This window comes from Pseudomonas batumici, assembly GCF_036585405.1.
Classification (GTDB): Bacteria; Pseudomonadota; Gammaproteobacteria; order Pseudomonadales; family Pseudomonadaceae; genus Aquipseudomonas; species Aquipseudomonas batumici.
This window is the reverse complement of sequence record NZ_CP144470.1, coordinates 2,563,985-2,620,430: the sequence shown is the minus strand read 5'-3', so window position 1 is coordinate 2,620,430 and position 56,446 is coordinate 2,563,985. Positions and strand designations below refer to the sequence as shown.

Below are 56,446 nucleotides of genomic sequence, written 5' to 3'. Positions count from 1 at the left end.
CTCTTCTTTAAATTATGGTCGGGGCAGTTGAACGTGATGCAGCGTGCCGTTGCGGGCTGGTTATTAGAGTCAAGCGTCTTACAGATGCTGGCCGTGGCGCGCCATGATGTGTCGCACCACGCTGTAGTCCTGAAGCGAATCGCTGGACAGGTCCTTGCCGTAGCCGGAGCGCTTCAGGCCACCGTGGGGCATTTCGCTGACCAGCATGAAATGGCTGTTGATCCAGGTGCAGCCGTATTGCAGGCGCGAGGCCACCTGCATGGCCTTGTCCAGGTTCTGGGTCCAGACCGATGAGGCCAGGCCGTATTCCGAGTCGTTGGCCCAGTCCACCGCCTGGCTCAGTTCGTCGAAGCGGGTCACGGTGACCACCGGGCCGAACACTTCGCGCTGGACGATTTCGTCGCTCTGCCGGCAGCCGGCGAGCAAGGTTGGTTGGTAATAGAAGCCGGCCCCGGAATGCACGGCGGCACCGGTGATCCGTTCGATGTGCGGTTGGCCCAGGGCGCGCTCGACGAAACTGGCGACGCGGTCGCGCTGGCGGGTGCTGATCAGCGGGCCGATCTCGTTGTCGGCGTCGCGCTTGCCGGCAAACCTCAGGCTGCCGACCGCCGCCCCAAGTTCGGCCACCAGCTTGTCGTGAATGCCGGCCTGGGCGTAGATCCGGCAGGCGGCGGTGCAATCCTGCCCGGCGTTGTAGTAGCCGTAGCTGCGCACGCCCTCGACCACGGCCTGCAGGTCGGCGTCGTTGCAGACGATCACCGGGGCCTTGCCGCCCAGTTCCAGGTGGGTGCGCTTCACGCTCTTGGCGGCGGCCTGGAGGATTTTCTGGCCGGTGACGATATCGCCGGTCAGCGACACCATGCGCACTTTCGGATGGCTGACCAGATGGCTGCCGACCCCTTCGCCACCGCCGCAGACGATGTTGATCACCCCAGGTGGCAGCAGTTCGGCGAGCAGCGGCGCCAGGGCGAGGATCGACAGCGGCGTGTGTTCGGAGGGTTTGAACACCAGGGTGTTGCCGGCGGCCAGGGCCGGGGCGATCTTCCACGCCGCCATCATGATCGGGTAGTTCCAGGGGGCGATGGAGGCCACCACGCCGATCGGGTCGCGGCGGACCATGCTGGTGTAGCCCGGCAGGTATTCGCCGGACAGTTGGCCGGTCTGGCAGCGCACGGCACCGGCGAAGAAGCGGAATACGTCGACGGTGGCGCTCAGGTCGTCCTGGCGGGCCAGGTGCAGGGGCTTGCCGCAGTTCAGGGATTCCAGGCGGGCCAGCAGGTCGGCGTTTTTCTCCACCGCCTCGGCGATCGCCAGGAGGACATTGGCGCGTTGCTGCGGAGTGGTCCGCGACCAGCCGGCAAAGGCCCGGTGGGCGGCGAGGATCGCGCTTTCGACCTGTTCGCCGCTGGCTTCGGCGATGTGGGTGAGCACCTCGCCCGTGGCCGGGTTGAGGATCGGTTCGGCCACACCCTGGCCGGCAACGAGCTGTCCGTCGATCAGCAAGGCGGTGAACAGTGGGGTCGGGTGCGCGCCAGCCATTTTGCGAGTTCTCTTTTCTTGTGTGGCCATGGAGCTTCCCCTGTAGCAGGAGTCCGGCCTGTCTCTGGATGGATGGCCAGAGACTAGTGGGCGGACGGGAGGTCGACAAATACTAAATACTGAAAGCAGCGTTCGATTAAATCGATGGCTTGCGCCCGCCATGGGGTTGTTCGCGGGCCACGGTCAGGAACGGGTCCACCAGGGGCGGCCGGGCGGTGCCTCGGCGCCAGGCCAGGCCCACGTCGAGGGTCTGGCTCAGGTCGGCCAGCGGGCGGGCTTCGATGATGTCGCCTTCCAGCGACCAGGGCCGATAGGTCATGTCCGGCTGTATCGACACCCCGAGCCCGGCGGCCACCAAGCTACGCACGGCTTCGGTGGACGCGGTGCGCAAGGTGATCCGTGGTTGCAGGCCGGCGCCGCGCCACATGCGTTGGGCATGGCGGTCCATTTCATCGACATTGAGCTGGATCAGCGGCTCTCGGGCGACGTCGGCGAGGTTGATGCTGTCGTGTTCCAGCAACGGGTGCTGCGCCGGCAGCCACAGGCGGTGCGGCGAATGGGTCAGGACCTCGGTCTGCAGGGCATGGCGGTCCTCCAGGTTGGAGAGGATCAGCACCCCGACATCAATCTCGCCGCTGACCAGCAGGTGTTCGATGTAGGGCCGCTCGTCTTCCATCACGCGGATCTCGACGTTGGGGTAGGCGCGCTGGAAGCGGGTCAGCAGGTCGGCGAGGTAGTAGCCGGCCACCAGGCTGGTCACGCCGATGGTCAGTTGCCCGGCCACCTGGTCGGTGCTCTGTTGCAGGCTGCGCTTGGCGTTGTCGACGGTGGCGAGGATCAGGTGGGCCTGGCGCAGGAACTGGTGGCCCTGGTGGGTCAGGGTCATGCCCTTGGCGTGGCGGTTGAACAGGCTGACGCCGATCTCCTGCTCCAGCTGCTGGATCGCCAGGGTCAGGGTCGACTGGGAAATGAACACCGCCTGGGCGGCAGCAGATATCGAGCCGGTCTCGGCCACGGCGATGAAGTGACGGATCTGACGCAGGGTCATCATGGGCGGCGCACCGAGGCCGGTTTTCCCGGCCGGTTGTTTTTATGGATGCGACCCAGTGTATATCTTTTTAATCGATGGCCTGGCAGGCGGGGATATCTCGATCATATCCACAACGAGTTTGTTATCGAATTCAAACCCGATGCCTGCAGGCCCTGTGTGGCTTCAGTACTATTTCAGCGTGACATCGATCATCGGTGGGATGTAGCCGTAGTCATACTCGGCCACCACGAAGGTTTGCTGCCCTTTCACCTTGATGCCCACGGTCGGCGCTTCAGTCCCGCCGATGCGGAACTTCATTCCAGTGGTGAGTTCATCGGTCGGTACGCTGTCGATGAACGAGGTCACCAGGCCGTTGGGCATCACATAGTGCGAGTAAGTCTGAAAGGGCTGGGAAGACGGGTTGCCCAGCACCAGACCGGAACCGTTCAACGGCACGTAAGGGCCGAAGAGCGAATCTGCCACGAAACCGTACACGCCGTCCGGACCGGTCACACCGTCGGCATAAGTAAACTTATGGCTGATGGTGAACATATAGTATTTACCGTCCTGAAACAGGAAGTGCGGGCGTTCGGTCTGGTCATTGACACCTACGGCCGTCAGCAGTGGTGGCAGCAGCTCCCAGTCGTCGCCATCTTCGTCACGCGCTACGGCGATACCGACACAGGCCGTTTGGAAGCGCGAGTTACCGACGTCTTCATAGCCCGGCGGTACGTCGCCGATTTCCGCTTTGCCGACTACGTGCGAACCGCGCTCACCGGCCACGTTGCCCTCGAACAGCATGTACAGCTTGCCGTCTTTCGGGTCGCGGAACGGCCATGGATCACGGAAACCCCAGAACGGATTCTGCGCTTCGGTCTGGTACATCTTGCCGTCCGCTTCAAACAGCGGCTTGACCTTTTCGAAGCCCACCATGCTGACGCCATGTTCAGTCGTCACCACCCGGCCACGCACCTTGACGATCGTGGCGCCTGGCGTGACAGCGGTGTAATACAAATCCACTTCACCCCGGTCGTTCAACAGAATCGGAGAGCCGGCCCACTCACGGGTGGTGGGCGAAACCCCTTCGGCCATCACACGACCACCCAACTGCCAGTCTTTACCGGTACGGGAAAACCAGTAGTACATCTTTGCCCGACCGTGGCGGTCGTTCCAGTCGCGGCTGATGTCGTACATACCGTTTTTATCGATGTATTCCGGGTCGTTCGGATGACGATCCGCGGTCAAGGTGAAAATGACCGACCAGCCATTGACGGAAGCCACGTTACCGTCCATATCGCGCAGCGGCATGGTGTCCCAGATGAACACCTCGTTGCTCAATACCGGGAAATTCCAATGGACCAGGGGCTGGGTCGTGGTCGGATCGTCCGTGTGAACTTTCAGCGCGTCGGCGCGGGTCCACAGGCTGGGTTGGTTGGGAAGTTGGCCAAGTTTTTCAGTGTTGCTTTTCATAAGACGTTTCTCATCCATGAACAGGTTTAAATGAATATTTGCTGATTACTGTATATCCATACAGTGAAGCAACTGTAAGCCAGCGCATTTTCGGAATCAAGGAAAAATTCCAATTTTTTTGATTTATGGGTTTTTTGTTGCTAGCTGATACGTTTCATCAGCGACGATCGTGCACAAAAAAAGGCTTGCCTCTCGATAAGCCTCTGATCAGGTGGTGTCACGCTAGATCCGCCATCGGGTGGGGATTTTCGGCGAGATCCTGGCCGATTTCGCGGGGCATGCGCGAACTGGAGTCATGGCTGATCTTGAGTGAAACGTCTGAAAATGCGTTGATCAGTGTCGCAATCACCTGTCGGTTATATATCCTGTCAAATCCGTGACCTGTGCCAAAAGTGATGGCACTCGCTCAGCTATACTGCCCCTCATTTAAATGGCCCCAGAGGACTGAGAGTGAAGAACTGGACGTTGCGCCAACGAATACTGGCAAGCTTTGCCGTCATCATCGCGATCATGCTGCTGATGGTCGTTGCCTCGTATTCCCGGCTGCTGTCGATCGAGTCCAGCGAGGAGAGTGTGCGCACCGACGCTCTTCCCGGGGTCTACTACAGCACCATGCTGCGCAGCGCCTGGGTCGACAGTTATGTGTTGACCCAACAATTGCTCGGCTTTCATGCGGACGGCACGATCAGTGCCGCCGACCAGTTGCAGTTCAAGGAATTCGAAACCCGTCTGGTGGAGCAGATCGCCAATTACCAGACGACGGTCTTCAGGCCCGAGGACGCGGCCGCCTTCGATCTTTTCAAACGTGATCACGAGGCCTATAACAAGCTGCTGGTCAATGTGCTGGACCTCTACCAACACAGGCAGAACGATCAGGCCATCCATCTGTTCAACGAACAACTGACGCCCGCCTGGGCTGCCGGTCGCCAGCGACTCAGCGAGATCATCACCGAGAACCGCAATGCGGCCAGCCAGGACACCGATTCGATTTCCGCCGCTGTATCCGCCGCGAAAATCAGCATGGGGATTTCGCTGCTGATCGCGGTCGCCGCCGCCGGTCTTTGTGGCCTTCTGCTGATGCGCGGGATCATGGCGCCGATGCAGCGGATTGTCGAAATCCTTGAAGTCATGCGCACCGGTGACCTGAGCAGTCGCCTGAACCTGGAACGCAAGGACGAGTTCGGGGCCGTGGAAACCGGCTTCAACGACATGATGACCGAACTGACGGCCCTGGTGTCCCAGGCCCAGCGCTCCTCGGTACAGGTCACCACCTCGGTCACGGAAATCGCCGCCACCTCCAAGCAGCAGCAGGCCACCGCCACCGAAACCGCCGCCACCACCACCGAGATCGGCGCGACCTCGCGGGAAATCGCCGCGACCTCCCGGGACCTGGTGCGGACCATGACCGAAGTGTCCTCCGCCGCCGACCAGGCCTCGGTGCTGGCCGGCTCCGGCCAGCAAGGGCTGGCCCGCATGGAGGAAACCATGCATTCGGTGATGGGCGCCGCCGACCTGGTGAACTCCAAGCTGGCGATCCTCAACGAGAAGGCCGGCAACATCAACCAGGTGGTGGTGACCATCGTCAAGGTGGCCGACCAGACCAACCTGTTGTCCCTCAATGCCGCCATCGAGGCGGAAAAGGCCGGCGAGTACGGCCGCGGTTTTGCCGTGGTCGCCACCGAGGTGCGGCGCCTGGCGGACCAGACCGCCGTCGCCACCTACGACATCGAGCAGATGGTGCGCGAGATCCAGTCGGCGGTGTCCGCCGGGGTCATGGGCATGGACAAGTTCTCCGAGGAAGTGCGCCGCGGCATGTTCGAAGTGCAGCAGGTCGGTGAGCAACTGTCGCAGATCATCCATCAGGTCCAGGCCCTGGCGCCGCGTGTGCTGATGGTCAACGAAGGCATGCAGGCCCAGGCCACCGGCGCCGAGCAGATCAACCTCGCCCTGGTGCAGTTGGGCGACGCCAGCAGCCAGACCGTCGAATCCCTGCGCCAGGCCAGCTTCGCCATCGACGAGCTGAGCCAGGTCGCGGTGGGCCTGCGCAGCGGCGTTTCGCGTTTCAAAGTCTGATGAGCGAGCGGGTGGCTAAACACGGCGTCGGCGCGCAGCCCGGGAACAGTCTGTTCCTGGTCTTTCGCATCAAGGGCGAACGCTATGCCCTGGAGGCCGTCGAAGTGGCCGAGGTGCTGCCACGCCTGCAACTCAAGCCGATTGCCCAGGCACCGGCCTGGGTCGCGGGGGTGTTGGCCCATCGGGGGGCGATGGTGCCGGTGATCGATGTCAGCGCCATGACCTTCGGCGAGCCGGCGGCGGCCCGCACCAGCACGCGGTTGGTGCTGGTGCATTACCGTCCCGTGGACGAGGCGCCCGGGCGCTTGCTCGGGCTGATTCTCGAACAGGCCACCGATACCCTGCGTTGCAACCCGGCGGACTTCCAGCCCTATGGCCTGGACAACCGCGAGGCGCCTTACCTCGGGCCGGTGCGTGAAGATGCCCAGGGCCTGCTGCAACGGATTCGGGTCGACGACCTGCTCGGCGCCGAGGTGCGGGCGCTGCTGTTTCCCGCCTCGGACGAGGCGCCGGCATGAGTGACGATCAGCGTTTCTTCGATTTCCTCAAGCATCGCATCGGCCTGGACGTGGCTTCGGTCGGCCCGGCCATCATCGAGCGCGCCGTGCGCCAGCGCTGTACCCAGTTGCAGATCGCCTCGGCGGACCACTACTGGGCCCGGCTGCTGAGCAGTGAGGACGAGCAGCAAACGCTGATCGAGGCGGTGATCGTCCCGGAAACCTGGTTCTTCCGGTACCCGGAGTCCTTTTCGACCCTGGCGCGCCTGGCGAGCGAACGGTTGGCGCAGATCAAGGGCATGCGCGCCTTGAAGATCCTCAGCCTGCCTTGTTCCACCGGCGAAGAACCCTATTCGATCGCCATGGCCCTGCTCGATGCCGGCCTGGCGCCGCATCAGTTCAAGATCGACGGCATCGACGTCAGCCCATTGTCGGTGGAGCGGGCCAGGCGTGCCCTGTATGGCAAGAACTCCTTTCGCGGGCAGGACATCGAGTTTCGCGAGCGGCATTTCACCCCGGTGGCCGACGATTACCGGCTCAGCGAGCGGGTCCGCGAGCAGGTGCGGCTGCAGAGCGGCAATCTGCTCGATCCCGAATTGCAGGTGGGCGAGGTCTATGACTTCGTGTTCTGCCGCAACCTGCTGATCTATTTCGACCTGGCGACCCAACGCCGGGTCTTCGATATCCTCAAGCGCCTGACCCACGTGGACGGTGTGCTGTTCATCGGCCCGGCCGAGGGCAACCTGCTGGGACGGATGGGCATGCGCTCCATCGGCGCGGCGCAGTCCTTTGCCTTTCGCCACCAGACGCAAGCCGAGCCCGAGCCCGAGCCGTCGCCGGTGTTCGTAGCGCCGTCTTTGCCGGTGCGTGTGTCGCCTGCCAGTGCGCCGGTGCCGCCTCTGCGCCGACCGTTCAGCCCCCGTACGGCGTTCACGCCAGCGGTGCCAGCGCCCGTGGCAACGCCGCAGGCGTCGGACGAGGCATCCGCCCTGCTGGCCCGGATTGCCACGCTGGCCAACGAAGGCAAAGGCGCCCAGGCGCGCCAGGCGTGTGAAACCTACCTGCGTCAGCACGAACCGGTCGCCCAGGTCTTCTACTGGCTGGGCCTGCTGAGCGATGTGGCCGGCAGTACCCTGGAGGCCCAGGGTTTTTATCGCAAGGCCTTGTACCTGGAACCGCAACATCCCGAGGCCCTCGTCCACCTGGCGGCGCTGCTGGCCTCCCAGGGCGATGCGGCAGGCGCCCGGCGATTGCAGGAACGCGCCGCCCGTAGCGAGCGCGCCGCTGACAGTGAGCGCAAATGATGAGCGGTTTGACTGACTTGAACCTGACCCACCACGACGCCGAGAACATCGACGATTGCTGGAACCGCATCGGTATCCACGGCGACAAGTCCTGCCCGCTGCTGGCCGAGCATGTCCACTGCCGTAACTGTGCGGTGTATTCCGCCGCCGCCACGCGCCTGCTGGACCGTTATTCGTTGCAGCAGGAGCGCCCCGAACAGACGGCGGCGATCGATGCCGGCAGTGATGTCGTCACCCGTTCGCTGCTGATGTTCCGGCTCGGCGAAGAATGGCTGGGCCTGGTGACCCGCTGCCTGGTGGAAGTCGCGCCGCTGCAGCCGATTCACTCCCTGCCGCACCAGCGTTCGCGGGCCTTGCTCGGTGTCGCCAACGTACGGGGTGCGTTGGTGGCCTGCCTGTCGTTGGTGGAGTTGTTGGGGCTGGAGGCCTCGGGCCCGGTTACACCGGGCGGCCGGGTGATGCCGCGCATGCTGATCGTCGGTGCCCAGGGTGGGCCGGTGGTGCTGCCGGTGGACGAGGTGGACGGTATCCATGCCATCGACCAGCGCCTGCTCGACAGCGCCAGTGCCGCCGGACCCCAGGCCAGTGCCCGGTTCACCCGCGGCGTATTGCCGTTCAAGGGGCGCAGCCTGCGTTGGCTGGATGAAGAGCAATTGCTGTCGGCCGTGACCCGGAGCCTCACATGACCCCCGATCAAATGCGCGACTCGTCGCTGCTGGAGCTGTTCAGCCTGGAGGCCGAGGCCCAGACCCAGGTGCTCAGCGCCGGCCTCCTGGCCCTGGAGCGCAACCCGACCCAGGCCGACCAGCTCGAGGCCTGCATGCGCGCCGCCCATTCCCTCAAGGGCGCGGCGCGGATCGTCGGCGTGGATGCCGGGGTCAGCGTGGCCCATGTGATGGAGGATTGCCTGGTCAGCGCCCAGGAAGGCCGGCTGTACCTGCAACCGGAACATATCGACGCCTTGTTGCAAGGCACCGACTTGCTGATGCGCATAGCCACGCCCAGTGCCAATGTCGGCTCGCTGGAGATCGAGGCCTATGTCCTGCAGTTGCAGGTGCTGCTCGATCCTTCGCTTGCCGGTGCCCGGACGGCCCCGCCTGGGGTGGTCGAGCCGGAGGAGCTGCTGTTCGTGCCGCCGTCCGTGGCCGTCGATCTTGAAACACCGTCTCTTGAAGCATCGCCTTTTGAAACACTGCCTCTTGAAACCCCGTCGGCTGAACTGATGCCGCCCGGCCGCCGGGTCGCCGAAGGGGGCGAGCGGGTGCTGCGGGTGACCGCCGAGCGTCTGAACAGCCTGCTCGACCTGTCGAGCAAATCCCTGGTGGAAACCCAGCGCCTCAAGCCTTACCTGGCGACCATGCAGCGGCTGCGGCGGATGCAGGACAAGGGCCTGCGGGCCCTGGACCAACTCAACGATCAGTTGAAGGGCACCGGCCTGAGCCTTGAAGCCGAGGAGGCCCTGGCCGATGCCCGGCGCCTGCTGGCCGAGTCCCAGAGGATGCTGGCGGCGCAAACGGTGGAGCTGGACGAGTTCGGTTGGCACGCCAGCCAGCGTGCCCAGGTGTTGTATGACACGGCACTGGCCTGCCGCATGCGGCCCTTTGCGGATGTCCTGAGCGGCCAGGTGCGGATGGTCCGCGACCTGGGCCGCAGCCTGGGCAAACAGGTGCGCCTGGAAATCGAAGGGGAGAAAACCCAGGTCGATCGCGACGTGCTGGAAAAACTCGAAGCGCCGCTGACCCACCTGCTGCGCAACGCGGTCGACCATGGCATCGAAAGCCCGGAGCTACGGGTGCTGGCGGGCAAGCCGGCCGAGGGCCTGATTCGCCTGCGGGCCTCCCACCAGGCCGGGTTGCTGGTACTGCAACTGAGCGACGACGGCGGCGGCGTGGACCTGGAGCGGCTCCGGCGCAGCGTCGTCGAGCGCCAGTTGGCCCCGGCTGACACCGCCGCCCAGCTGAGCGAGGAAGAGTTGCTGAGCTTCCTCTTCCTGCCGGGCTTCAGCCTGCGGGACAAGGTCACCGAAGTCTCCGGGCGCGGGGTCGGCCTCGACGCGGTGCAGCACATGGTCCGCCAACTGCGCGGCGGCGTGGTGCTGGAGCAGACGACCGGGCAGGGCAGTCGTTTTCACCTCGAAGTGCCGCTGACCCTGTCGGTGGTGCGCAGCCTGGTGGTGGAGGTCGGCGGCGAGGCCTATGCTTTTCCCTTGGCTCACATCGAGCGCATGTGCGACCTGGCGCCCGAGGACATCGTGCAGCTCGAGGGGCGCCAGCACTTCTGGCACGAAGGCCGGCATGTCGGGCTGGTGGCGGCCAGCCAGCTGCTACAGCGTCCGCCCAGCGAACACCAGGACGGCAGCCTCAAGGTCGTGGTGATCCGCGAGCGCGAGGCGATCTATGGGGTCGAGGTGGAACGCTTCGTCGGCGAGCGCACCCTGGTGGTGTTGCCGCTCGATCCGCGGTTGGGCAAGGTCCAGGATATTTCCGCCGGGGCCTTGCTCGACGACGGTTCGGCGGTGTTGATCGTCGATGTCGAAGACATGCTGCGCTCGGTGGACAAGCTGCTCGATACCGGTCGCCTGGAACGTATCGACCGGCGCCATCGTCAGGCCAGCGAGGCGGTGCGCAAGCGCGTGCTGGTGGTCGACGATTCCCTGACCGTGCGTGAACTGCAGCGCAAACTGCTGGTCAACCGGGGTTACGAGGTGGCGGTGGCGGTGGATGGCATGGACGGTTGGAACGCCCTGCGCGGCGAAGACTTCGACCTGTTGATCACCGATATCGACATGCCCCGGATGGACGGGATCGAATTGGTCACGCTCTTGCGTAAGGACACACGCCTGCAGTCGCTGCCGGTCATGGTGGTGTCCTACAAGGATCGTGAAGAGGACCGTCGCCGCGGGCTGGACGCCGGGGCCGACTATTATTTGGCCAAGGCCAGTTTTCATGACGACGCCCTGCTGGATGCGGTGGCGGAGTTGATCGGAGGAGCCCAGGGATGAGGATCGCGATCGTCAACGATATGCCCATGGCGGTAGAAGCGTTGCGTCGTGCCCTGGCGTTCGAGCCGACGCACGAAGTGATCTGGGTCGCCGCCAACGGCGCCGAGGCGGTGAAGTACTGTGCCGAGGACACTCCCGACCTGATCCTGATGGACCTGATCATGCCGGTGATGGATGGCGTCGAGGCTACCCGGCGAATCATGACCGAGTCGCCCTGCGCGATCGTCATCGTCACCGTCGACCGGCAACAGAACGTGCACCGGGTCTTTGAAGCCATGGGCCATGGTGCGCTGGATGTGGTCGACACACCGGCCATCGGCGGCGACAACCCGAAGGAAGCCGCTGCGCCGTTGTTGCGCAAGATCCTCAATATCGGCTGGTTGATCGGCCAACGGGACAACCGGGTACGCAGCGTGGCGGCGCCCGCCCGGGACAACAGTCCCCGGCAGAAGCTGGTGGCCATCGGCTCTTCGGCCGGGGGGCCGGCGGCCTTGGAAACCTTGCTGAAAGGTTTGCCTGCTGATTTCCCCGCCGCCGTTGTCCTGGTCCAGCATGTCGACCAGGTGTTTGCCGCCGGCATGGCCGAATGGTTGGGCAGTGCCTGCGGCCTGCCGGTGCGCCTGGCCCGCGATGGCGAGGCGCCGCAGCGCGGTACCGTGCTGCTGGCCGGGACGAACCATCATATCCGCTTGTTGAAAAACGGGACTCTGGCCTATACCGCCGAGCCCGTGAACGAGATCTACCGGCCTTCCATCGATGTGTTTTTCGAGAGTATCGCCAGTTACTGGAATGGCGATGCGGTGGGCGTGTTGTTGACGGGCATGGGGCGCGACGGTGCCCACGGGTTGAAGCTGATGCGCGAGCACGGCTACCTGACCATCGCCCAGGACCAGCAGAGCAGTGCCGTGTACGGCATGCCCAAGGCAGCGGCGGCTATCGATGCCGCCGTCGAAATTCGCCCACTGAACCAGATCGCGCCACGCTTGCTGGAGGTATTTTCTTCATGAGTTCCCTCGTCAGCAGGCCTGGTTTGAAAGCAGTACCTCAGGTGACCGCGTATGAATGATTTACAGCTGGATGATTTCAAGACCTCCGACGAAAACGCCGCGATGGTGCTGCTGGTCGATGATCAGGCCATGATCGGCGAGGCGGTCCGACGCGGGCTGGCCACGGAGACGAACATCGACTTCCATTTCTGTGCCGATCCGCACCAGGCGATTGCCCAGGCGATCCGCATCAAGCCGACGGTGATCCTGCAGGACCTGGTCATGCCCGGCCTCGACGGCCTGAGCCTGGTGCGCGAGTACCGCAATCATCCGGCGACCAAGGACATCCCGATCATCGTGCTCTCCACCAAGGAAGACCCGCTGGTCAAGAGCGCGGCGTTTGCCGCCGGGGCCAACGATTACCTGGTCAAGTTGCCGGACAACATCGAGCTGGTGGCGCGCATTCGCTATCACTCGCGTTCCTACATGACCTTGTTGCAGCGTGATGCGGCGTATCGGGCGTTGCGGGTCAGCCAGCAGCAATTGCTCGACACCAACCTGGTGCTGCAGCGCCTGATGAACTCCGACGGCCTGACCGGGTTGTCCAACCGTCGGCACTTCGACGAGTACCTGGAGCTGGAATGGCGACGGGCGCAGCGTGAACAGACGCAGACGTCGTTGTTGATGATCGATGTGGACCACTTCAAGTTGTTCAATGACAACTTTGGTCATCTGGAAGGGGATGAAGCCTTGCGCAAGGTGGCGGAGACGATTCGTGAGGCCAGCTGCCGGCCTTCGGATCTACCGGCGCGTTATGGTGGCGAAGAGTTCGCCCTGGTGCTGCCGAACACCACGCAAGGCGGTGCGCGGCTGGTGGCGGAAAAGCTGCGCCAGACCGTGGCGGGGTTGAAGATCCCGCACAACGCGCCGAGCGAGGGCTCGGTGCTGACCATCAGCATCGGACTGGCCACCGTGATACCGCAACAGGGCAGCAACTACCGGGAGCTGATTTCGGCGGCGGACAAGGGGCTGTATTTGGCGAAGAACGGTGGGCGTAACCAGGTGGGGATTGGTTGAGGCGGACAAATAGCCATTACTGGCCTGCGCAGTGGCTCGTATTTCAAGGTGTAAAAGCGGCGACTATTCGGTGGTGCGTTGAATAGGTCTGTAAAAAACAGAAAGGCCTTACATATCAAGGTTAAAAAGGCCGACGCGGTGGCGGAAGGTTTTGCCAAAAGAAGTGAAAGTGCCACTGCCGGCTACGTCAGTGGCACCGGTTCCGCGTCTTGTTTCACCCCTGGTTCGAACGCTTCCAGCCATACAGGGTGATGATCCAGAACGGCAGCCACCAGACCAGATCGTTGCACAGCAGCATGATCCCGCTGTGCCAGGGCAGAACGCCGCTCATGGCCGACTGTAAAAAGCCGATGGGCCCCAATGTCTTGCCGACCACCCCGACGGCCACCAGCGGCCAATAGCGAACCACGTCCTGGGCGGCAATCCAGTAGCCCAGCGCATACACGCCGACCATCATGCCGATGCAGCGGACCATCACGTCCGGCGTGGCCGGCATCTGCAGCCAGGCAAAGACCTGGCTGGGCCAGACCGCCAGCAGCACGGCGTAGAACAGGTTGTAGAGCGCGGCGATGCGCAGGATCCAGGACATCCAGGCGGGCGCGGTGCGGGTTGAGAACAGGTACGTCATGGGTTTTCCGTCTGTGTTGATGAAGAGGTGGGCTCGACCAGGCTCAATACGCCGTTGTAGTGAATGAGTGTGCCGAAGCGAGCCAGGTCGACCTTGACCCGGCAGTGATAACGCCGGGCGTCAATGGGGTGCTCGCTCGCACTGATCGTCAGGCCGGGCACCGGCCAGCCCAGCCCGCGCAGGACGACCCGTTCGCAGCGCTGATGCAGGCCGCCTTCGGCATCGACCCACGTGCGGAGCGGCGCCGCAATCGGCCCCACGTGCTCGACGATCACGGCACCGGTTCCGGCCTGCATCAGGCTGTTCATGGCCCGGCCGCCGATGACTCTCTGCCAGCGCTCCGAGGTCTGGGTGACGGGTGCAATACCCACGCGGCATGAGGCGGCCGGCGACGCGGCCGGCATCCTCGCCAACAGCGGCAGCAGCCTCGGCCAGAACGCGCGGGTCCAGCCAACCGCCAGCGTGCCCTGGACCTGAGCCCCTTGCGCGCCATGCAAGGCTTGCAGGACGGGCGCCAGCTTGGCGAAATCCTCCGTGAGAATCTGCTGGTAAAGGCTCTTCATCGGGGCATTATCCCGCAGACTTCAACCAGCGCCGATGACAGCGTCGGATACTGAAAGTCGAAGCCCTCTTCCAGAAGCCGGCGCGGGCTGACCCGTTGGCCGTCCAGCAAGAGGCAGGACTGTTCGCCCAGCAAACCCCGCACGGGGGCTTCCGGCAGGGGGAGCCAGGCGGGTCGCTTGAGCAGGCGGGCCGCCTCGCGGACAAAGGCGTGCTGGCTCGGGGTCTCCGGCGCGACCAGGTTGTAGACGATGGCATCCGGTTCAGCTGGGGCGCTGCGGCAGAACCAGGCGATGGCCGCCAGTACGTCTTGCAGGTGAATCCAGCTCATGATCTGCCGGCCGCTGCCCAGCGGCCCGCCGAATCCCAGCCGTATGGGCGTGAGCATGGCCGGCAAGGCGCCGCCCTGGCCGAACACCAGTCCCAGGCGCATCAGTCTCAAGGCGATACCGGCGTCGAGAACGCCGTGAGCCGCTTCCTCCCAGCGTTGGCAAAGCTCGGTGGTAAAGCCGTCCTGCCCGGGGCTCGACTCGTCGAGCGTACGCGGGTCATCCAGTGCCTGCTCGCCATAAAAGCCAACGGCCGAGGCCGACAGCATCAAGCGTGGTTTTTGGCTGGCGTTGCGGGCCCAGGCCACCAGGGCCTTGGTGGTCTCGACGCGGCTGGCGATCAGGCTGGCCTTGCGCGCGGGGTTCCAGGGGCGCCCGAGGATGGTTTCCCCCGCGAGATTGATCACCACGTCCACCGGTGTATCGCGATGAAGTTGATCCAGGGCGGTGATGCAGCGTACGCGTCCTTGAAAGAGGGCGGCGGCCTTGAGCGGGTCGCGTGCCAGCACTACGGGAACCTGTCCGGCGGCCAGCAGGCTGCGCACCAGCGCCTGGCCAATGAAACCGGTGCCGCCGCTGATCAGGAAGGTCTGGGCTGGCGGGCCGAAGTCGAAGGCCGCTTGGGGCGTCGCACGACTCAGGGCGCGGCTGGCGAAGCCGTCGCGGACGCCGGAGAGGGTGACGCCCACGGCCATCACGCTGAGTACGAGGCTCCATAGGCCCTGGGGTGTCCAGTGCAGGGCGCTGGGGAGCGTCGCCCAGTCCAGTGAAAGCTGGGCCAGCAGGCCGAACAGCACGCCCGCATTGATGGCCAGCACCGTGTGGGTGATGCGTTCGCTGGGCGGCAAGCGGCGGCTACGGTCTTCTTCGACGAAGTCCATCAGGGTCAGCGTGATTTCGACCAGCACAATGGCCCAGAGCACCCCTAACCAGGCGCCACCCCAGGCAAACCACGCCAGGCCGCCGAACAGCACGCCGTAGAGCAGCGAGCGGATGGCGTGCAGTCGCAGTTCATAGGCGGCGGATGTATGTTGAGGCAGGGCGCAGCGTAGTTCGTGATGGTAAATCACGTCGAACGCGCCCATCAGGCCCTGGGCAACCAGCAGGGCCAGGATCGTTTCGTGAAGCGTCATGCCAGCGTTCCTTGCGCAAATCTTCCTTTTTGGGGGGCATACAATAACCGCCCGTTCACGGTTTTTGGAGAATGGCTGTCCTTCCAGGTGTCACTTTGTGCCTTCACCCCGCCAAGCGGGCTGCCGGGACGCGCACAAACCGGTTATACTCGCCGGCTTTCAAAAGTTCACCGACGAGTGCTGCCCGCCATGGAAATCAACCCGATCCTTAACAGTATCAAGGACCTGTCCGAGCGCTCCGAAACCATTCGGGGGTATCTTTGACTACGATCAAAAGCATGAGCGCCTGACCGAAGTCAATCGCGAGCTTGAAGATCCGTCTGTCTGGAACAACCCCGAATACGCGCAGAACCTCGGCCGCGAGCGCTCCGCGCTGGCGCTGATCGTCGAGACCCTGGACGACATGTCCAGCGGCCTGGCCGACGCCCGCGACCTGCTGGAAATGGCCGCCGCCGAAGAAGACCAGGGTGCCGTCGACGACGTCGCTGCTGAAGTCGAACGCCTGCGCGAAGCCCTCGAGAAACTGGAATTCCGTCGCATGTTCAGCGGCGAAATGGACCCGAACAACGCCTACCTGGATATCCAGGCCGGTTCCGGCGGCACCGAAGCCCAGGACTGGGCCAATATCCTGCTGCGCATGTACCTGCGCTGGGCCGACAAGCGCGGTTTCGACGCCACCATCATGGAACTGTCCGCCGGCGAAGTCGCTGGGATCAAGGGCGCCACCGTGCATATCAAGGGCGAGTACGTCTTCGGCTGGCTGCGCACCGAGATCGGCGTGCACCGCCTGGTGCGCAAGAGCCCGTTCGACTCCGGCAACCGTCGCCACACCTCGTTCTCGGCGGTTTTCGTATCCCCGGAAATCGACGACAACATCGAAATCGAAATCAACCCGGCAGACCTGCGGATCGACACCTATCGTTCCTCCGGTGCTGGTGGCCAGCACGTTAACACCACCGACTCGGCCGTACGGATCACCCACGTACCGACCAACACCGTGGTCAGCTGCCAGAACGAACGCTCCCAGCACGCGAACAAAGACACCGCGATGAAAATGTTGCGGGCGCGCTTGTACGAACAGGAAGTGCAGAAGCGCAACGCCGCTTCCCAGGCCCTGGAAGACACCAAGTCGGATATCGGCTGGGGTCACCAGATCCGCTCCTACGTACTCGACGCCTCGCGGATCAAGGATCTGCGCACCAACATCGAACGCAGCGACTGCGACAAGGTGCTGGACGGCGATATCGACGAATACCTGGAAGCCAGCCTCAAGCAAGGGCTTTAAGGCACTGCGGCGGCGGCGCGCATCAAGGCGCGTCGCGGCCGTGAACCCCTGCCGAAGGCCGGGGGCAACGAACCTGTGATGGAAAATCTAAAGACATGAGCGACCTACAACTCGACCCGCAAGCCCTGCAACAGGAAGAAAACACCCTGATCGCCCTGCGCAAGGAAAAGCTGGCTGCCGAGCGCGCCAAGGGTCAGGCCTTCCCCAACGACTTCCGTCGCGACGCCTACTGCGAAGACTTGCAGAAACAGTACGCGGACAAGACCAAGGAAGAACTGGCAGAAGCGGCGATCCCGGTCAAGGTTGCCGGTCGCATCATGCTCAACCGTGGCTCCTTCATGGTGATCCAGGACATGTCCGGGCGCATCCAGGTCTACGTCAACCGCAAGACCCTCTCGGAAGAGACCCTGGCCGCGGTGAAAACCTGGGACCTGGGCGACATCATTTCCGCCGAGGGTACCCTGGCCCGTTCCGGCAAGGGCGACCTGTACGTCGAAATGACCGACGTGCGCCTGCTGACCAAGTCCCTGCGCCCGCTGCCGGACAAGCACCACGGCCTGACCGACACCGAGCAGCGCTACCGCCAGCGCTACGTCGACCTGATCGTCAACGAAGAAGTGCGCCAGACCTTCCGCGTGCGTTCGCAGGTCATCGCGCATATCCGCAACTTCATGATGCAGCGCGATTTCATGGAAGTGGAAACGCCGATGCTGCAGACCATCCCTGGTGGCGCGGCGGCCAAGCCGTTCGAAACCCACCACAATGCGCTGGACATGGGCATGTACCTGCGCATCGCGCCGGAGCTGTACCTCAAGCGCCTGGTGGTAGGCGGCTTCGAGCGTGTGTTCGAGATCAACCGCAACTTCCGTAACGAAGGCGTTTCGACCCGGCACAACCCCGAGTTCACCATGCTCGAGTTCTACCAGGCCTACGCCGACTACGAAGACAACATGGACCTGACCGAAGAACTGTTCCGTGAACTGGCGCAAGCGGTTCTGGGCAGCACCGACGTGCCTTATGGCGACAAGGTGTTCCACTTCGGCGAGCCGTTCGCGCGCCTGTCGGTGTTCGACTCGATCCTCAAGTACAACCCGGAAATTTCCGCCGCCGACCTGCAGGACATCGACACCGCCCGCGCCATCGCCAAGAAGGCCGGTGCCAAGGTGCTCGGCTTCGAAGGCCTGGGCAAGCTGCAGGTGATGATTTTCGAAGAGCTGGTCGAGCACAAGCTGGAGCAGCCGCACTTCATTACCCAGTACCCGTTCGAAGTGTCGCCGCTGGCGCGCCGCAACGACGAGAACCCGAGCGTCACCGACCGTTTCGAGCTGTTCATCGGTGGCCGTGAAATCGCCAACGCCTACTCCGAGCTGAACGATGCCGAAGACCAGGCCGAACGCTTCAAGGCCCAGGTCGCGGACAAGGACGCCGGCGACGACGAGGCCATGCACTACGACGCCGACTTCGTGCGTGCGCTGGAGTACGGCATGCCGCCGACGGCGGGCGAGGGCATCGGTATCGACCGCCTGGTGATGCTGCTCACCAATGCGCCGTCGATTCGCGATGTGATCCTCTTCCCGCACATGAGGCCGCAAGCATAAGACTGTTGTTGAAAAAGCCGCCCTCGCAAGGCGGCTTTTTTATTGTCCGTTAGTACTGACGTTTCAAAACATTACAAGAGAGGAAGACCTGTAGTGAACCGTGCAATGACGCAAAGGGGAGCAGCTGGCGTCGCCACTGCGGTGGCGGAAAGCGTTCAGTACCAGGGACGCAAGGCCAGTCGACAGGGCAGCGAGCAACGGCGACAGGAGATTCTCGACGCGGCCATGCGCATTGTCGTGCGTGACGGCGTGCGCGGTGTGCGCCACCGGGCGGTGGCCACCGAGGCCGGCGTGCCGCTGTCGGCCACCACCTATTACTTCAAGGATATCGATGACCTGCTCACCGATACCTTCGCCCAGTATGTCGAGCGCAGTGCGGCCTACATGGCCAAGCTGTGGGAAAACACCGAGGGCGTGTTGCGGGAAATGGTCGCCTACGGTGACGGCAGTGCGGCGTCACGCTCCCAACTGGCCGACGATATTGCCCACATGGCCACCGACTATATCCTGCGACAACTGCACAACCGCCGTGAGTACCTGATGGCCGAACAGGCATTTCGCCAGGAGGCGCTGCTCAATCCGCGCCTGGCCGTGTTGGTGCGTTCCCATCAGCAAATTCTCCTACAGGGGACTTGTCAGTTTTTCCAGGTTCTGGGGTCCAAAGAGCCACAGCAGGATGGCAAAGTGTTGACGGCGATTATCGGACGGATGGAATATCAGGGCCTTCTCAACGACGACGAGGCCCAGGCTGAGCAGGACATGCTGGGGATTGTCTCGCGTTACATGCATCTGGTGCTGGCGTCGGTCTAGGCTCTTTGCAGGGCGATCTAGCGCAGCCACCTTCAGGAGTCACCCTTGGACGATTACCAGCAGACGATACGCAGCCTCTCTGATCGCATTGTGCTGGCGCAGACACCGATTCGCGTGCTCGATGCGGTGAAGTGGGACGACAACATCCGCAAGGGTTTTCTCAAGGCCAAGGGCAAGGAAATGCCGGCGGTGGACCGCGACTATTACACCTCGCGGCCCCTGTCGTTCGATTCCGCTGCGGTGAAGCTGGAGTTCCAGAACATCGAGCGCGATATCACCCGTCGGCTCGGCCAGTTCAACCCGGTCGGGCAGATCATGCGGCGCATGTGCCGGGAGTACCGCCAGGTGGTGCGGATGCTCGAAGCCCGTGGCACCGCGGATTTCGGGCTGATTTCCCAGGAGCTGTACGGCGCCGCGTCGGATGCTTTCCACGCCGGTGATCCGACCCTGGCCGACCTCGGGCTGATGCTCTCCGATTACCTGAACAATATCGATATCCGTGGTGACCTCAAGGACGAACCCAAGACCCTCACCGCCAAGGAGGCGGTCGATCTGCTGCAACACCGGTTGAACAAGGTGTTCGGCGAGGCCGAGGAAACCATCCGGGTGTTCGAGTCCGACGGTATCGTCGCCGACGCGGCGGCGGGCGCCGACTACATCAAGATTCGCGCCGATGCGATGTTCAACTCGCGGGATGTGCGGGCGCTGGAGGTGCATGAGGGCCTGGTGCATGTCGGCACCACCCTCAACGGTTTGAACCAGCCGATCTGCACCTTCCTGTCCAAGGGCCCGCCCTCGTCGACGGTGACCCAGGAGGGCCTGGCGATCCTGATGGAAGTGATTGCCTTCGCCTCCTATCCCACCCGCTTGCGCAAGCTGACCAACCGCACCCGCGCCATCGACATGGTGGAGCAGGGCGCGGATTTCCTGCAGGTGTTCGAGTTCTTCCGCGAGCAGGGTTTCGAGATGGCGGAAAGCTACGGCAACGCCAGTCGGATCTTCCGTGGCTCGACGCCCACGGGGCTGCCATTCACCAAAGACTTGTCCTACCTCAAGGGCTTCATCATGGTTTACAACTATATTCAGTTGGCCGTGCGCAAGGGCAAGCTCGAACAGGTACCGTTGCTGTTTTGCGGCAAGACCACCTTGGAAGACATGCGTACCCTGCGCCAGTTGGTGGATGAGGGCCTGGTGGTGCCGCCCAAGTACCTGCCGGAGCAGTTCCGCGACATGAATGCGCTGTCGGCCTGGATGTGCTTCAGCAACTTCCTGAATCACTTGAGCCTGGATCGGATCGAGGCGGATTACTCTAATATCCTGTGATCCATGACTGGACACACAGGGAACCGTGTTGATGATCACGTTCGATACATTATGGAAGAATCACCCGCAGATATTCGGCGACGCCGCGCCTTGTCGTACCAAAGGGGCAAAAAACTTCAGTGACCAGTGCGCGATCAACCTGGGTGTTGCCTTGCGCCGTAGTGGTGTCGATCTGGGAAAGCTGCGTGGCGCGCGGTTTTGCTGGCAGCATCCCAGGAGCGAGGGGCATGTGCTGGCCGCCGAGGAGTTGGCCGGTGCGTTGAGCCGAACCTCGATAGCCAACGTGCAGCCGGTGCGCAAGGTCAAGCCTGAGGCGTTTGAGGAAACCTTGGATGGGCAACAAGGGATCATTTTTTTCAAGGATTTCTCGGCGCGAGGCAATGAAACCTTTGGCAATCGTAGCGGTGATCATATCGATTTGTGGAATGGCCGTCGGTTGACTGACTGGCTGAGCTACGTGCGTATTCACTATGGGGTGGTGATCGAAGGGACCATTTCCGACTTTCACAAGTCCAGAGAAATCTGGTTTTGGAGGGTTCTATGAACGTCCTCAAGTGTGTGCTGTGGATTCTATTTCTGGTGATTGTAACCTGTGGTTTATTCAACGTGATTTTTTGGGCAACGGGTTACTATTTCGGTCCATTCTATGAAAGTGATGCTGATCAAAATCGAAATGTCGCCATCTGGCTTTTCGGCAATTTAGGGTTGATCGTATTTTCTGTCGTACTGGGGACTCTGCTTTATCGTCGTCACTTGCGAAAAATGCCGTGAGGGGCTGGCGCATCCGAACCACAATGGCAGAGAAGCTCATGCGTCTGCTCATACTTCTTTCTTTGCTCTTGAGTGTGAACGGCTGCAGCTCCCTGCTGTTCTATCCCGAGCCCGGCCTGCCGTTCAGCCCCGATAAAGCTCACCTCGAATACCGTGACATCACCCTGACCACCGCCGACGGCCTGCACCTGCGTGCCTGGTGGCTGCCGGTCAAGGCTGGTGTGGCGGTCAAGGGCACGGTGCTGCACCTGCATGGCAACGGTGGCAACCTGTCCACGCAACTGGGTGGCAGTTGGTGGTTGCCGGCGCAGGGTTACCAGGTGCTGCTGCTCGACTATCGTGGCTATGGATTGTCCGAAGGCGACCCGAGCCTGCCGGAGGTTTATCAGGACCTGGACGCGGCGTTCGACTGGCTGCAAAAGGCCCCGGAGGTGCAGGGCAAACCCCTGGTGGTCCTGGGGCAGAGCCTGGGCGGGGCCCTGATGGTGCATTACTTGGTGGAGCTCCACCCCGAATACCAGCCGCGCCTCAAGGCCCTGGTGCTCGATGGCGTACCGGCCAGCTACCGTTCGGTGGGCCGTGACGCCCTCGGTTCGTCCTGGCTGACCTGGCCCCTGCAAATCCCGCTGTCCTGGCTGGTCCCCGATGGCGACAGCGCCATCAGGGCCATGCCGCGCCTGACCGGTGTGCCGAAACTGATCTTCCACAGCCTCGACGACCCGATCGTGCCGCTGGCCAATGGCATCCAGCTGTACCAGGCGGCGCCACCGCCGCGGGTCCTGCAACTGACCCGTGGCGGTCATGTGCAGACCTTCGGCGACCCGGTCTGGCGCAAGGTGATGCTGCGTTATCTCGACGACCCGCAGCACTTCAACGGCCTGCGTCGCCTGGGCGAGATCCCGAATTATCCGCCTGTCCCGAATTCGAATGTTGAACCAGAGAGCCCGCAATGACTGAAGAACGTAACGCCATTCCCCTGATCATCACCGGTATCTGCAGCATCATCGGTACGGTGGGGTGCCTGTGGTACTACGGCTACCTGCATTTCGCCAAACCGGAGGATGCGCTGCTGCTGAACGAGTTCACCATGCTCAAGACGGTGCCGGGGGAGGATTACAAGGTCTCGCTGGAGCCGGCGGCGCAAACGGCGCAATGCGTCGATGGCGTGCTGGTGCTGTTCGACACGGAACAGAAAGGCCTCACCGGCGTGCTGGTGAACAGCAAGAAGCAGGCGGTGCGCTGCATGGGGCAGGAAACGCCAAAGCTGGAGCAGTAACGCACGACTGGTAGGAGCGAGCAAGCTCGCTCCACAGGGGCGCGCGTTGCGCTTTAATGTTTCGGCTTGTCCTGGGATGCCAGGTCATGCAGGTGTCGTCGCGACAACGACAGGAAGCGCGGCGTCGGCCCGACGTCTTCGTAGAGTGGATCGCCTTCTTCGTCAGTGGCCACCACCTGCGCGCCCTGGACATAGGGGAAACTGGCTTCCAGTTCCTCCAGCGCCGCGCCGATCAACTCGCCGAGCAGTTCTTCCGGGCGCCGCTTGGGGTACATGTCGATCACCGCCGCCAGGCGCGCCGCGGCTTCCACATCCAGATGAATGGCATAGCCGGTGTCGGTCAGCCGACCTTTGGCGTTTTCTTCCCAGTGCTGGGCAAGCTCACGGATTTTCATATCGACCTCAATTCGCACCCCGTTGATGGCGGGTATTGATGAGTGACCGGCCTGTACCGGCGATAAAGCCCTTGTGAGGCTTAGTATCAGACTAGCCCCGGGCGATGAGGTTCAGTGGGGATTTTTGCCGGGCATCAATAATTCGCTTGGCTTGTAAGCCTTCGTCGCCGTGGTGCACTCTTGAGCCCGTGAGCCGTCTCAGCATCCTCTGGAGAGTCTGTCGATGTCCGATATTGATGTACGTTTGCGTGAAGACGTCCACCTTTTGGGTGAGCTGTTGGGCAATACCATCCGTGACCAGCATGGTGACGAGTTCCTCGACAAGATCGAGCGTATCCGCAAGGGCGCCAAGGCCGACCGCAGCGGTTCGGCCACCGCCGAACTCAGCGCCAGCCTGGACGGTCTGGGCGACGATGAATTGCTGCCCGTGGCCCGGGCCTTCAATCAGTTCCTGAACCTGGCCAATATTGCCGAGCAGTATCAGTTGATCCACCGCCGTGACGAATCGCAGCCGGCGCCCTTCGAGTCGCGGGTCCTGCCGGAGTTGCTGGCCCGGCTGCTCGCCGAAGGCCATGGCGCCGAATCCCTGGCCCGGCAGTTGGCGCGCCTGGAGATCGAACTGGTGCTCACCGCGCACCCCACCGAGGTGGCGCGGCGGACCCTGATCCAGAAATACGATGCCATTGCCGCGCAATTGGCGCAGCAGGACCACCGCGACCTCACCGGCGCCGAACGCGAGCAGATCCGCCAGCGCTTGCAGCGCCTGATCGCCGAAGCCTGGCACACCGAGGAAATCCGCCGCACCCGGCCCACCCCGGTGGACGAAGCCAAGTGGGGCTTCGCGGTGATCGAGCACTCCCTCTGGCAGGCCATTCCCAACTACCTGCGCCGCGCCGACCAGGCGCTGTTCGCCGCCACCGGTCTGCGCCTGCCGCTGGAGGCCGCGCCGATCCGTTTCGCGTCCTGGATGGGCGGCGACCGCGACGGCAACCCCAATGTCACCGCCAAGGTCACCCGCGAAGTCCTGTTGCTGGCGCGCTGGATGGCGGCGGATCTCTATCTGCGCGACGTCGATCACCTGGCCGCCGACTTGTCGATGCAACAGGCCAGCGAGGCCCTGCGCGCCCGCGCCGGCGAGAGCGCCGAACCTTACCGGGCGCTGCTCAAGCAGTTGCGTGAGCGGCTGCGGGCGACCCGCAACTGGGCCCAGGCCTCCCTCGGCACGACGCAACCGGCGTCGGACGAGGTGCTGCAGCACAACCGCGAACTGCTGGAGCCGCTGCAACTGTGCTACCAGTCCCTGCACGAATGCGGCATGGGCGTGATCGCCGACGGTCCGCTGCTCGATTGCCTGCGCCGGGCGGTGACCTTCGGCCTGTTCCTGGTGCGTCTGGATGTGCGTCAGGACTCCTCCCGTCACGCCGCCGCGATGACCGAGATCACCGACTACCTGGGGCTGGGGCGTTACGAAGACTGGAATGAAGAAGATCGCCTGACCTTCCTGATGCGCGAGCTGGCCAATCGCCGCCCGCTGTTGCCGGCCTGGTTCAAACCTTCCGCCGACACCGCCGAAGTGCTGGCGACCTGCCGGGAAATCGCCGCCGCGCCGGCGGACTCCCTCGGTTCCTACGTGATCTCCATGGCCGGGGCCGCCTCCGATGTGCTGGCGGTGCAGTTGCTCCTCAAGGAGTCCGGCGTGCTCCGGCCGATGCGCGTGGTGCCCTTGTTCGAAACCCTGGCCGACCTGGACAACGCCGGGCCGGTGATGGAGCGGCTGTTGCTGTTGCCGGGCTATCGCGCGCGTCTGCAGGGTCCCCAGGAAGTGATGATCGGCTACTCCGATTCGGCCAAGGACGCCGGCACCACCGCGGCGGCCTGGGCACAGTACCGGGCCCAGGAGCGGCTGGTGGAGATCTGCCGCGAGCAGCAGGTCGAACTGCTGCTGTTCCATGGTCGCGGCGGCACCGTCGGTCGCGGCGGCGGTCCGGCCCACGCAGCGATCCTGTCGCAGCCGCCGGGCTCGGTGGCGGGGCGTTTCCGCACCACCGAGCAGGGCGAAATGATCCGCTTCAAGTTCGGCCTGCCGGACATCGCCGAGCAGAACCTCAACCTCTATCTGGCCGCCGTGCTCGAAGCCACCTTGCTGCCGCCGCCACCGCCGCAACCGGCCTGGCGCAAGCTGATGGACGAACTGGCGGCGGACGGCGTCCACGCCTACCGCGCCGAGGTGCGGGACAATCCGCAGTTCGTCGAATACTTCCGTCAATCCACCCCGGAACAGGAGCTCGGGCGCCTGCCGCTGGGCAGCCGTCCGGCCAAGCGCCGCGCCGGCGGGATCGAAAGCCTGCGGGCGATCCCGTGGATTTTCGGCTGGACCCAGACCCGCCTGATGCTGCCGGCCTGGCTCGGCTGGGAAGCGGCGCTGCGCAAGGCGCTGGCCCGTGGCGAAGGCGAGCTGCTGGCACAGATGCGCGAGCAATGGCCGTTCTTCCGCACCCGTATCGACATGCTGGAAATGGTCCTGGCCAAGGCCGACAGCGATATCGCCCGCTCCTATGACGAGCGCCTGGTGGATGCCGAACTGCTGCCACTGGGTGTGCACTTACGCGACCTATTGTCGCAGGCGTGCGCGGTGGTACTGGGTCTGACCGGCCAGTCGCAGTTGCTCGCCCACAGCCCCGAGACCCTGGAGTTCATTCGTCTGCGCAACACCTACCTGGATCCGCTGCACCTGTTGCAGGCCGAATTGCTGGCCCGCTCGCGACGCCAGGAAGCGGCCCAGGACAGCCCTCTGGAACAGGCTTTGCTGGTGTCTGTGGCGGGAATTGCCGCCGGGTTGCGCAATACGGGTTGAGGTGTGCAGGAAGATTCCTTACCGGAAGCAGGACAAGAACGACCGCCCAGTCAGAGGCGGTCGTTTTTGTGTGGCGACACTTTATTGCCGGGGGGCGACCTGGCGTAGCAGGTTTCACCGCTCGTGCAGGCATGGGTTGCTGCGACTTTCGGCGGCTTGTGTGGGTCCGGTCGGCTGTGTATCTTGATCAGCCTTTGGCCGTTTTTGCGGCCATGACCCTATTTTTGGGATTGGCCCCACGAGGCGAATCCGAGCGTTTCTAAATAAAAAATTGAGGAGCACATCGATGCGCGTCATTCTGCTGGGAGCTCCCGGGGCCGGTAAAGGTACTCAGGCTAAGTTCATCACCGAAAAATTCGGCATCCCGCAAATCTCCACTGGCGACATGCTGCGCGCCGCGGTCAAGGCCGGCACCGAGCTGGGCCTCAAGGCCAAGGGCATCATGGACGCCGGCGGCCTGGTCTCCGACGACCTGATCATCGCGCTGGTCAAGGACCGTATCGCCCAGGCCGATTGCGCCAAGGGTTTCCTGTTCGACGGTTTCCCGCGCACCATTCCCCAGGCTGAAGCCCTGGTGGAAGCCGGCGTGGAGCTGGACCACGTGGTCGAGATCGCCGTCGACGACGAAGAGATCGTCCAGCGTATTGCCGGCCGTCGTGTGCACGAGGCTTCCGGGCGCGTCTACCACACCGTCTACAACCCGCCGAAAGTCGAAGGCAAGGACGACCTGACCGGTGACGACCTGGTGCAGCGCAAGGACGACACCGAAGAAACCGTGCGTCATCGCCTGTCGGTCTACCACTCCCAGACCAAGCCGCTGGTGGATTTCTACCAGAAGCTCTCGGCCGCCCAGGGCAAGCCGAAGTACAGCCATATCGCCGGCGTCGGTTCGGTCGAATCGATTACGGGCAAGGTGCTTGAAGCCCTGAGCTGATCCTTGTAGTCGCTGCCTCGACAACAGCCCGCTTGCGGGCTGTTGTTGTTTATACTGTTGCACTTTTTTTCATTTCGACCTGACGGACACATCGATGAGCACCTTGCTGGCCCTGGACACCGCGACTGAAGCCTGCTCCGTCGCCTTGCTGCACGACGGCAAGGTGACGAGCCACTACGAGGTGATTCCGCGTCTGCACGCGCAAAAACTCTTGCCGATGATCCAGCAGTTGCTGGCGGACGCCGGTATCAGCCTGTCGGCGGTGGAGGCGATTGCCTTCGGCCGTGGCCCCGGGGCCTTTACCGGGGTGCGGATTGCCATCGGTGTGGTCCAGGGGTTGGCGTTTGCGCTGGAGCGTCCGGTGTTGCCGGTGTCGAACCTGGCGGTCCTGGCGCAACGGGCATTTCGCGAGCACGGTGCGCGCCAGGTGGCGGCGGCCATCGATGCGCGGATGGACGAGGTGTACTGGGGCTGTTACCGCGAAGAAGCGGGGGAGATGCGCCTGGCGGGTGTCGAGGCGGTGCTGGCACCGCAGCTGGCCGCGTTGCCGGACGCTGCCACCGGCGAATGGTTCGGGGCGGGCACCGGGTGGGGCTATGGCGAGCGGATCCAGGTCGCCTTGAGTGGCCAGGATGCCAGCCTGCTGCCCCACGCCGAAGACCTGCTGACCCTGGCGCGCTTTGCCTGGGAGCGCGGCGAGGCGATTCCCGCCGACGAAGCCCAGCCGGTCTACCTGCGCGACAAGGTGGCGACGCCCAAGGCCCGTTGAACCCAGCGGCCAGCGATAAATTTCAGGCTAGACTGAGCGTTAAGCCGTTCAGCCGGAAAATCCCCCGGATCAGTCAAAAATGTGCCGTTCGTCATGTTTTCTCCACCCGGGCGCCGGGGTGTGAAAACCTTTTCCGGGTTCTGTGGTCCAGTTATCACTCGGGCAATAGCTAAGTGCGGCGCCTGCTGCTAAATTGCCATCATCGACACCGAGCATGCCCCAATGCGTATAGACGGCGTTTCCTCACAGTCCTACCCCATCAAGCGCAAACCGCGTAAAAGCGGGGTCGTGCTCGACGACGACGTCGATGTGCTGGTGGCTGATGACGAGGACCTGTCCGAGGTGGCGGCGCGCGCCGAAGCGGCTGGTAGCCGCCTGGCCAATCTGCCCGCCCGCCCGCAGGACATGATCTTCCATCGCGCCATGAGCAAGAGCGTCGCCACCGCCCTGGCCAGCTACCTGACCACCGCCGGTTTCGTCGAGTGGGACATGGAAGTGTTGGGGCTCGACCTGCATATCTGATTTAATCGGGTCGATGACTGACCCTGTCCTGCCTTACTACCTCGGTTGCCCCTCCTGGAGCGAAAACGCCTGGCGCGAGTACCTGTACCCGCCCACCGCGCGCGCCAGCGACTTTCTCGACCTGTACGCCCAGGTGTTCAATGCCGTCGAAGGCAACACCACCTTCTACGCCCGGCCCGCGCCTGCCACGGTGGAACGCTGGGCGCAGACCATGCCCGGGCACTTTCGCTTCACCGCCAAGTTTCCCCGGGATATCAGCCACGAGGGTGACCTGCGCGATCAGGCCCAGGCCGCGGAGGACTTCCTGCAACTGCTCAAGCCGCTGGGGCCACGAGTGGCGCCGCTGTGGCTGCAATTGCCGGCCAGTTTCGCGCCAGAGCGCCTGGCCGAACTGGCCGGGTTCATCGACGCGCTGCAGCGCCCGCTGGCGGTCGAAGTCCGCCACCGCGAATTCTTCGCCAAGGGCGACGCCGAGCGGATGCTCAACCGTATGCTGCTGGACCGGGGTGTCGAACGGATCTGCCTCGATCCGCGGGCGCTGTTCAGTTGCACCTCCACGGAGGCCTCGGTGCTGCACGCCCAGTCGAAAAAGCCCAAGGTGCCACCCCGTCCGGCGGCGTTCACGCTGTTCCCGCAGGTGCGTTTCATCGGTCACCCGGAACTGCAGGCCAATGAGCCTTTCCTGACCCCCTGGGTCGAAAAAGTGGCCAGCTGGATCGAGGAAGGGCGCACGCCCTACGTGTTTCTGCACACCTCCGACAACCGCCTCGCTCCCGCGCTGGCGCAACGTTTCCACGCGCGGCTGATGGCACGTTTGCCTGGCTTGCCAGCGTTGCCTGAGCTATACAGAGGACCTGCCGCGGAGCAACTTGGCTTGCTCTGACGGCGCCATTTTCTCTTTGCCAGGAGTCGACCCATGGATGCGCAAACCCTTCGAGCCCAGACGTTCAAAACCCTGCACGAGCGTGCGGGGGCCTTCGTGATTCCCAACCCATGGGATGCCGGCTCGGCGAAAATGCTCGCGGCACTGGGGTTCGAGGCGCTGGCGACCACCAGTGCGGGGTTGGCGTTTTCCCTTGGGCGTCCGGATGCGGAGGGGGCCAATTCACTGAGCGATACGCTGGATAACGCCCGGGGCATTGTCATGGCCACGCCACTGCCGGTGGCGGCGGATCTGGAAAATGGCTTTGACCACAGCCCCGCCGGTTGTGCCGAGGCGATTCGTCGGGCGGCCGAAGCCGGGCTGGTGGGGGGCTCGATCGAGGATGCCAGTGGTCATGCCGACGACCCCATCTATGCCTTCAACCACGCGGTGGAGCGGGTCGAGGCCGCGGTGGTGGCGGCCCGCGGCCTGTCGTTCCCGTTCATGCTGACGGCGCGGGCGGAGAACCTGTTGCATGGCCGCCTGGATCTGCCGGATACCATTCGCCGTTTGCAGGCTTTCGCCGAGGCCGGCGCGGACGTGTTGTATGCCCCGGGCCTACGCACGCGCGAGGAGATCGAGGCGGTGGTCAAGGCCGTGGCGCCCAAGCCTGTGAATGTGTTGATGGCGGGTGGGGTGAACCTGTCGGTGGCCGAATTGGGCGAACTGGGCGTCAAGCGCATCAGTGTCGGTTCGGCGTTGGCCCGGGCGGCGTATGGCGCGTTCTATCGGGCGGCCGAGGAGATTCGTGGGCAGGGGACGTTTGCCGCACTGGATCAGGCGATCCCGTTCGCGCGGATCAACCAGATGTTCAAGGGTTAGGTCAGGACGCCCTTGCAGGCGTTGGGCACTTAGGCCGCCAGGCGCAGATTCTGTGCCACCAGCGGACGTGCCCAGTGCAGGTCGTAGTCCATGGCTTTCTGCTGCTCGGCCAGGGTGGCTTCGTCGAACGGAACGTGAGGGGGCAGCAGGTCCAGCTCGAACTCGGCAATCGGCAGGTGCAGCGGACGCGGTTGCGGCGCAGGGCCTGGAGCGGGCAGCGGCTGGCCGGCGTTGAGGACGATAGGGCGGACCCAGCCGCTTTCGAAATCCTGCTGCTTCTGCTGGGCGACGATTTCTTCCGGCGGATAGGGCACGGGCTTCTTCAGCAGGTCCAGATCGAATTCGGCAATCGGCAGGAACAGCGGCTCGGGTGGACGGACCGGGGTTTCCTGCACATTGCACTGACGCTGGTCGACGATCTGCGCCAGCAGCTCGGCGCCGGCGGTAGGCTCCACCGGGCCGTCGACCGGCAGTTGCGCCTGGACATTCTTTTCACCCGGCGCATCCCCCACCTGTTCGGCCAGCGCCCGGGCAAAGAAATCCTGCCACAGGTGACTGACACCGCTCAGTGCCTGGGAATTGCGCAGGCCATAATCGCCGACGGGCGATAGATAACCTATGGATGTGCTGGGAATGTCTGACATGGCTCTCGATTGACGCTCAGCTCTGGCAAAATGCCGGATAATGTTTTTATCGGCAGCTTTTGCCGATCATTAAATTTTTGAGCGTGTTTTTCATGAGTGAGCAGCAAGCGCCGGTGCGTATCAGAGTCGAGGCCCTGGCCGAAGGGTTGCAGTCCCGGGCCGAAGTGTGGGCCGAGCGCCTCGGCTTGCCGTTGCAGGAGCCCGAAGCGGAGTTCGCCTTGCAGCTGTCGGAACAGGGCCTGCAGTTGCAGCAACTGGGGCCGGAGGCGCCGGGGCCGGTCCGCGTGGACTTTGTCGAAGGTGGCGCGGCGCATCGGCGCCTGTATGGCGGCGGCAGCGGGCAGATGATCGCCAAGGCGGTGGGCATCCAGCCGGGCGTGCGGCCGCGGGTGCTGGATGCCACGGCGGGCCTGGGCAAGGATGCTTTCGTGCTGGCGAGCCTGGGCTGCGAGATGAGCCTGATCGAGCGCCAGCCGCTGATCGGCGCCTTGCTCGAAGACGGCCTGGCCCGTGGGCTGGAGGATTTCGAGGTGGCGCCGATTGTTTCGCGCATGCACCTGCTCAAGGGCAACTCGATCGAGGTGATGCGCAATTGGGAAGGCGAGGCGCCGCAGGTGATCTACCTTGACCCGATGTTTCCCCACCGTGAGAAAACCGCCCTGGTGAAGAAGGAAATGCGCCTGTTCCGCCCGTTGGTGGGCGATGATCCGGATGCGCCGGCCTTGCTGGCGGCGGCGCTGGCGCTGGCGACCCACCGGGTGGTGGTCAAGCGCCCGCGCAAGGCGCCGTGCATTGACGGGCCCAAGCCGAGTCATGGCCTCGACGGCAAGTCGAGCCGCTACGATATCTATCCGAAGAAAGCCTTGAAGCCTTGAGACAACGGGGTGTTCAGGGCCTGTAGGCGCGCATGAACAACCCCACCACCTCGCGCACATGGGCTTCGCCTTCGGCCTCGCTCAACGGCCCGCCGCAGCCGAAGAGCAGCCGGAAGTTCCCCGCGCCCTTGAGCAGGCAGAAGAAATGCTCGGCGGCGTTGTGCGGCTTGTCGATCACCAGGGCGCCGCTCTGGTGGATCCGCTGCAGCAGTCGCTCCATCTCCGTCAGCACGCGCTCGGGCCCGGCCTCGAAGAAGATCTGCGAGAGCTTCGGGTCCTGGCTGCCCAGGGTCATGATCAGCCGATGCAGGTTCAGCGACTCGTCACTGTTGATCAGGTGATGAAAGCCCCGGGCGATGTTCAGCAGCACGCTTTCCACCGGCACGCCTTCGGGCAGGGCGAAGAACAGCTCGGGCAGCTGCTCTTCGCATTTGGCCACTACGGCGGCGGAGAACAGGGTCTCCTTGTCGTTGAAGTGGCTGTATACCGTCAGCTTTGAAACACCTGCTGCTGCAGCGACTGCGTCCATGCTGGTGCTGGCGTATCCATTACTCAGAAACAGATCTTTCGCCGCTTGCAGGATGGCCTGGCGTTTTGCCAGGTCCTTGGGGCGGCCGGGGCCGCTGGGCACTGAAAGATTGTCGGACATCTTCTTACTTAATACTGGACTGGTGAGTATGGTATTAATACCATACTCATCAGTATAAATATTCTGAGCGCCACTAGCGAAAGGTCGCACACCATGTTCCGCTATGTCTTGCCCCTTGTTTTGCCCGCCAGTCTAGCCGTTTTCCTGGTCGGTTGTGGTCATGAAGAGCCGGCCCAGGTCTCCGTGCGTCCGGCCATGGTGGTGCAGCCACAGCCTTCGGCCCAGGCCATGGACAGCTATCCCGGCGAAGTGCGGGCACGTTTCGAGCCCGACCTGGCCTTCCGTATCGGTGGTAAGGTCAGTCGACGACTGGTGGAGGAGGGCGAGCGGGTCAAGGCCAACCAGCCCCTGGCGGAGCTCGATCCCCAGGATGTGCGCCTGCAACTGGAAGCGACCCGCGCCCAGGTGGCGGCCGCCGAGGCCAACCTGAACCTGGTGCGCTCCGAGCGTGATCGCTACAAGACCTTGCTCGACCGGCAGATGGTCAGCCGTTCGCAGTACGACAATGCGGAAAACCTCTACCGCTCGGGTGAGGCGCGCCTCAAGCAGATCAAGGCCGAGTTCGACGTGTCCAGCAACCAGGCCGGTTATGCCGTGCTGCGGGCGCCCCAGGACGGTGTGGTCGCCAAGCGCCAGGTCGAAGTCGGCCAGGTGGTGGCCGCCGGACAGACGGTCTTCACCCTGGCCGCCGATGGCGAGCGCGAAGTGTTGATCAGTTTCCCGGAACAGGCCTTCGGGCGGTTCAAGATCGGCCAGGATGTGTCGGTGGAACTCTGGTCCCAGCCGGATCAGCGTTTCAACGGGCATATCCGCGAGTTGTCGCCGGCCGCCGATCCCAAGTCCCGGACCTTCGCCGCCCGTATCGCCTTCAGCGCCGGCAAGGTCCCGGCCGAGCTGGGCCAGAGCGCCCGGGTGTATATCCAGGCCGCTGGCGTGGTGTCGTTGTCGGTGCCGCTGTCGGCGCTGACCGCGGAAAACGGCGCGACCTATGTCTGGCGGATCCTGGCGGACAATACCCTCAAGCGTACCCCCGTGCGGGTTGGTGCCTTTGGCGAGAAGACCGTGCCGGTGTTCGAAGGCCTGACAGCCAGCGATTGGGTGGTGGCGGCCGGTGTGCATGTGCTCCATGACGGCGAAAAGGTTCGCCCGGTGGATCGCTCCAACCGCGTGGTCAATCTGGCGGCCAAGGAGTAGTCCCCGATGGCATTCAATCTTTCCGAATGGGCGTTACGCAATCGCCAGATCGTGCTGTTCCTGATGATCCTGCTCGCGGCGGTCGGCGCCTTGTCCTACACCAAGCTGGGGCAGAGCGAAGACCCGCCGTTCACCTTCAAGGCCATGGTCATCAAGACCAACTGGCCGGGGCCACGGCCCAGGAAGTCTCGCGACAAGTCACCGAACGCATCGAAAAGAAGCTGATGGAGACCGGCGAGTACGAACGCATCGTCTCCTTCTCCCGGCCCGGGGAGTCCCAGGTGACCTTCATGGCCCGGGACTCGATGCATTCCTCGCAGATTCCCGATCTCTGGTACCAGGTGCGGAAGAAGATCGGCGATATCCGCCAGACCCTGCCGCCGGACATCCAGGGCCCGTTCTTCAACGATGAGTTCGGCACCACCTTCGGCAATATCTACGCCCTGACCGGCGACGGTTTCGACTACGCCGTGCTCAAGGATTATGCCGACCGTATCCAGATCCAGTTGCAGCGGGTCAAGGACGTGGGCAAGGTCGACCTGCTCGGCCTGCAGGACGAAAAGGTCTGGATCGAACTGTCCAACGTCAAGCTGGCGACCCTCGGCTTGCCGCTCGCCGCCGTGCAGCAGGCCTTGCAGGAGCAGAATGCGGTGTCCACCGCCGGCTTCTTCGAAACCCCGACCGAGCGCGTGCAGCTGCGGGTCAGCGGTAACTTCAAGACGGTCGACGAGATCAGGAACTTCCCGATCCGTGTCGGCGATCGCACCTTCCGGATCAGCGATGTGGCCGATGTCCGCCGTGGCTTCAACGATCCACCGGCGCCGCGCATGCGTTTCATGGGCGAAGACGCGATCGGCCTGGCGGTGGCGATGAACGACGGCGGCGACATCCTGGTGCTGGGCAAGGCCCTGGAAGCCGAGTTCGCCCGGATCCAGAAAGGCCTGCCGGCGGGGATGAAACTGAGCAAGGTCTCCGACCAGCCGGCGGCGGTGAAGACCGGCGTCGGCGAGTTCGTCCAGGTGCTGGTGGAGGCCCTGGTCATCGTGCTGCTGGTGAGTTTCTTCTCCCTGGGCCTGCGCACCGGGATGGTGGTGGCGTTGGCGATTCCGCTGGTGCTGGCGATGACCTTTGCCGCCATGTACTACCTGGGCATCGGCCTGCACAAGATTTCCCTCGGCGCGCTGGTGCTGGCCCTCGGCTTGCTGGTGGACGACGCGATCATCGCCGTGGAGATGATGGCGATCAAGATGGAGCAGGGCTTCGACCGTCTCAAGGCGGCGAGCTTCGCCTGGACCAGCACGGCGTTCCCGATGCTCACCGGCACCCTGATCACCGCCGCCGGCTTCCTGCCGATTGCCACCGCGCAGTCGGGCACTGGTGAGTACACCCGCTCGATTTTCCAGGTGGTGACCCTGGCGCTGCTGGCGTCGTGGATCGCGGCGGTGATGTTCGTGCCCTACCTGGGGGAAAAAATGCTGCCGGACCTGGCGAAGATCCACGCCGCCAAGCACGGCGGCGAGCAACCGGATCCCTATGGCACACCGTTCTACCAGCGCGTCCGGCGCGCGGTGGAATGGTGTGTGCGCCGGCGCAAGACCGTGATCGTGCTGACCATCGCGCTGTTCGTCGGCTCGGTGCTGCTGTTCCGCTTCGTGCCGCAGCAGTTCTTCCCGGCCTCCGGGCGACTGGAGCTGATGGTCGACCTGAAGCTGGCCGAAGGCGCCTCGCTGAACAACACCACGGAACAGGTTTCGCGCCTGGAAGCCCTGCTCAAGGACCACCCTGGCATCGACAACTACGTGGCCTATGTCGGCACCGGTTCGCCGCGTTTCTACCTGCCGCTGGACCAGCAGTTGCCGGCCACCAGCTTTGCCCAGTTCGTGGTACTGGCCAAGAGCATCAAGGAGCGCGAGGAACTGCGCACCTGGCTGATCAAGGTGCTCGACGAACAGTTCGCCGATGTGCGGGCGCGGGTGACACGTCTGGAGAACGGACCGCCCGTGGGTTATCCGGTGCAGTTCCGGGTCACCGGCGAGCATATCGAGGTGGTCCGCGCCCTGGCCCGCAAGGTGGCGGCCAAGGTGCGCGAGAACCCGCACGTGACCAACGTGCATCTGGACTGGGAAGAACCGAGCAAGGTGGTTTACCTCAATGTCGATCAGGACCGTGCCCGGGCGCTGGGGGTCAGTACCGCGAACCTGTCGCGCTTCCTGCAACTGTCGCTGACCGGTTCCACCGTCAGCCAGTACCGCGAGGACAACGAACTGATCGAAATTCTCATGCGCGGCACCACTCGCGAGCGCAATGAGTTGTCGGCGCTGCCGAGCCTGGCGGTACCGACGGACAATGGCACCAGCGTGGCGCTGTCGCAGATCGCGACCTTGGAGTACGGTTTCGAGGAAGGCGTTATCTGGCACCGCAACCGCTTGCCGAACGTGACGATTCGCGCCGATATCTACGACCAGGAGCAGCCGGTGAGCCTGGTCAAGCAGATCATGCCGACCCTGGACCCGATTCGCGCCGAGCTGCCGGACGGTTACCTGTTGGATGTCGGCGGTACCGTGGAGGATTCGGAGCGCGGCCAGGCGTCAGTGAATGCCGGCGTGCCGCTGTTCATCGTGGTAGTGCTGACCTTGTTGATGCTGCAACTGCGCAGTTTCTCGCGGGTGGCGCTGGTGTTCCTGACCGCGCCGCTGGGCCTGATCGGGGTGACCCTGTTCCTGCTGGTGTTCCGCCAGCCGTTCGGCTTTGTCGCGATGCTCGGCACCATCGCCCTGTCGGGGATGATCATGCGTAACTCGGTGATCCTGGTGGACCAGATCGAGCAGGATATCCGGGCGGGCATGTCGCAATGGCAGGCGATCATCGAGGCGACGGTGCGACGTTTCCGCCCCATCGTGCTGACCGCCCTGGCGGCGGTGCTGGCAATGATCCCGCTGTCGCGCAGCGTGTTCTACGGGCCGATGGCGGTGGCGATCATGGGCGGGTTGATCGTGGCGACGGCCTTGACCCTGCTGTTCCTGCCGGCGTTGTATGCGGGCTGGTTCAGGGTGAAGAAAACGGCCGATGAAGAGCAGTCGCTGGGCGCTGGCCTAGTAAGCGCCACGGACCTGTAGGAGCCAGCTTGCTGGCGATGAAGGTCGCCACACCGCGATCAGTCTGATACCCCGCGTTATCGTTGACGACCATCGCCAGCAAGCTGGCTCCTACAAGGGGGCTGTGTCTGGCTGGCGATAGGAATCCAGGGTGCCAGCCAGGGAGCGTCACAGCGAGCCGAACACCTTCTTCGCCAGGCTGGTGGCCGCTGCCGCCGGGTTGGCACGGATGTCCTCTTCCTTGTGGGCAATCATCTTGAACAGGCCGTCCAGGGCCTTCTCCGTCACGTAGCCTTCCACGTTGGCACTCTTGGCGTCGAGTACGCCCAGGGTTGCCGCCTGCCCGGCGAACGAGTTGTACTGCTTGGCCAGGCCCACCTGGTCGGTGGCCTGCTTGACGATCGGCAGGAACTTGGCGCGGATCTGCTCGCGACTGGTCTTGTCCAGGTACTGGGTGGCCGAATCCTTGCCGCCGGTGAGGATACCCTTGGCGTCGGTCACGGTCATCTTCTTCACGGCGTCCACCAGCAGCGCCTGGGCCTGCGGCATGGCCGCTTCCGCCGCCTTGTTCATGCTGGCTTCCAGCTGATCGACCTGGGCACCCATGCCGAACTGTTTCATCTTGCTGGCGACCTTGCCCAGGCTGCCCGGCAGCTCGATCTTCACTTCAGGGTTGTTGCTGAAACCACCCGGTTTGCCGAGGTTGGTCACGGCCGCCACGGCGCCCTGGGCCAGGGCGTCCTTGAGGCCGCCGGACGCCTGGTCCTGGGTAAGGCTGCCCAGGGACAAGGCCAGTGCGTTGACGGAAATCAGCAGGCCCGCGCAGAGGCCGGCCAGACGAAGGGAGGGACGGAGCATGGACGCTTCCTTGTTGGGTCAGTGGGGAAATCCGTGGCGCCAGGGGAAACCCGGCGCCAACCCGTACGAATCTAACGGATTTATCGGCAAACGCCAGTTTTGAAAGACCCGGCACGGCACTCAGGCGCTGAGGATCAGGCTTTGCGGCTTCTCTTTCAGCAGCACCACCGTGCGCGGAATGGGCTTCATGGTGAATTTGCGTCGGCTGCCGAAGGTGCCCTGGGTCTCGTAGACCTGGCCCGGCTTGACCTTGTTCACGTCGTAGCGCAGGTAGCGCGGGATGGAGCCCTTGAAGAAGGTGATTTCCTCGCTGAGGACATGCACGGGAATGCCGGGTTCGGTCTGGGCCACCAAGCGCAGGGTGGCCAGGGTGTTGTCCTGCGTGCCGATCATCGGCACCAGCGCCGCGCTGAGGTACAGATACCCTGGTGGGCTCAGGTGAAAGGTTTCTTCCTGGTTGTCCCGGCGCCAGCGGAAGCTGTACTTGATATCCGGCAGCAGCGAGGTGCCGGCGACGCTCATGTCGATATCGATCTCGACCTTGCAGTTGCGCTTGAGATCGGCCGGCAGTTCGAAGGTGAAGCGCCAGGGCGACTGGCCGGGAAGTTGCGCGCTGGTCCAGGTCCCCAGCAGGGTGTCGGTGCAGCGGTTGCGCAGGGTGATACGGGTTTCGGCCTTGGCCGGGATCGAGTAGTCCGGCGGGAAATGGAAAACAGCGGTCACGACGTTCTTTGCAGTCATCTCGATGTCCTTATCGAACGCGTCAAAAGCGACGCAGGATTGAGTCTACACGGGCCTTTGCCCTTGAAAACCGGCAGAGAAGCATCCTTGCTGCTTTGCCGAATGGTCTGACAAGGGTGGTTTGCCTTATCCCACGTCAGGACCCGCTTCCGGGCTCTGCTCGGCGGCATCTTCGCTGCGATGCAGCGCCACCTGACGAATCGACAGGCGGATTTCCGCCGGCAGTACCCGTTTCGCCGCGCCCTCGGCCAGCTCGCCGAGCAGTTCGTGATAACCCAGCTTGCCGGCGTCGTCGCGGCGCAGCACCTCAAGGTCGAGCAGGGTCTGGATAAAGTGGCGGAACAGGCTCTTGTCGAAAAACTCCGGGGCGTTCAGGCCGTGGAGAATCGACAGGCGCTGGGCCATCACCGTGCAGAGGTCTTCCAGCTCCTCGGCGCTGATGCTGTTCTGGCCGCTGTTGAGCAGCAGCGAGATGGCCATGTAGAAGCGTTGCAGGGTCTGGGCGATGCTCCTGGACAGCAGGGTCAACAGCACGAAGTGCCGGGAACTTGGGGCCGGGCGCAGGTAGACGGCGTTCTCCAGGCGCAACAGGCCCTGTTCGACGAAGGCCTCCAGCCACTGGTCGACCACCGCGTCCAGTTCGTCGAGTGACCAGCGGATGAACAGTTCCGCCTGCAGGTAGGGATAGAGTGCGCGGGTGTAGCGCAGGATCTGCTCGCGGCTCATGCGCGAGGCGCTCTGGAAAAAGCTCGCCAGCAACGCCGGCAGGGCGAAGATATGCAGCACGTTGTTGCGGTAATAGGTCATCAGGACGGCGTTCTGCTCGTCCAGATAGAGGATCTTGCCCAGGGCGTCGCTTTGTTCGGCCAGCAGGTTCATGTCCTTGACGTGCTGGATCAGCGCGCGGCCGTCGCCTTCCGGCAAGGTGGTGTGCGGCGAATACGGCACGCGGCGCAACAGCGCCAGGTAGAGGTCGAGCACCCGGGCCATGGCGCGGTCGTCCAGGGCCAGGCGCGTGGTCGAGAGCAGCGCCAGGGCCACCAGGTTCACCGGGTTGATCGCCGCGGCTTCGTTCAGGTGCCGGGCCACGCGTTCGCCGAGGCGGTTGGTGGTGTCGTTGAGCCAGGCCGGGCGGAATTGCGGGCCCAGTTCCTGGGACCGCCAGTCCGGTTGCTCCTGGTCGAGGAACTCGGCCAGCTTGATCGGTTCGCCGAAGTTCACCGCGACCTGGCCGAAGCGCTGCTTGAGCGCGCCGATGACCTTGAAGATGTCGAAGATCGATTCTTTCTTCTTGCTCGCGCCGCGCAGTTCGCCCAGGTAGGTACGACCTTCCAGCACCCGCTCGTAGCCGATATACACCGGGACGAAGACGATCGGCATGCGCGAGGAGCGCAGGAAGCTGCGCAGGGTGATGGCCAGCATGCCGGTCTTGGGCCGCAGCATGCGCCCGGTGCGCGAGCGGCCGCCTTCGACGAAGTACTCCACCGGGAAGCCCTTGGTGAACAGGGTGTGCAGGTACTCGTTGAACACCGAGGTGTAGAGCGGGTTGCCCTTGAAGGTGCGGCGCATGAAAAACGCGCCGCCACGGCGTAGCAGGCCACCGATCAGCGGCATGTTGAGGTTGATCCCGGCGGCGATGTGCGGCGGGGTCAGGCCGTTGCGAAACAGCAGGTACGACAGCAGCAGGTAGTCGATATGGCTGCGGTGGCAGGGCACGTAGATGACTTCATGGCCCTGGGCCACGGCCTGCACGCCTTCGAGATGGTTGACCTTGATGCCGTCGTAGATCTTGTTCCAGAACCAGCTCAGCACCACTTCGAGGAAGCGGATGGCGGTGTAGGTGTAGTCCGAGGCGATCTCGTTGCCGTAGCGCAGGGCCTGGGCCCGGGCTTTTTCCGTGGAGATGTTCTCGCGCTGGGCTTCTTCGAGGATCGCCTGGCGCACCATCGGTTCGTTGACCAGGCCCTTGACCAGGTTGCGCCGGTGGGAGATGTCCGGGCCGATCACCGCGGCCTTGAGGTTGCGCAGGTGCACCCGCAGGATGCGCTGGGCCATGCGCACGGTGCGTTCATGGCCCTTGTTGTGTTCGATCAGGCCGCGCAGGTGGATCGGTGCGGAGAATTGCACGCGGGTCTTGCGTCCGAGAATCAGGATGCTCATCAGCCGTCGCAGCCGCCCGGTGACCGCCCAGCTGTCGGCGAACAGCAGCTTCCAGGGGCTTGATTCGCTGTCCGGCGACTGGCCCCAGAACACGCTGACCGGAATGATCAGCGCATCTTCGGCGGGGTTCTGCGTCAGGGCGCTGACCAGTCGGGTCAGGGTCGGTGGCGCGCCGCGCTTGTCCTGGCGGCCCAGCCAGTCGGGCTCGGGGGTCAGGTAGAAGAACGCCGCCGGTTCCAGCAGGGCGCCGACCGATACCGGCAGCACCGGGCGCGGCAGGCCGGCCTTGGTGCATTCGCGGTCGACCACCGCCAGGTCGGTCAGCGACGGCGATTGCAGGACGTAGAACACCGGCCGGCTGCGGTCGAGGTTGAGGGTCAGCGACGACTGGTTGATCGTCTCCGAGCGCACCCACAGGTACAGGAGGCGGCGCAAGGTACCAAACACGAGGCGACGGAACGGGGAACGGGTCATACGGCTTCTGCAGGCAAGTGGACTGAACCGAGCGTTTGCTCGGTGGGCTAGTGTGCCGTATTCGCCAAAAATCGGCAAAAATGCGGCGAACTAATATTGATTGAGAGTTTTTTGACCTGCCCTATACTCAGTGGTTCGCCATGAGCAGTAAGAACCATCCGCACGGTATGACGTTCTGGCGACAGCGCATGAAGGGCTCGTCGAGCCGGGCCCCCACAATAACAAGACGGAGTACGGATTCATGGCAACTCGCGAGACAGGCAATGTGAAGTGGTTCAACGACGCCAAGGGTTACGGTTTCATTCAGCGTGAAGGCGGTGCGGATGTGTTTGTGCACTACCGCGCGATTCGTGGCGAAGGCCATCGCTCCCTGGCGGAAGGGCAGCAGGTGGAGTACGCGGTGGTGGAAGGCCAGAAGGGCTTGCAGGCCGAGGATGTGGTGGGGCTGTAACGCTGCGGACCCTCTTGACCCTTGACTGATCATTAGGGGCACGCGGTCTTTGTGGGAGCCGGCAAGCCGGCTCTCACAGGTGCGGTGTGACCGGCAAGCCCGGTTCAGGCCGTACGCCAGGTGATCTCTTCTTCGCCATCGGCGCTGATGCGGATCCAGCGATCGGCGCTTTCCTCGCCTTCTTCCTCGACCCAACTCCCCGGCGCGCAGCGCACTTCCACGTTCAGCGCGGCAAAGGCGGCGCGGGCGCAGGCAATGTCGTCGTCCCAGGGAGTCTGGTCGCTTTCCAGGTACAGGCTGTTCCATTTGCCCACGGCCTTGGGCAGCCAGGTCACCGGCACGCCGCCGGCCTTGCATTTCCAGGTCTGGCCTTTCTGGGTCCAGTCGCTGCACGGGCCCAGCGCGGCGCCGAGCCAGGCGGCCACGGCCTTGTGATCGACGTCGTCGTCCTTGAGGTAAATCTCGATATCGGGCTGGCGCATGGAGGTCCTCGCTGCGGCTGTTCGAAAAATCCATTCGCGGATTTTCTCGGCCTTGAACCCGTGTTCAAGGCCATGAAGAGTGGGTTTATTGTAAAACGAAGTAATCGTAGCGCATCGACACGCTGACCTCGAACGGCTCCGGCTGCTCGATGACCTGCGCCCGGCGCTCGGCACTGGCACGCCAGCCGTGAGGGGTCATGGCCAGGAGATTCGCCCGGTCCTGGGCGCTGGCCAGGCTCAGTTTGAACTCCAGCACCTCGCTGTGCTCCAGCGCCATGCCCGATGGCACCAACGCCAGGTGTTTGTCGTCGGTGTACTCGCGCACCTTATCGTACAGACGTTCGCGCAGTTCCATCAGATGACCGCTGGTCGGCCCGACTTTCATCAGGCCGCCACCGGGGCTCAGCAGGCGTTTGGCTTCCTGCCAGTCCAGCGGGCTGAACACGCTGGCGATGAACTGGCAGCTGGCATCGGCCAACGGCACCCGCGCCATGCTGGCGATCAACCAGGTCAGTCGCGGGTTGCGCCGGCAGGCACGCTTGACCGCCTCGCGGGAAATGTCCAGCGCGTAGCCGTCGGCCTCGGGCAGGGCTTCGGCGAGCTGGGCGGTGTAGTAACCCTCGCCGCAGCCGATATCGACCCAGCGTCCCGGCGCGCGTTCGGCGGCCAGCGCCGCCAGGCGTCGGGCCACCGGCGCGTAGTGGCCGGCGTTGAGGAAGTCACGCCGGGCCTCGACCATGGCCTGGTTGTCGCCCGGGTCGCGGCTGTTCTTGTGCTGGACCGGCAGCAGGTTCAGGTAACCCTGGCGTGCCCGGTCGAAACGATGCCCGAGCGGACAGGCCACGCCGTTGTCGACCGCGCCCAGGGGCGCGCTGCAGAGAGGGCAGGTGAGCATCAGGCGAGCAACTTGATCAGGGTCTGGTAGTAGATTTCGGTCAGCACGTCGAGGTCGCTGGCCAGGACCCGCTCGTTGACCTGGTGGATGGTCGCGTTGACCGGGCCCAGCTCGACCACCTGGGTACCGAGGGTGGCGATGAAGCGTCCGTCGGAGGTGCCGCCGCTGGTGGAGGCCTGGGTCTCGCGCCCGGTGACGGCCTTGATGCTCGCCGACACCGCATCGAGCAGCGCCCCCGGCTCGGTCAGGAACGGCAGGCCGGACAGCGCCCATTCCACATGCCAATCCAGGCCGTGCTTGTCGAGGATGGCTGCGACCCGCTGTTGCAGGCCTTCGACCGTGGACTCGGTGGAGAAACGGAAGTTGAACAGCGCCACCAGCTCGCCGGCGATCACGTTGGTCGCGCCGGTGCCCGAGTTGAGGTTGGAAATCTGGAAGCTGGTAGGCGGGAAGAAGGCGTTGCCGTCGTCCCAGTGCTCGGCGGCCAGTTCGGCCAGGGCCGGGGCGGCCAGGTGGATCGGGTTTTTCGCCAGGTGCGGGTAGGCGACATGGCCCTGCACTCCGCGCACGGTGAGGCGGGCGCCGAGGGAGCCGCGGCGGCCGTTCTTCACCACGTCACCCACCAGGGTAGTGCTCGACGGTTCGCCGACGATGCACCAGTCCAGGCGCTCGTTACGCGCGGCCAGGCGCTCGACCACGGCCTTGGTGCCGTGATGGGCCGGGCCCTCTTCGTCGCTGGTGATCAGGAAGGCGATCGAGCCCTTGTGGTTCGGGTAGTCGGCGACAAAGCGCTCGCTGGCGACCACCATCGCCGCCAGGCTGCCTTTCATGTCGGCCGCGCCGCGCCCGCAGAGCATGCCGTGTTCGTCGATCAGCGCATCGAACGGATCGTTCTGCCAGGCCTGCACGGGACCGGTGGGCACTACGTCGGTGTGACCGGCGAAGCACAGCACCGGGCCTTCATGCTGGCCATGGGTGGCCCAGAAGTTGTCGACGTCTTCGATGCGCATGGGCTCGAGCTTGAAACCGGCATCGCCCAGGCGCTGCATCATCTGCTTCTGGCAGTCGGCATCGACCGGGGTCACGGAAGGGCGGCGGATCAGGTCGCAAGCGAGTTGCAGGGTCGGCGAAAGGTCGGCGTGGGCCGTCATGGGAAAGCTCCGGTGCTTTTTTGTAGGAGCGAGCTTGCTCGCGAAGGTCATCAGGGCGCCGAGGGTGTCAGGTGCCCAGCGTTATCGTTGACGTCCATCGCGAGCAAGCTCGCTCCTACAGGGGTAGAGGCGCGCAAAGGGGGGATATCTTAAAGCAAAACGGCGGCCCGCAGGCCGCCGTTTCGTGCAATGCGTCGCGTTTAGGCGACCGCTGCTGGCTCCGGCTCGCCGGCCGGTTTCGGCAGCGAGGAGACGAACGCCATGATCAGCGCCGCCACGTACGGCAGCGACTGCACCAGCAACATGACCACCCAGAAGCGCATGTCGTTGCTCGGCAGGCCCTGCACCAGGAAGATCCCCAGCGCCGCGGCCCACAACAGCAGCATGATGAACATCTCTTCCCGGGCTTCCGAAATCGCCACCCAGAAACCGTGGTTATCGGCGTTCTTCGGTGTGCGGAAGAACGGGATGCTGCTGGTGAAGAAACCGTACAGCACCGCCTTGGCGATGGTGTGGGACAAGGCCAGGCCCGCCAGCGCGGCGGCGAAGGCATCCTTCATGTTGACCCCGACCGCGCGGCGGTAGAGGAACAGGATCTTGCCGACCTTGAACACGAACAGCGCCAACGGCGGGATGGCGAAGATCATCAGCGGCGGATCGACCCGTTGCGGCACGATGATCATCGCGGATGACCAGAGCAGGGCACCGACGGTGAAGAAGATGTTCATGCCGTCGGCGACCCACGGCAGCCAGCCCGCGAGGAAGTGATAGCGCTGGCCGCGGGTCAGCTCGGTGTCCTTGCCGCGCAGGAGGCTGGCGGTGTGCCGCTTGATGATCTGGATCGCCCCGTAGGCCCAGCGGAAACGCTGTTTCTTGAAGTCGATGAAGGTATCGGGCATCAGGCCCTTGCCGTAGCTTTCGTGGTGATACGCCGCCGACAGGCCTTTTTCGAAGACCCGCAGGCCCAGCTCGGCGTCTTCGCAGATGCACCAGTCGGCCCAGCCCAGTTCTTCCAGGACCGAACGGCGGGTCATGGTCATGGTGCCGTGCTGGATGATCGCGTCACGGTCGTTGCGGGTGACCATGCCGATATGGAAGAAGCCCTTGTATTCCGAATAGCAGAGCTTCTTGAAGGTGCTTTCGTTCTGGTCGCGGTAGTCCTGGGGCGACTGCACGATGGCGATCTTCGGATCGGCGAAGTGCGGCACCATGTGCTTGAGCCAGTTGCGGTCGACACAGTAGTCCGAGTCGATCACCGCGATGACTTCGGCGTCCTTGGCGGTATGCGGGATCAGGTAGTTCAGCGCACCGCCCTTGAAGCCGGCCAGTGGCGCAACGTGGAAGAAGCGGAAGCGCGGGCCGAGGGTCTCGCAGTAGGCCTGCACCGGTTCCCAGACCGCCGGGTCCTTGGTGTTGTTGTCGATGATCAGGACTTCGTAGTCCGGGTAATCGAGGGCCGCCAGGGCGTCGAGGGTCTGCTTGACCATCTCCGGCGGCTCGTTGTAGCACGGCACGTGGATCGAGACTTTCGGCCGGTAGTCCGAGTCGCCTTCCACCGGCAGGAATTCACGACGGCGCTTGTGGGTCCAGACCGCCTCGGCCAGTTCGTGGGCCTCGGTCAGCAGGACGATGAACACGCCCAGGGCGCCGACGGCCAGCAGGAAGCCTACCGTCAGGCTGAACCAGGTGCTGTATTGCTGGCTGTAGTCGTAGCCGATCCACACCAGCACCGAACCGCAGAGGAACGCGATAAAGGTCAGGAAGGTCCGGCCGCGCTGGCGCAGGGCCGAGCCGTCGATCATCAGCAGGGTCAGCGAGAGCAGTGCCAGCACCACCGAGCCGATGGCCAGTACGCGCCATTGCGGGATCGCCACCACCGGGCCTTCGAAGTTGAACTTCTGTTGGCGCGCGGCGTTGAACACGCCCCAGTAGGCGCCCACCGAGCCTTCGTCGTCAGCCTTCCACGGCTGGTCGAACGCTTCGATCACGAAGTAGTTGAAGCCCTGGCGGTTCAGCTTGTTGACCAGGGTCCGCAGGTAAATGGCCTGGTCGGCCGGGGTCGCATCGGCACCGCCACGCATGCGGCCGTTGCTCGGCCAGCCCACTTCCGACAGCAACAGGGGCTTTTTCGGGAACATGCGCTTGAGTTCGCGGGCGCGGTCCAGCACGAACTGGCCGGCCTTGTCCATCGGGATGAATTCCCAGTAGGGCAGGATGTGCGCGGCGATCAGGTCGACGTGCTTGACCAGCTCCGGGTTCTTTTCCCAGATATGCCACTGTTCGGAGGTGGTCACCGGCACCTTGACGGCTGCGCGCACGCGGTCGAGCAGCACGCCGAGTTCCTTGGCGGTGATTTCCTTGCGGAAGATCGCCTCGTTGCCGACCACCACCCGCACCACACTGCGGCTGCTGTTGGCCAGTTCGATGGCGCGGGTGATTTCACGCTCGTTGCGTTCCTGGTCCGGGCTGATCCAGATCCCCAGGGTCACCCGCAGGCCGAACTCTTCGGCGAGCTTGGGAATGTCCTGGAGGGTACCGTCGACCGAGTAGATACGGATGTTGTCGGTCAGCTTGCTGATGATCTCCAGGTCGCGACGCATTTCATCGTCGGTCGGGTACTGCTGTTTCTGCGGGAATTGTCCCTGCTGGAACGGCGAGTAGGAGAAGCCGGCAATCTGCTCGGGCCAGTCAGGCGCCGAAACCGGGCGGTTGATCAACGCCCAGAAACCGGTGAATAGTGCGGCGATTGCCAACACCACGACCAGGTTGAGTCCAAATTTACGCGATGGCATAGGTATTTCGGGTTCCGAAAAGGGCTAGAACAGGGAACGGAGCGGCGCGCATCCTACACTTGCTATCCGTCGACCGTACAGCACCGCAGGTGCGAGCAGATATTGGGCAATGGCGCAGGGTTTAAGTTCTTTCCTGAATTGTTGTAGCGCTATTCTCGTCAAAACGTTGTGATTTAGCGTTCGTCGGTAGCCATTCATAGGCTAAGGCTGCCCGCCGCCGGCGCCGGGCCCTATAATGCGCGCCGGTTTTTTGGGTAATGGTCATGAGTGCAGAAGATCCGCGGTTTGCCGGCGTCGCCCGGTTGTATGGCATTGAAGGTCTGGAACGGCTGAAGGCCGCCCATGTGGCGATCGTCGGTATCGGCGGTGTCGGCTCCTGGGCCGCCGAAGCCATTGCCCGTTGCGGTGTCGGCGAGATTTCGCTGTTCGACCTGGACGATGTCTGCGTCAGCAACAGCAACCGTCAGTTGCATGCCCTGGACAGCACCGTGGGCCGGCCCAAGGTCGAGGTCATGGCCGAACGCCTGAAGGGCATCAACCCGGAGTGCCGGGTCCACGCGGTGAGCGATTTCGTCACCCGCGAGACCATGGCCGAGTACATTACCCCGGATATCGACTGTGTGATCGACTGCATCGACAGCGTCAATGCCAAGGCGGCGCTGATCGCCTGGTGCAAGCGGCGCAAGATCCAGATCATCACCACCGGCGGCGCCGGTGGGCAGATCGATCCGACGCTGATCCAGGTGTGCGACCTGAATCGTACGTTCAATGATCCGCTGGCCTCGAAAGTGCGCTCGACCTTGCGCCGCGACTATGGTTTTTCGCGCACGGTGACCCGCCATTACAGCGTGCCTTGTGTGTTTTCCACCGAGCAACTGCGCTATCCGAAGCCCGATGGCAGCATTTGCCTGCAGAAAAGTTTTGTCGGCGACGGGGTGAAACTGGACTGCGCCGGTGGTTTCGGCGCGGTGATGATGGTCACGGCGACCTTCGGCATGGTGGCGGCGACCAAGGCGGTGGACAAGATCGTTGCGGGCATGCGCCGGCCCGCGGATCGGCTCAAGCCGCAGGCTTGAGGGTTATTGGGTCAATTCACGCATGCGCTGCAGCACGGCATTCAGCCCATTGCTGCGTGACGGCGACAGTTGCCGGGACAGCCCGAGCTGATTGAACCAGTCCGGCAGGTCGACCTGCTGCAATTCGTCGGCGCTCAAGCCATTGACCCGCACCAGCAACAGCGCCACCAGCCCGCGAATCAAGCGGGCATCGCTGCTGGCAGCAAACTGCCACTGACCATCGTGCAACCGACCGGTCAACCACACCTGGCTTTCGCAGCCATGCACGCGGTTGGCCTCGGTCCGCTCGGCGTCGCTCAAGGGCGGCAAGCGCTCGCCCCATTGCATCAGCAGGCGCGCCCGTTGTTCCCAACCCGCGAGGTGACGGAAGCTCTCCAGGACCGACAGCGCCTCATCGGGCAGGCTCATCGCAACAACTCCAGGGCTTGATCCAGAGCCTCGAAAAACCGCTCCAGGTCGTCGGAGTCGTTGTACAGCCCCAGCGATACGCGGATTGCGCCCGCCAGCCCGAGCTGTTTCATCAGTGGCATTGCGCAGTGGTGCCCGGCCCGGACGGCAATCCCCTGTTCGGTCAGCAGGTGCGCCAGATCGGCGTTGTGCACGTCGTCGACGATGAAACTGGCCAGGGCCAGTTGCGGTTCGCCCAGCAGGCGGATGCCCTTGCGCACCTGCAAGCCTTGCAACAGGTGGGCGTGCAGCGCCGCTTCGTGGGCCGAGACGGCCAGCTGGTCGAGGCCGGCCAGGTAGTCGAGGGTCGCGCCGAGGCCGATCACGCCGGCAATCGGTGGTGTCCCGGCCTCGAAGCCCAGCGGGGCGGGGCGGAAACTGGCTTGCTGGTAGTCCGCGTCCAGCACCATCTCGCCGCCGAACTGCCAGTGCCGCAGTTGGCGGAAGGCGGCATGACGGCCATAGAGCACGCCGACGCCATCGGGGCCGTAGAGCTTGTGGCTGGAAAATACATAGAAATCGCAGCCCAGAGCCTGCACGTCGTGGCGCCCGTGAACCACGCCCTGGGCGCCGTCGACCACGGTCAGGGCGTTGAACGAGCGGGCCAGGGCCAGCAAGTCTGGCAACGGTTGCCAGGCACCGAGCACATTGGAGAGCTGGCTGAGCGCCAGCAACCGGGTCCGTGGACCGATCAACTGGCGGGCGGCGTTTAGGTCGATCAGGCCGCTGGCGTTGATCGGCAGGACGACAAGCCGCAGCCCTCGCCGTTGTGCCAGTTGCTGCCAGGGCAGCAGGTTGGCGTGATGCTCCAGGGCGCTGATGACAATCTCGTCGCCGGGTTGGAAAACGGCTTCCAGGCCATAGGCCAGGAGGTTCAATGCCGAGGTGGCGCCGTGGGTGAAGACGATCTGTCCGCTATCGCCTGCATTGAGCCACTGGCCGACCTTGCTCCGGCTGTCCTCGAAGGCCTGGGTGGCGTGGGCGCCGGGCAGGTGCTGGGCACGGTGCACATTGGCCGCACCGTTGCTGTAATAGTGCGCCAGGGCATCGATCAGCGCCTGGGGCTTCTGGGTGGTGGCGGCGCTGTCCAGGTAGACCTGGTCCTGCCGTTGCAGGGCGGCGATGGCCGGGAAATCGGCGCGCCAGGGAGAAGCTATCAACATGGTGTTCGGCCCTGGTGAGCGTGGGCGGGGGCGCAAAACCTGTAGGAGCAGAGCTTGCTCGCGATGAACTCGGGGCACCGTGGTGTTTCAGGTGCCCTGCGTTATCGTTGACGTCCATCGCCGGCAAGCCGGCTCCTACAACAGCAATCCTGCTTAGTTATGCGCGTGCAGGGCTTCGTTCAGCTCGATGGCCGACTTGTGGGTCTTGCATTCCACCGCGCCGGTTTCCGAGTTGCGACGGAACAGCAGGTCCGGCTGGCCGGCCAGCTCGCGGGCCTTGAGCACCTTGACCAACTGGTTGTTCTCGTCGAGCAGCGCCACCTTGGTACCGGCGGTCACGTACAGGCCCGATTCCACGGTGTTGCGGTCGCCCAGCGGAATGCCGATACCGGCGTTGGCACCGATCAGGCAGCCTTCGCCGACCTTGATGACGATGTTGCCGCCACCGGACAGGGTGCCCATGGTCGAGCAGCCGCCGCCCAGGTCCGAACCCTTGCCGACGAACACGCCGGCCGAAACACGGCCTTCGATCATCCCCGGGCCTTCGGTGCCGGCGTTGAAGTTGACGAAACCTTCGTGCATCACGGTGGTGCCTTCGCCGATGTAGGCGCCCAGGCGAATACGCGCGCTGTCGGCGATACGCACGCCGCTCGGGACCACGTAGTCGGTCATTTTCGGGAACTTGTCCACCGAGAACACTTCCAGCAACTCGCCACGCAGGCGCGCTTCCAGTTGATGCGCGGCCAGTTCCGACAGGTCGATGGCGCCCTGGCTGGTCCAGGCCACGTTCGGCAGCAGCGGGAACACGCCCGCCAGGCTCAGGCCGTGGGGCTTGACCAGGCGATGGGAGAGCAGGTGCAGCTTGAGGTAGGCCTCGGGGGTGGAGGTCAGCTGGACATCTTCGGCCAGCAGGGTCGCGACCAACGGCTTGTGGCTTTCGGCCAGGCGGGTCAGCAGGGCGGCCTGGGTGGCGTCGACGCCCTTCAGGGCCTCGGCCAGTTGCGAAGCCTGGGTGGTGCTGAAGGCGATCGCCTGGTTGCCGCCGGTGTAGCCGAGGATCGGCGCGATGGCGGCGACCAGGTCGGCCGCAGGCTGGATCAGGGGTTGGGCGTAGAACACCTCCAGCCAGGCACCTTGACGATTCTGGGTGCCAACGCCGAAGCCCAGGCTGAACAGAGTAGTGGACATGCAGTTACCTCTTGCGAAATGAGTGGGGGCCTTGAGCGCTCTGGCTCAGTTGAGGGCCGCCGCATAGCTATCTGGCTTGAAGCCAATCAGGGTTCGGTCACCGAGATCAAGCACCGGGCGCTTGATCATCGAGGGTTGTGCCAGCATCAGTTCAATCGCCTTCGCCTGGTCGAGATCGGCTTTGCGTTCGTCGTCGAGTTTGCGGAAGGTGGTTCCGGCGCGGTTCAGCACCACTTCCCAGCCGTGCTCGTTGCACCACTGGGTCAGGTGTTCGCGGTCGATGCCGGCGGTCTTGTAGTCATGGAACGCGTAGGGCACGGCCTGCTCGTCGAGCCAGGTGCGGGCCTTCTTCATGGTGTCGCACGCCTTGATTCCGAAAAGGTGCAACGTTTTGCTCGAAGCGGTCACAGCAATTGCCTCCCCTTTGGAGATACGCGGGATGAAAGGTGAAAGATTATGCCATGACCGAGCGGTTTCGGCGTCGATGGCTGTTCTTTAGTCGCGTGCGGTTACATCTTTCCTGGCCGCCTGCGACTTTCGTGCAACGCCCGGGCGGCAGCTTAAGCGGCTAATATGGCACTTCGAAGGCAAGCCGTTGCCTGAGATGTGTGGTTGATCGATTGGGAATGCCTTTTATGCAGACGGCCTACACCGTCCTGATTCTGTTGATGCTGGTGGGCGTCTCGCGTTTGCTCTGGCGGGTGATCCCGCTGCCGCTGCCGTTGGTCCAGATTGCCGCCGGGGCGGTACTGGCCTGGCCGAGCCTGGGCCTGCATGTGGCGCTGGATCCGGAATTGTTTCTGTTCCTGTTTCTGCCGCCGTTGCTGTTTTCCGATGGCTGGCGCATGCCCAAGCGTGAGCTGTGGCGCCTGCGCGGGCCGGTCCTGACCCTGGCCGTGGGGCTGGTGTTGTTCACGGTGGTCGGCGCCGGCTGTTTCATTCACTGGTTGTTGCCGGCTATCCCCTTGCCGGTGGCGTTTGCCCTGGCCGCGGTGTTATCACCGACCGATGCGGTGGCGGTGTCTGCGATCTCCCAGAACCGCCTGCCGACACCGCTGATGCATATGCTCCAGGGTGAGGCGCTGATGAACGATGCGTCGGGCCTGGTGACCTTCAAGTTCGCCCTGGCGGCGGCCGTGACCGGTGCGTTCTCCCTGGCCAATGCGAGCCTGACCTTTGTCCTGGTCGCCGTGGGTGGCCTGGCGGTCGGTGTGGCGCTGAGCTGGCTGGTGGGGCGTTTTCGGCTGTGGATGATCGCTCGCGGCTGGGACGATCCGGCGACCCACGTGGTGTTCATGCTGCTGTTGCCGTTCGCCGCCTATGTGTTGGCCGAGCGCCTGGAGGTTTCGGGGATTCTGTCGGCGGTGGCGGCGGGGATGATGCAGAGCTGGCTCGACCTGTTGCCGCGCCAGACCAGCACCCGGCTGCTCAACCGCAGTGTCTGGTCGCTGCTGGAGTTCGCCTTCAACGGGTTGATCTTCCTGCTGCTGGGCCTGCAGCTGCCGGATATCGTCGAGGCGGTTGCCAGCCATGCGACCTCGTTGTGGCCGACCTTGCTGTACCGCGGGCTGGAGGTGCTGGCGATCTTCCTGGCGCTGGTGGCGTTGCGGTTTGTCTGGGTGCACAGCATCTGGCGCTTGTCGGAGCTGTTGCGCTACTGGCGTGGCAAAGACCAATTGTCGGGGCTGCCCAAGGCGCGCTCCTGCTGGTTGCTGACCGTGGGTGGCGTGCGCGGCGCGGTGACGCTGGCGGGTGTGATGTCGGTGCCGCTGCTGATCGCGCCCGGGGCGGACTTTCCCGAGCGTGACTTGCTGGTTTTCATTGCCGCGGGGGTGATCCTGCTGTCGTTGGCGACGGCCAGTATTGCCCTGCCGCTGCTGTTGCGCGAGTTGCCGAAGCGTTCGGATGACCGGCATCGCGGCGAAGTGCGCGAGGCCTGGAAGAGAACCGCCGAGGCGGCGATCCATGTGCTGGAGGCCGAGGAGCTGGGCGCGCAGCAGGACACGGCTCAGGATGCGGCCCAGGCGGCGTTGGCGACCGAGTTGAAAGCGCGGTTGATGGCCGAGTACCGGCATCAGTTGGAGGTGTTCAACGACTCCGCCGAGGCCCAGGCGCTGGCGTTGCAGATGGACCTGCTGGAACGCCGCTTGCGCTTGACGGCGCTGCGGGCGCAGCGCCTGGAGTTGTACCGGCTCAGTCGCCAGCACCAGATCGGTGACGATGTGTTGCGCGAGGTGCTGGCGGAGCTGGACCTGAGCGAGGCGAATCTGGGGGCGGTGAAGTAACCGAGGGTTACTGGCGGCGCAGGATGAACGAGCGAATCCGCTCCGCGGCCTCGACACACTCGGCCAGTGGTGCAACCAGCGCCATGCGCACACGGCCGGCCCCCGGATTGACGCCGTCCACCTCGCGGGACAGGTAGGAACCCGGCACCACGGTCACGTGTTCCTCGGCAAACAGATCACGGCAGAACGCCGTATCGTCGCCTTGCACCTTCGGCCACAGGTAGAAGCTGCCGTCCGGGCGCTGCACATCCAGCACCGGCGCCAGGATCTCCAGCACCGCATCGAACTTCTCCCGATACAGCGCACGGTTGGCCCGCACGTGCACTTCGTCGTTCCAGGCGGCCACGCTGGCCAGTTGGGTCTGCACCGGCATCGCGCAGCCGTGGTAGGTGCGATACAGCAGGAAGGCCTTGAGGATATCGGCGTCGCCGGCGGCGAAGCCCGAACGCAGCCCTGGCAGGTTGGAGCGCTTGGACAGGCTGTGGAACACCACGCAACGCGCAAAGTCCTTGCGGCCCAGGGCCACGCAGGCGCTGAGCAGGCCCGGCGGCGGGGTCTGTTCGTCGAAGTACAGTTCGCTGTAGCACTCGTCGGCGGCGATCACGAAGTCATGCTCGTCGGCCAGGGCGATCAGCTTCTTCAGGGTCTCCAGCGGGATCAGCGCCCCGGTCGGGTTGCCGGGCGAGCACAGGAACAGGATCTGGCAGCGCTGCCAGATCTCGGTCGGCACCGCGTCGAAGTCCGGGTTGAAGCCGTTCTCGTCCAGGCACGGCAGGTAGTGCGGCTTGGCCCCGGCCAGGAAGGCCGCGCCTTCGTAGATCTGATAGAACGGGTTGGGGCTGACCACCAGCGCGTCGTCGCCACGGTTGACCACGGTCTGGGTGAAGGCGAACAGCGCCTCGCGGGTGCCGTTGACCGGCAGCACATGGCGCGCCGGGTCGATCCAGCCGCTCGGCACGCCGAAACGCCGTTCGCACCAGGCACCGATGGCTTCACGCAGGGCCGGTACGCCGAGGGTGGTCGGGTAGACCGCCATCTTCTCCAGATTGGCGGTCAGGGCCTCGGCGACGAACGTCGGCGAGCGGTGCTTCGGTTCACCGATGGACAGGGCGATCGGCCGCTTGTCCGCGTTCGGTGTCACGCCGCCCAGCAGGGCGCGGAGTTTCTCGAAAGGGTAGGGCTGCAACTGGTTCAGGGCGTTGTTCATCGGTAACGGTGCTCGCTTCATTCAGGTGTCTGCGCGTCAGATACTCAGGCGCATCGTTTCAAGGGGCGGTTCGGCGTCGACGCTCAGTTGTTCGACGATGGCGTCCTGCAATCGGCTGCACAGCTGCGGGTCGGACAGCGGTTGGTTGTCGGCGTCGGTAATGAAGAACACGTCTTCCACCCGCTCGCCCAAGGTGGCGATCTTGGCGTTCTGCAGCGACAGGTCGAACTCCAGGAAAATCTTGCCGATGCGCGCCAGCAGTCCGGGGCGATCCGGCGCGCTCAGCTCCAGCACCGTGACCGGCCGCTGGGCGTCGTTGTGGATGGTGACCTGGGGCGCAAAGGCGAAGTGCTTGAGCTGGCGCGGTACCCGGCGCTGGATGATGGTCGGGTAGTCGTCCGGGTTGCGCAGGGCTCCGCTCAGGCCGTCGCGGATCTGCTTGACCCGTTTCGGGTTGTCGCCGATGGAACCGCCGTCGTTGTCCAGCACGATGTAGGTGTCGAGGGTGAACTGGCTGCTGGAGGTGATGATCCGGGCGTCGTGGATGTTCAGGTTGAGCTGGTCCATCGCGGCCACGGTCACGGCGAAGAAGTCGTGCTGGTCCGGGGCGTAGATGAAGATCTGCGTGCCGCCTTCGAACTCGCGCTGGGTGGTTTCCTTGATCAGCACCAGCGGGCCGCCATCGGCCGGCTGCTGCAGGATCGCGTCGCTGTGCCAGGCCACGTCGCCGGCGGTGTGGCGCAGGAAGTAGTCGTCGCCCAGCTGCGACCAGAGCTGTTCGACATCGTCCGGGTCGGTGCCGGCGCGCACCAGGATGTCCAGGGCGGCGCTCTGGGTCTGGCGGATCTGCTCCTCGCGGTCCACCGGGTTTTCCAGGCCACGGCGCAGGGCGCGCTTGGTCTCGGTGTAGAGCTGGCGCAACAGGCTGGCGCGCCAGGAGTTCCACAGGCTCGGGTTGGTGGCGTTGATGTCGGCGACGGTCAGCACGTACAGGTAGTCCAGGTGCACCTGGTCACCGACGGTCTGGGCGAAGTCATGGATCACCTGCGGGTCGGAGAGGTCCTTGCGCTGGGCGGTGGTGGACATCACCAGGTGGTTCTGCACCAGCCAGACGATCAGGCGGGTGTCCCACGCCGGCAGGTGGTGGCGCGCGCAGAAGGCCTCGGCATCCACCGCGCCGAGTTCCGAATGGTCGCCGTGACGGCCCTTGCCGATATCGTGGTAGAGCCCGGCCATGTAGATCAGTTCCGGCTTGGGCAGCTTGGCCATGAGCTTGGCGGCCAGCGGGAATTTCTCGGAAACCTGGGTGTACTGCAGTTTGCGCAGGTGCTTGATCAGGTTCAGGGTATGGGCGTCGACCGTATAGATGTGGAACAGGTCGTGCTGCATCTGCCCGACGATGTCGCCGAACTCCGGCAGGTAGCGCCCGAGGAGGCCGTAGCGGTTCATCCGGCGCAGGTTGCGGTGGATGCCGATCTTGCACTTGAACAGCTCGATGAACAGGCTGGTGTTGCGGATATCGTGGCGGAAGTCGTCGTCGATCAGATGGCGGTTTTCCCGCAGCAGACGGATGGTGTCGGCGCGCACGCCCTTGATTTCCGGCTGCTGGGCCATCAGCACGAAAATTTCCAGCATGGCGAACGGCGTGCGCCGGAAGACGTTGGGGTTGCTCGCCTCGATGTAGCCGTCGTGCAGCTGGAAGCGCGAGTTCAAGGGCTGCGGCGGCGCTTCGTCTTCCGGGGCGAGGATGATTTCCTCGAAGTGCTGGATGATCAGGTCGCTGAGCTGGGCGATGCTCATGACCACCCGGTAATACTGCTGCATGAAGTTTTCGACGGCCTGCTTCGCATCGTCGCCCTTGAAACCGAGGAGCCCGGCGATGACGCGCTGGTGGTCGAACAGCAGGCGGTCCTCGGCGCGTCCGGCGAGCATGTGCAGGGCGTAGCGGACTTTCCAGAGGAATTCCTGGGACGAGGCCAGCAGGGCGTTTTCGCTCTCCACCAGAAAGCCTTCGCCGGCCAGGGCCCGCAGGTTCAGGGTGCCGTACTGGCGCCGGGCGACCCAGAGAATCGTCTGGATGTCCCGCAGGCCGCCGGGCGAACCCTTGACGTTGGGTTCCAGGTTGTATTCGGTGTCGTTGTACTTGTGGTGCCGGGCCTTCTGTTCGGCACTCTTGGCCAGGAAGAAGTCCTTGCTCGGCCACATGTGCGCCGTGCTGGTGACGTCGAGCATGCGCAGGCGCAGGTGCTCGGGGCCGGCGACGGTGCGGCTTTCCATCAGGTTGGTGATGACCGTGAGGTCGGCCCGGGCCTCTTCGGCGCACTCGTCGACCGAGCGCACGCTCTGGCCGACTTCCAGGCCGATGTCCCAGAGCAGGGTCAGGAAGCGCTCGATGGAGTCGCGAAAGATCTCGTGATCGTCGTTGTCGAGCAGGATCAGCAGGTCGATGTCCGAGTAGGGGTGCAGCTCGCCGCGACCGTAGCCGCCGACCGCCACAAGGGCGATGTCGGCGTCTTCGCTCCAGCTGAACTGATCCCAGGCCTGTTGCAGGATGTTATCGACGAACCAGGCGCGGTCTTCGATCAGACGGCGGATATCGCGGCCGATGCGAAAGCGCTCGTCGAGCACTTCGCGGGCCTGGCGAATGGCTTTCTTGAAGGCGGCGATGGGGCTGGCCTTCAGCGCCAGTTCCGCCTGGAACTGGCCGCGG

48 protein-coding genes and 1 pseudogene (1 of these 49 only partly in view) are annotated in these 56,446 nt (G+C 63.9%); 27 read left to right on the top strand and 22 right to left on the bottom strand.

The genetic code is table 11. The features are described 5' to 3' along the window. Window positions 1–78 precede the first annotated feature (78 nt). The 3 genes from NUH87_RS11845 to NUH87_RS11835 form a co-directional block, all read right to left on the bottom strand. The gene (locus NUH87_RS11845; RefSeq protein WP_338526076.1) at window positions 79–1,569 is read right to left on the bottom strand and encodes a gamma-aminobutyraldehyde dehydrogenase; all 1,491 of its coding nucleotides are present in this window, start codon (window positions 1,567–1,569) and stop codon (window positions 79–81) included. A gap of 106 nt (window positions 1,570–1,675) precedes the next feature. Then, window positions 1,676–2,590 (bottom strand): LysR family transcriptional regulator, encoded by a 915-nt coding sequence (locus tag NUH87_RS11840; protein WP_040064557.1) that lies wholly within the window; start codon window positions 2,588–2,590, stop codon window positions 1,676–1,678. Between the two features lie 168 nt (window positions 2,591–2,758). After that, entirely contained in the window at window positions 2,759–4,039 is a 1,281-nt protein-coding gene (locus tag NUH87_RS11835) for a glycoside hydrolase family 68 protein (protein ID WP_338526074.1), read from the bottom strand. A gap of 450 nt (window positions 4,040–4,489) precedes the next feature. Here NUH87_RS11835 and NUH87_RS11830 point away from each other — a divergent pair, with 450 nt between their 5' ends. From NUH87_RS11830 to NUH87_RS11800, 7 genes are read left to right on the top strand one after another with little or no spacing between them, the layout of a single operon-like run. Next, window positions 4,490–6,112, top strand: coding sequence for a methyl-accepting chemotaxis protein (locus NUH87_RS11830; protein WP_338526073.1), 1,623 nt, complete (start codon window positions 4,490–4,492; stop codon window positions 6,110–6,112). Next, window positions 6,112–6,630, top strand: coding sequence for a chemotaxis protein CheW (locus tag NUH87_RS11825; RefSeq protein ID WP_338526072.1), 519 nt, complete (start codon window positions 6,112–6,114; stop codon window positions 6,628–6,630). The genes NUH87_RS11830 and NUH87_RS11825 overlap by 1 nt, the downstream gene beginning before the upstream one ends. Then, window positions 6,627–7,913, top strand: a complete 1,287-nt coding sequence (locus tag NUH87_RS11820; protein WP_338526070.1) for a CheR family methyltransferase — start codon at window positions 6,627–6,629, stop codon at window positions 7,911–7,913. Before NUH87_RS11825 ends, NUH87_RS11820 begins: the two co-directional genes overlap by 4 nt. Continuing rightward, window positions 7,913–8,599 (top strand): chemotaxis protein CheW, encoded by a 687-nt coding sequence (locus NUH87_RS11815; RefSeq protein WP_040064564.1) that lies wholly within the window; start codon window positions 7,913–7,915, stop codon window positions 8,597–8,599. The genes NUH87_RS11820 and NUH87_RS11815 overlap by 1 nt, the downstream gene beginning before the upstream one ends. After that, a complete protein-coding gene (locus NUH87_RS11810) occupies window positions 8,596–10,914 on the top strand; it encodes a hybrid sensor histidine kinase/response regulator (protein ID WP_338526069.1) in 2,319 nt (772 codons plus the stop codon). The genes NUH87_RS11815 and NUH87_RS11810 overlap by 4 nt, the downstream gene beginning before the upstream one ends. After that, window positions 10,911–11,921, top strand: a complete 1,011-nt coding sequence (locus tag NUH87_RS11805) for a chemotaxis response regulator protein-glutamate methylesterase (protein ID WP_338526068.1) — start codon at window positions 10,911–10,913, stop codon at window positions 11,919–11,921. Before NUH87_RS11810 ends, NUH87_RS11805 begins: the two co-directional genes overlap by 4 nt. A 51-nt stretch (window positions 11,922–11,972) precedes the next feature. Next, window positions 11,973–12,977 (top strand): PleD family two-component system response regulator, encoded by a 1,005-nt coding sequence (locus tag NUH87_RS11800; protein ID WP_338526066.1) that lies wholly within the window; start codon window positions 11,973–11,975, stop codon window positions 12,975–12,977. A gap of 214 nt (window positions 12,978–13,191) precedes the next feature. Here NUH87_RS11800 and NUH87_RS11795 read toward each other — a convergent pair whose 3' ends face one another. From NUH87_RS11795 to NUH87_RS11785, 3 genes are read right to left on the bottom strand one after another with little or no spacing between them, the layout of a single operon-like run. Next, window positions 13,192–13,605 (bottom strand): hypothetical protein, encoded by a 414-nt coding sequence (locus NUH87_RS11795; RefSeq protein ID WP_338526065.1) that lies wholly within the window; start codon window positions 13,603–13,605, stop codon window positions 13,192–13,194. After that, window positions 13,602–14,168 (bottom strand): DUF4166 domain-containing protein, encoded by a 567-nt coding sequence (locus NUH87_RS11790; protein ID WP_338526064.1) that lies wholly within the window; start codon window positions 14,166–14,168, stop codon window positions 13,602–13,604. Before NUH87_RS11790 ends, NUH87_RS11795 begins: the two co-directional genes overlap by 4 nt. Further along, window positions 14,165–15,628, bottom strand: coding sequence for a TIGR01777 family oxidoreductase (locus NUH87_RS11785; protein ID WP_338526063.1), 1,464 nt, complete (start codon window positions 15,626–15,628; stop codon window positions 14,165–14,167). The genes NUH87_RS11790 and NUH87_RS11785 overlap by 4 nt, the downstream gene beginning before the upstream one ends. Before the next feature lie 189 nt (window positions 15,629–15,817). On the opposite strand from NUH87_RS11785, the gene prfB reads away from it, so the two are divergent. The 8 genes from prfB to NUH87_RS11745 all read left to right on the top strand — a co-directional run bounded on the left by prfB (window position 15,818) and on the right by NUH87_RS11745 (window position 22,691). After that, window positions 15,818–16,913 (top strand): peptide chain release factor 2 gene (gene prfB, locus NUH87_RS11780; RefSeq protein WP_157015856.1). Its coding sequence is split into 2 segments (ribosomal slippage): window positions 15,818–15,889 and window positions 15,891–16,913, totalling 1,095 coding nucleotides; the frame shifts between segments, so codons are not numbered across the junction. A 95-nt stretch (window positions 16,914–17,008) separates the two neighbouring features. Continuing rightward, window positions 17,009–18,511 carry a lysine--tRNA ligase gene (gene lysS, locus NUH87_RS11775; protein WP_338526062.1) on the top strand — a complete coding sequence of 501 codons (1,503 nt, stop codon included), beginning with the start codon at window positions 17,009–17,011 and terminating at the stop codon, window positions 18,509–18,511. A 105-nt stretch (window positions 18,512–18,616) separates the two neighbouring features. After that, window positions 18,617–19,321, top strand: a complete 705-nt coding sequence (locus NUH87_RS11770; RefSeq protein WP_338526802.1) for a TetR family transcriptional regulator — start codon at window positions 18,617–18,619, stop codon at window positions 19,319–19,321. 45 nt (window positions 19,322–19,366) lie between these two features. Continuing rightward, window positions 19,367–20,644, top strand: coding sequence for a flavohemoglobin expression-modulating QEGLA motif protein (locus tag NUH87_RS11765; RefSeq protein ID WP_040064704.1), 1,278 nt, complete (start codon window positions 19,367–19,369; stop codon window positions 20,642–20,644). A gap of 31 nt (window positions 20,645–20,675) precedes the next feature. Further along, on the top strand, window positions 20,676–21,188 hold the full coding sequence (locus NUH87_RS11760) for a type VI secretion system amidase effector protein Tae4 (protein ID WP_338526061.1): 513 nt from the start codon (window positions 20,676–20,678) through the stop codon (window positions 21,186–21,188). Continuing rightward, the gene (locus NUH87_RS11755) at window positions 21,185–21,415 is read left to right on the top strand and encodes a hypothetical protein (RefSeq protein WP_338526060.1); all 231 of its coding nucleotides are present in this window, start codon (window positions 21,185–21,187) and stop codon (window positions 21,413–21,415) included. The genes NUH87_RS11760 and NUH87_RS11755 overlap by 4 nt, the downstream gene beginning before the upstream one ends. A 38-nt stretch (window positions 21,416–21,453) precedes the next feature. Further along, entirely contained in the window at window positions 21,454–22,368 is a 915-nt protein-coding gene (locus NUH87_RS11750) for an alpha/beta hydrolase (protein ID WP_338526059.1), read from the top strand. Further along, complete coding sequence (locus NUH87_RS11745; RefSeq protein WP_338526058.1) at window positions 22,365–22,691, top strand: hypothetical protein; 327 nt, start codon at window positions 22,365–22,367, stop codon at window positions 22,689–22,691. Before NUH87_RS11750 ends, NUH87_RS11745 begins: the two co-directional genes overlap by 4 nt. Window positions 22,692–22,744: 53 nt before the next feature. Here the strand turns inward: NUH87_RS11745 and NUH87_RS11740 are convergent, their stop codons facing one another. Then, entirely contained in the window at window positions 22,745–23,086 is a 342-nt protein-coding gene (locus tag NUH87_RS11740) for a hypothetical protein (RefSeq protein WP_040064709.1), read from the bottom strand. A 223-nt stretch (window positions 23,087–23,309) separates the two neighbouring features. Between NUH87_RS11740 and ppc the strand changes: the two genes are divergently transcribed. The 6 genes from ppc to NUH87_RS11710 all read left to right on the top strand — a co-directional run bounded on the left by ppc (window position 23,310) and on the right by NUH87_RS11710 (window position 29,909). Then, entirely contained in the window at window positions 23,310–25,940 is a 2,631-nt protein-coding gene (ppc, locus tag NUH87_RS11735; RefSeq protein ID WP_338526057.1) for a phosphoenolpyruvate carboxylase, read from the top strand. Between the two features lie 286 nt (window positions 25,941–26,226). Beyond that, a complete protein-coding gene (adk, locus tag NUH87_RS11730; protein ID WP_338526056.1) occupies window positions 26,227–26,874 on the top strand; it encodes an adenylate kinase in 648 nt (215 codons plus the stop codon). Between the two features lie 94 nt (window positions 26,875–26,968). After that, window positions 26,969–27,643 (top strand): tRNA (adenosine(37)-N6)-threonylcarbamoyltransferase complex dimerization subunit type 1 TsaB, encoded by a 675-nt coding sequence (gene tsaB, locus NUH87_RS11725; protein WP_338526055.1) that lies wholly within the window; start codon window positions 26,969–26,971, stop codon window positions 27,641–27,643. A 222-nt stretch (window positions 27,644–27,865) separates the two neighbouring features. After that, complete coding sequence (locus tag NUH87_RS11720; protein ID WP_040064715.1) at window positions 27,866–28,165, top strand: hypothetical protein; 300 nt, start codon at window positions 27,866–27,868, stop codon at window positions 28,163–28,165. 13 nt (window positions 28,166–28,178) lie between these two features. Continuing rightward, window positions 28,179–29,048: a DUF72 domain-containing protein gene (locus tag NUH87_RS11715; protein WP_338526054.1), complete on the top strand. Its 870-nt coding sequence runs from the start codon at window positions 28,179–28,181 to the stop codon at window positions 29,046–29,048. A 33-nt stretch (window positions 29,049–29,081) separates the two neighbouring features. Then, complete coding sequence (locus tag NUH87_RS11710) at window positions 29,082–29,909, top strand: isocitrate lyase/phosphoenolpyruvate mutase family protein (protein ID WP_338526053.1); 828 nt, start codon at window positions 29,082–29,084, stop codon at window positions 29,907–29,909. 29 nt (window positions 29,910–29,938) lie between these two features. Here NUH87_RS11710 and NUH87_RS11705 read toward each other — a convergent pair whose 3' ends face one another. Then, complete coding sequence (locus NUH87_RS11705; RefSeq protein WP_040064718.1) at window positions 29,939–30,553, bottom strand: hypothetical protein; 615 nt, start codon at window positions 30,551–30,553, stop codon at window positions 29,939–29,941. A 92-nt stretch (window positions 30,554–30,645) separates the two neighbouring features. On the opposite strand from NUH87_RS11705, the gene NUH87_RS11700 reads away from it, so the two are divergent. After that, entirely contained in the window at window positions 30,646–31,428 is a 783-nt protein-coding gene (locus NUH87_RS11700) for a class I SAM-dependent methyltransferase (RefSeq protein WP_338526052.1), read from the top strand. 13 nt (window positions 31,429–31,441) lie between these two features. Here NUH87_RS11700 and NUH87_RS11695 read toward each other — a convergent pair whose 3' ends face one another. Continuing rightward, window positions 31,442–32,077 (bottom strand): TetR/AcrR family transcriptional regulator, encoded by a 636-nt coding sequence (locus NUH87_RS11695; RefSeq protein WP_040064721.1) that lies wholly within the window; start codon window positions 32,075–32,077, stop codon window positions 31,442–31,444. A gap of 93 nt (window positions 32,078–32,170) precedes the next feature. Between NUH87_RS11695 and NUH87_RS11690 the strand changes: the two genes are divergently transcribed. Further along, entirely contained in the window at window positions 32,171–33,271 is a 1,101-nt protein-coding gene (locus tag NUH87_RS11690) for an efflux RND transporter periplasmic adaptor subunit (RefSeq protein WP_338526051.1), read from the top strand. A 6-nt stretch (window positions 33,272–33,277) separates the two neighbouring features. Next, window positions 33,278–36,387, top strand: a pseudogene (locus NUH87_RS11685) (efflux RND transporter permease subunit). A 147-nt stretch (window positions 36,388–36,534) separates the two neighbouring features. Here the strand turns inward: NUH87_RS11685 and NUH87_RS11680 are convergent. The 3 genes from NUH87_RS11680 to plsB form a co-directional block, all read right to left on the bottom strand. Then, the gene (locus tag NUH87_RS11680) at window positions 36,535–37,224 is read right to left on the bottom strand and encodes a DUF4197 domain-containing protein (RefSeq protein ID WP_040064724.1); all 690 of its coding nucleotides are present in this window, start codon (window positions 37,222–37,224) and stop codon (window positions 36,535–36,537) included. 120 nt (window positions 37,225–37,344) lie between these two features. Continuing rightward, a complete protein-coding gene (locus NUH87_RS11675) occupies window positions 37,345–37,965 on the bottom strand; it encodes a hypothetical protein (protein ID WP_338526050.1) in 621 nt (206 codons plus the stop codon). 126 nt (window positions 37,966–38,091) lie between these two features. Continuing rightward, complete coding sequence (gene plsB, locus NUH87_RS11670; protein WP_338526049.1) at window positions 38,092–40,599, bottom strand: glycerol-3-phosphate 1-O-acyltransferase PlsB; 2,508 nt, start codon at window positions 40,597–40,599, stop codon at window positions 38,092–38,094. A gap of 241 nt (window positions 40,600–40,840) precedes the next feature. Here plsB and NUH87_RS11665 point away from each other — a divergent pair, with 241 nt between their 5' ends. Beyond that, window positions 40,841–41,050, top strand: coding sequence for a cold-shock protein (locus tag NUH87_RS11665; protein ID WP_040064728.1), 210 nt, complete (start codon window positions 40,841–40,843; stop codon window positions 41,048–41,050). Window positions 41,051–41,154: 104 nt separating this feature from the next. Here NUH87_RS11665 and NUH87_RS11660 read toward each other — a convergent pair whose 3' ends face one another. The 4 genes from NUH87_RS11660 to NUH87_RS11645 form a co-directional block, all read right to left on the bottom strand. After that, window positions 41,155–41,532: a hypothetical protein gene (locus tag NUH87_RS11660; RefSeq protein ID WP_338526048.1), complete on the bottom strand. Its 378-nt coding sequence runs from the start codon at window positions 41,530–41,532 to the stop codon at window positions 41,155–41,157. 85 nt (window positions 41,533–41,617) lie between these two features. Further along, complete coding sequence (locus tag NUH87_RS11655) at window positions 41,618–42,427, bottom strand: putative RNA methyltransferase (RefSeq protein ID WP_338526047.1); 810 nt, start codon at window positions 42,425–42,427, stop codon at window positions 41,618–41,620. Further along, window positions 42,427–43,578: a succinyl-diaminopimelate desuccinylase gene (gene dapE / locus NUH87_RS11650; RefSeq protein WP_338526046.1), complete on the bottom strand. Its 1,152-nt coding sequence runs from the start codon at window positions 43,576–43,578 to the stop codon at window positions 42,427–42,429. The genes NUH87_RS11655 and dapE overlap by 1 nt, the downstream gene beginning before the upstream one ends. A gap of 200 nt (window positions 43,579–43,778) precedes the next feature. Further along, window positions 43,779–46,370: a glycosyltransferase gene (locus NUH87_RS11645; RefSeq protein ID WP_338526045.1), complete on the bottom strand. Its 2,592-nt coding sequence runs from the start codon at window positions 46,368–46,370 to the stop codon at window positions 43,779–43,781. 263 nt (window positions 46,371–46,633) lie between these two features. Here NUH87_RS11645 and tcdA point away from each other — a divergent pair, with 263 nt between their 5' ends. Continuing rightward, window positions 46,634–47,446, top strand: coding sequence for a tRNA cyclic N6-threonylcarbamoyladenosine(37) synthase TcdA (tcdA, locus tag NUH87_RS11640; RefSeq protein WP_338526044.1), 813 nt, complete (start codon window positions 46,634–46,636; stop codon window positions 47,444–47,446). 3 nt (window positions 47,447–47,449) lie between these two features. On the opposite strand, the gene NUH87_RS11635 is transcribed toward tcdA, so the two are convergent. The 4 genes from NUH87_RS11635 to NUH87_RS11620 form a co-directional block, all read right to left on the bottom strand. Next, window positions 47,450–47,854, bottom strand: a complete 405-nt coding sequence (locus tag NUH87_RS11635; RefSeq protein ID WP_338526043.1) for a SufE family protein — start codon at window positions 47,852–47,854, stop codon at window positions 47,450–47,452. After that, window positions 47,851–49,056: a cysteine desulfurase gene (locus NUH87_RS11630; RefSeq protein WP_338526042.1), complete on the bottom strand. Its 1,206-nt coding sequence runs from the start codon at window positions 49,054–49,056 to the stop codon at window positions 47,851–47,853. Before NUH87_RS11630 ends, NUH87_RS11635 begins: the two co-directional genes overlap by 4 nt. Window positions 49,057–49,209: 153 nt before the next feature. Further along, window positions 49,210–50,244 (bottom strand): 2,3,4,5-tetrahydropyridine-2,6-dicarboxylate N-succinyltransferase, encoded by a 1,035-nt coding sequence (dapD, locus tag NUH87_RS11625; RefSeq protein WP_338526041.1) that lies wholly within the window; start codon window positions 50,242–50,244, stop codon window positions 49,210–49,212. 45 nt (window positions 50,245–50,289) lie between these two features. After that, on the bottom strand, window positions 50,290–50,652 hold the full coding sequence (locus tag NUH87_RS11620) for an ArsC family reductase (protein ID WP_040064742.1): 363 nt from the start codon (window positions 50,650–50,652) through the stop codon (window positions 50,290–50,292). A 227-nt stretch (window positions 50,653–50,879) separates the two neighbouring features. On the opposite strand from NUH87_RS11620, the gene NUH87_RS11615 reads away from it, so the two are divergent. Continuing rightward, window positions 50,880–52,529: a Na+/H+ antiporter gene (locus NUH87_RS11615; protein WP_338526040.1), complete on the top strand. Its 1,650-nt coding sequence runs from the start codon at window positions 50,880–50,882 to the stop codon at window positions 52,527–52,529. Window positions 52,530–52,536: 7 nt separating this feature from the next. On the opposite strand, the gene dapC is transcribed toward NUH87_RS11615, so the two are convergent. Next, a complete protein-coding gene (gene dapC / locus NUH87_RS11610) occupies window positions 52,537–53,736 on the bottom strand; it encodes a succinyldiaminopimelate transaminase (RefSeq protein ID WP_338526039.1) in 1,200 nt (399 codons plus the stop codon). Between the two features lie 36 nt (window positions 53,737–53,772). Next, window positions 53,773–56,446, bottom strand: the 3' portion of a protein-coding gene (locus NUH87_RS11605) for a [protein-PII] uridylyltransferase (RefSeq protein ID WP_338526038.1). It continues 29 nt past the right edge of the window; only the last 2,674 of its 2,703 coding nucleotides appear in the window; the start codon falls outside the window, past its right edge; the stop codon is at window positions 53,773–53,775.

What these genes read in the sequence shown, in the direction of transcription:
- NUH87_RS11615 (WP_338526040.1), top strand. Translation starts at nt 50,880, where the DNA reads ATGCAGACGGCCTACACCGTCCTGATTCTGTTGATGCTGGTGGGCGTC.
- dapE (WP_338526046.1), bottom strand. Translation starts at nt 43,578, where the DNA reads ATGACGGCCCACGCCGACCTTTCGCCGACCCTGCAACTCGCTTGCGAC.
- NUH87_RS11705 (WP_040064718.1), bottom strand. Translation starts at nt 30,553, where the DNA reads ATGTCAGACATTCCCAGCACATCCATAGGTTATCTATCGCCCGTCGGC.
- NUH87_RS11710 (WP_338526053.1), top strand. Translation starts at nt 29,082, where the DNA reads ATGGATGCGCAAACCCTTCGAGCCCAGACGTTCAAAACCCTGCACGAG.
- lysS (WP_338526062.1), top strand. Translation starts at nt 17,009, where the DNA reads ATGAGCGACCTACAACTCGACCCGCAAGCCCTGCAACAGGAAGAAAAC.
- dapD (WP_338526041.1), bottom strand. Translation starts at nt 50,244, where the DNA reads ATGTCCACTACTCTGTTCAGCCTGGGCTTCGGCGTTGGCACCCAGAAT.
- NUH87_RS11815 (WP_040064564.1), top strand. Translation starts at nt 7,913, where the DNA reads ATGAGCGGTTTGACTGACTTGAACCTGACCCACCACGACGCCGAGAAC.
- NUH87_RS11660 (WP_338526048.1), bottom strand. Translation starts at nt 41,532, where the DNA reads ATGCGCCAGCCCGATATCGAGATTTACCTCAAGGACGACGACGTCGAT.
- adk (WP_338526056.1), top strand. Translation starts at nt 26,227, where the DNA reads ATGCGCGTCATTCTGCTGGGAGCTCCCGGGGCCGGTAAAGGTACTCAG.
- NUH87_RS11665 (WP_040064728.1), top strand. Translation starts at nt 40,841, where the DNA reads ATGGCAACTCGCGAGACAGGCAATGTGAAGTGGTTCAACGACGCCAAG.
- NUH87_RS11845 (WP_338526076.1), bottom strand. Translation starts at nt 1,569, where the DNA reads ATGGCCACACAAGAAAAGAGAACTCGCAAAATGGCTGGCGCGCACCCG.
- NUH87_RS11805 (WP_338526068.1), top strand. Translation starts at nt 10,911, where the DNA reads ATGAGGATCGCGATCGTCAACGATATGCCCATGGCGGTAGAAGCGTTG.
- NUH87_RS11635 (WP_338526043.1), bottom strand. Translation starts at nt 47,854, where the DNA reads ATGAGCCTGCCCGATGAGGCGCTGTCGGTCCTGGAGAGCTTCCGTCAC.
- tcdA (WP_338526044.1), top strand. Translation starts at nt 46,634, where the DNA reads ATGAGTGCAGAAGATCCGCGGTTTGCCGGCGTCGCCCGGTTGTATGGC.
- NUH87_RS11740 (WP_040064709.1), bottom strand. Translation starts at nt 23,086, where the DNA reads ATGAAAATCCGTGAGCTTGCCCAGCACTGGGAAGAAAACGCCAAAGGT.
- NUH87_RS11750 (WP_338526059.1), top strand. Translation starts at nt 21,454, where the DNA reads ATGCGTCTGCTCATACTTCTTTCTTTGCTCTTGAGTGTGAACGGCTGC.
- NUH87_RS11630 (WP_338526042.1), bottom strand. Translation starts at nt 49,056, where the DNA reads ATGTTGATAGCTTCTCCCTGGCGCGCCGATTTCCCGGCCATCGCCGCC.
- NUH87_RS11835 (WP_338526074.1), bottom strand. Translation starts at nt 4,039, where the DNA reads ATGAAAAGCAACACTGAAAAACTTGGCCAACTTCCCAACCAACCCAGC.
- NUH87_RS11645 (WP_338526045.1), bottom strand. Translation starts at nt 46,370, where the DNA reads ATGCCATCGCGTAAATTTGGACTCAACCTGGTCGTGGTGTTGGCAATC.
- NUH87_RS11720 (WP_040064715.1), top strand. Translation starts at nt 27,866, where the DNA reads ATGCGTATAGACGGCGTTTCCTCACAGTCCTACCCCATCAAGCGCAAA.
- NUH87_RS11790 (WP_338526064.1), bottom strand. Translation starts at nt 14,168, where the DNA reads ATGAAGAGCCTTTACCAGCAGATTCTCACGGAGGATTTCGCCAAGCTG.
- NUH87_RS11680 (WP_040064724.1), bottom strand. Translation starts at nt 37,224, where the DNA reads ATGCTCCGTCCCTCCCTTCGTCTGGCCGGCCTCTGCGCGGGCCTGCTG.
- NUH87_RS11785 (WP_338526063.1), bottom strand. Translation starts at nt 15,628, where the DNA reads ATGACGCTTCACGAAACGATCCTGGCCCTGCTGGTTGCCCAGGGCCTG.
- NUH87_RS11695 (WP_040064721.1), bottom strand. Translation starts at nt 32,077, where the DNA reads ATGTCCGACAATCTTTCAGTGCCCAGCGGCCCCGGCCGCCCCAAGGAC.
- NUH87_RS11655 (WP_338526047.1), bottom strand. Translation starts at nt 42,427, where the DNA reads ATGCTCACCTGCCCTCTCTGCAGCGCGCCCCTGGGCGCGGTCGACAAC.
- dapC (WP_338526039.1), bottom strand. Translation starts at nt 53,736, where the DNA reads ATGAACAACGCCCTGAACCAGTTGCAGCCCTACCCTTTCGAGAAACTC.
- ppc (WP_338526057.1), top strand. Translation starts at nt 23,310, where the DNA reads ATGTCCGATATTGATGTACGTTTGCGTGAAGACGTCCACCTTTTGGGT.
- NUH87_RS11820 (WP_338526070.1), top strand. Translation starts at nt 6,627, where the DNA reads ATGAGTGACGATCAGCGTTTCTTCGATTTCCTCAAGCATCGCATCGGC.
- NUH87_RS11770 (WP_338526802.1), top strand. Translation starts at nt 18,617, where the DNA reads ATGACGCAAAGGGGAGCAGCTGGCGTCGCCACTGCGGTGGCGGAAAGC.
- NUH87_RS11840 (WP_040064557.1), bottom strand. Translation starts at nt 2,590, where the DNA reads ATGATGACCCTGCGTCAGATCCGTCACTTCATCGCCGTGGCCGAGACC.
- NUH87_RS11690 (WP_338526051.1), top strand. Translation starts at nt 32,171, where the DNA reads ATGTTCCGCTATGTCTTGCCCCTTGTTTTGCCCGCCAGTCTAGCCGTT.
- NUH87_RS11700 (WP_338526052.1), top strand. Translation starts at nt 30,646, where the DNA reads ATGAGTGAGCAGCAAGCGCCGGTGCGTATCAGAGTCGAGGCCCTGGCC.
- NUH87_RS11800 (WP_338526066.1), top strand. Translation starts at nt 11,973, where the DNA reads ATGAATGATTTACAGCTGGATGATTTCAAGACCTCCGACGAAAACGCC.
- plsB (WP_338526049.1), bottom strand. Translation starts at nt 40,599, where the DNA reads ATGACCCGTTCCCCGTTCCGTCGCCTCGTGTTTGGTACCTTGCGCCGC.
- NUH87_RS11760 (WP_338526061.1), top strand. Translation starts at nt 20,676, where the DNA reads ATGATCACGTTCGATACATTATGGAAGAATCACCCGCAGATATTCGGC.
- tsaB (WP_338526055.1), top strand. Translation starts at nt 26,969, where the DNA reads ATGAGCACCTTGCTGGCCCTGGACACCGCGACTGAAGCCTGCTCCGTC.
- NUH87_RS11755 (WP_338526060.1), top strand. Translation starts at nt 21,185, where the DNA reads ATGAACGTCCTCAAGTGTGTGCTGTGGATTCTATTTCTGGTGATTGTA.
- NUH87_RS11825 (WP_338526072.1), top strand. Translation starts at nt 6,112, where the DNA reads ATGAGCGAGCGGGTGGCTAAACACGGCGTCGGCGCGCAGCCCGGGAAC.
- NUH87_RS11675 (WP_338526050.1), bottom strand. Translation starts at nt 37,965, where the DNA reads ATGACTGCAAAGAACGTCGTGACCGCTGTTTTCCATTTCCCGCCGGAC.
- NUH87_RS11810 (WP_338526069.1), top strand. Translation starts at nt 8,596, where the DNA reads ATGACCCCCGATCAAATGCGCGACTCGTCGCTGCTGGAGCTGTTCAGC.
- NUH87_RS11745 (WP_338526058.1), top strand. Translation starts at nt 22,365, where the DNA reads ATGACTGAAGAACGTAACGCCATTCCCCTGATCATCACCGGTATCTGC.
- NUH87_RS11715 (WP_338526054.1), top strand. Translation starts at nt 28,179, where the DNA reads ATGACTGACCCTGTCCTGCCTTACTACCTCGGTTGCCCCTCCTGGAGC.
- NUH87_RS11795 (WP_338526065.1), bottom strand. Translation starts at nt 13,605, where the DNA reads ATGACGTACCTGTTCTCAACCCGCACCGCGCCCGCCTGGATGTCCTGG.